Below are 51,838 nucleotides of genomic sequence, written 5' to 3'. Positions count from 1 at the left end.
GGCGGACTCCACTCGAACATAAAATCGATATAAAAGAAAAACTGAAACAATCGTGATTGTTGGCACACGTCGACAAGACCCTGCATTAGCCGAAAAGCCCCTGCACAAAAGGGGTGACGTGCGAACCGCTATTTGCGGTTTTACCCGGAGCGGATCCGTGGATCGCGATCGGGACCGGGGATCATAGCCTAAACTGAGAAAGAGATCTTGTGTTTCTCAACAGATTCTTCCCGATTTATCCACAGGAGGATCGAAACCGGGTAAGTGTAATCGATCCTGGCGAGAGTGCGGCACGATTTCGCCCACATATTGGAAAAATTAATGAACTATACTGGCTTTGGACTGAATCGATCTAATAAAGATCCTTTACGATCCTTGCGCTTTACCCGCCAGCCCGTATAATCCCCCACCCGGCGCGTAATGCCCGTTTTCGTAACTCGTCTCAGCTTATTTTTTGTGCGGCAAGGTGCGAGAAATAAGGAAAGAGAATTGACTCCGGAGTGTACAATTATTACAATCCGGCCTCTTTAATCACCCACGCTGAGGCGTAAGTCGTTCGATGTTCGTTCGGGTCTACGCAAAAGTCAGTGAAATTATTCAAGTTTAGGTAGAAATCGCCATGAAACGCACTTTTCAACCGTCTGTACTGAAGCGCAACCGTTCTCACGGCTTCCGTGCTCGTATGGCTAATAAAAATGGTCGTCAGGTTCTGGCACGTCGTCGTGCTAAAGGCCGCGCTCGTCTGACCGTTTCCAAGTAATAAAGCTAACCCTGCGTGGTTAAGCTAGCATTTCCCAGGGAGTTACGTTTGTTAACTCCCAGTCATTTCACTTTCGTCTTCCAGCAGCCACAACGGGCTGGCACGCCGCAAATCACCATCCTCGGCCGCCTGAATTCGCTGGGGCATCCCCGCATCGGTCTTACCGTCGCCAAGAAAAACGTTAAACGCGCGCACGAACGCAATCGGATTAAACGTCTGACGCGTGAAAGCTTCCGTTTACGTCAACATGAACTCCCGCCAATGGATTTCGTGGTGGTGGCAAAGAAAGGGGTTGCCGACCTCGATAACCGTGCTCTCTCGGAAGCGTTGGAAAAATTATGGCGCCGCCATTGTCGCCTGGCTCGCGGGTCCTGATAGGCCTTATTAGGGTCTATCAGCGCCTGATTAGTCCGCTACTCGGGCCGCACTGTCGTTTCACGCCGACCTGTTCTCAATACGGAATTGAGGCATTGCGCAGGTTTGGAGTGATAAAAGGCAGTTGGTTGACGGTGAAACGCGTATTAAAATGCCACCCTTTACACCCTGGTGGTGACGACCCCGTCCCGCCTGGACCATTTGATACCAGAGAACACTAACGATGGATTCGCAACGCAATCTTCTTATCATCGCTTTGTTGTTCGTGTCTTTCATGATCTGGCAAGCCTGGGAGCAGGACAACAATCCGCAAACCCAGCAGCAGACCACGCAGACTACGACCACAGCAGCGGGTAGCGCCGCAGACCAGGGCGTACCGGCCAGTGGCCAAGGGAAACTGATTACGGTTAAAACTGATGTGCTTGATCTGACCATCAACACCAGCGGTGGTGATGTTGAGCAAGCGCTGCTTCCGGCTTATCCGAAAGCGCTGAAATCTACCGAACCGTTCCAGTTACTGGAAACCACACCGCAGTTTATCTATCAGGCGCAGAGCGGCTTAACCGGTCGTGACGGCCCGGATAACCCGGCTAACGGCCCGCGTCCGCTGTATAACGCTGATAAAGATGCGTATGTACTGGCTGACGGCCAGGACGAAATCGTTATTCCGCTGACCTACACCGACAAAGCAGGCAACGTCTTCACCAAAACCTTCACCCTGAAACGCGGTGATTATGCGGTGAACGTCGGTTATAACGTGAAAAACGTCGGCGAAAAACCGCTGAAAGTCTCCTCTTTCGGTCAGCTGAAACAAACCGCAGCGCTGCCTTCGAGCCGCGATACGCAAACCGGCGGTCTGTCTACCATGCACACCTTCCGTGGTGCGGCGTACTCCACTGCTGATTCGAAATACGAAAAATACAAATTCGATACTATCGTCGACAACGAAAACCTGAACGTCAGCACCAAAGACGGTTGGGTAGCGATGCTGCAGCAGTATTTCACCACCGCGTGGGTGCCACAAAACAACGGTACCAACAACTTCTATACCGCAAACCTCGGCAACGGCGTTGTTGCTATCGGCTATAAATCACAGCCGGTACTGGTACAGCCAGGCCAAACCGACAAGCTGGAAAGCGTGCTGTGGGTTGGCCCTGCTCTGCAGGATAAAATGGCTGCCGTCGCGCCGCACCTGGATCTGACCGTCGACTACGGTTGGTTGTGGTTCATCTCCCAACCGCTGTTTAAGCTGCTGAAATTCATCCACAGCTTCCTCGGCAACTGGGGCTTCTCGATTATCGTCATCACCTTTATCGTTCGTGGCATCATGTACCCGCTGACTAAAGCGCAGTACACCTCCATGGCGAAAATGCGTATGCTGCAGCCGAAGATTCAGGCAATGCGCGAACGTCTGGGCGACGATAAACAGCGTCAAAGCCAGGAAATGATGGCGCTGTATAAAGCAGAAAAAGTGAACCCGCTGGGTGGCTGCTTCCCGCTGATTATTCAGATGCCTATCTTCCTTGCGCTGTACTACATGCTGAGCGCCTCGGTTGAACTGCGTCATGCGCCGTTTATCCTGTGGATCCACGACCTGTCTGCGCAAGACCCGTACTACATCCTGCCGATCATCATGGGCGCGACGATGTTCTTCATTCAGAAGATGTCGCCGACCACCGTGACCGACCCGATGCAGCAGAAGATCATGACCTTTATGCCGGTCATCTTCACGGTGTTCTTCCTGTGGTTCCCGTCTGGTCTGGTGGTGTACTACATCGTCAGCAACCTGGTAACCATCATTCAGCAGCAGCTGATTTACCGTGGTCTGGAAAAACGTGGCCTGCATAGCCGCGAGAAGAAAAAATCCTGATTCGGTTGAGCACGAGCTAAAATGGAAGGCGGTCGAATGACCGCCTTTTTTATTGCGACACAGTAGAGACAAACCATGAGCCATAACGACACTATCGTCGCCCAGGCAACCCCACCGGGACGCGGTGGTGTGGGCATTCTGCGTATCTCCGGCCTCAAGGCGCGCGATGTCGCGCAGGCGGTACTGGGCAAGCTGCCGAAGCCGCGCTATGCCGACTACCTGCCGTTCAAAGACAGCGACGGCAGCGCACTGGATCAGGGCATTGCGCTGTGGTTCCCGGGGCCAAATTCCTTTACCGGCGAAGATGTGCTGGAGCTCCAGGGACACGGCGGCCCGGTGATCCTCGACCTGCTGCTCAAACGCATTCTGACGCTGCCGGGTGTGCGTATTGCCAATCCGGGCGAGTTTTCCGAACGCGCGTTCCTCAATGACAAACTCGACCTGGCGCAGGCAGAAGCCATTGCCGACCTGATTGATGCCAGCTCTGAACAAGCCGCGCGATCGGCGCTCAATTCCTTACAAGGCGCGTTCTCCGCACGCGTTAACCATCTTGTGGAAGCACTCACTCACCTGCGCATCTACGTAGAAGCCGCGATTGATTTCCCGGATGAAGAAATTGATTTCCTTTCCGATGGCAAAATTGAAGCCCAGCTGAATGACGTTATCGCCGATCTCGACGCCGTCCGCGCCGAAGCCCGCCAGGGCAGCCTGCTGCGCGAGGGGATGAAGGTCGTGATCGCCGGGCGGCCAAACGCCGGAAAATCCAGCCTGCTGAACGCGCTGGCTGGCCGTGAAGCGGCGATCGTGACCGATATCGCCGGGACCACTCGCGACGTGTTGCGCGAACATATCCATATCGACGGCATGCCGCTGCATATCATTGATACCGCCGGTCTGCGCGATGCTAACGATGAAGTGGAACGCATCGGTATCGAACGCGCCTGGCAGGAGATTGAACAGGCCGATCGGGTGCTATTTATGGTCGATGGTACCACCACCAGCGCGGTTGACCCGGCGGAAATCTGGCCGGACTTTATCGAGCGCCTGCCGGCTAAATTGCCAATTACCGTGGTGCGCAATAAAGCCGACGTAACCGGCGAAGCGCTGGGCCTCAGCGAAGTGAATGGCCACTCACTGATCCGCCTGTCGGCCCGTACAGGCGAAGGCGTCGAGGTGTTGCGCAATCATCTTAAGCAGAGCATGGGCTTCGATACCAACATGGAAGGCGGCTTCCTCGCCCGCCGTCGTCACCTGCAGGCGCTGGAAGAAGCAGCGAACCATCTACAACAGGGTAAAGCCCAGCTGCTGGGCGCCTGGGCCGGAGAACTGCTGGCGGAAGAGCTGCGCCTCTCACAGCAGGCATTAAGTGAAATCACCGGCGAGTTTACCTCCGATGATCTGCTGGGACGGATTTTCTCCAGTTTCTGTATTGGTAAATAAGCGTCATTAGTAAGCATTGACTAACCCGCAATAACTTTCTGTTAATGCGGGTTTTTTATTCTCTTTAGCCTGTTTTTCCTTTCAGGAAAACAGTATTGTCCAAATGGCAACTCGTACTACCTGGCGCTAGCCACTATGCTGTACGCCATCTTATTGCGAGGGTTCTATGGCACGCTTTCTTATCTGCAGTTTTGCGCTGGTTCTGCTTTATCCATCCGGCATCGATATGTATCTGGTCGGGCTACCGCGCATCGCGCAGGATCTCGGCGCCAGCGAGGCGCAGCTGCATATTGCCTTCTCGGTCTATCTAGCAGGTATGGCCGCCGCAATGCTGTTTGCCGGGCGAGCGGCGGATAAATCCGGGCGCAAACCGGTGGCGATCTTCGGCGCCGTTATTTTCGTGCTGGCCTCGCTGCTCTGTTCACAGGCGCATACCAGCACCCACTTCCTGATCGGCCGCTTTATCCAGGGGATCGGCGCGGGAAGCTGCTACGTCGTCGCTTTTGCCGTCCTGCGCGATACGCTGGACGATCGCCGTCGCGCCAAGGTGCTATCGTTGCTCAACGGTATCACCTGCATCATCCCCGTCCTGGCGCCAGTGCTCGGCCACCTGATCATGCTGAAGTACCCGTGGCAGAGCCTGTTCTACACGATGACCGGTATGGGCGTGATCGTCGGTTTATTGTCGGTGTTTATCCTGCGCGAGACGCGCCCGGCTGCGCATCCCCAGACAGACGTACAGCACCATAGCGCTGGCGAGTCGCTGTTGAACCGCTTTTTCCTCAGCCGTATTATTATCACCACGCTCAGCGTTACCGCGATTCTGACCTACGTGAACGTTTCACCGGTTCTGATGATGGAAGAAATGGGCTTCGACCGCGGGACCTATTCCATGGCGATGGCGCTGATGGCGATGGTCAGCATGGCAGTCTCGTTCTCCACGCCGTTCGCTCTGACGCTGTTTAAGCCACGTACCCTGATGCTCACCTCGCAGGGGCTGTTCCTTACGGCAGGCGTGGTACTGAGTCTCGCCACCCGCCAGCCCATCACCATGGTGGGGTTGGGTATGATTTGCGCGGGTTTCTCGGTCGGCTTTGGTGTCGCGATGAGCCAGGCATTGGGTCCGTTCACGCTGCGGGCTGGCGTCGCCAGTTCCGCGCTCGGCATCGCCCAGGTTTGCGGCTCTTCACTGTGGATTTGGCTGGCTGCCATCATCGGGTTAAGTGCAATGAATATGCTGATCGGGATACTCATTGCCTGTAGCATAGTCAGTATTGTTCTGATACTGGTGGTCTCACCGGCGCGCGTGATGCAACATAATGAAGAAACCCCTGTCGAGTCTCGATCTTAACCTATTGTTATGCCTGCAGCTTCTGACCCAGGAGCGCAGCGTCACCCGCACGGCGAAACGGATGAACGTTTCGCCGTCGGCGGTAAGCAAGTCACTGGCCAAACTACGCGCCTGGTTTGATGATCCCTTGTTTGTCAAAACCCCGCTGGGACTGGCGCCGACGCCATTAATGAGCAGTATGGAGCAGGATCTTACCGACTGGATGCAGATGGGCAATCAGATCCTTGATAAGCCGCATCACGCCATGCCCAGCGGCCTGAAGTTCGAACTAGCGGCGGAATCGCCGCTACTAATGATTCTGTTCAACACCCTCTCCCAGCAAATTTATCAACGTTATCCACAGGCGCTGATCCGTTTACGCAACTGGGACTACGATTCACTGGATGCGATCATTCGCGGCGAGGTCGATATTGGTTTTTGCGGGCGGGAAACACATCCGCGTTCGCGCGAGCAGCTGAGCCTGCTGCCGTGGTACATCGATTTTGACGTCCTGTTTAGCGACCTACCGCAGGTATGGTTGCGCGCCGATCACCCCGCGCTCGATGAAGAATGGGATCTGGAGGCTTTTCTGCGCTATCCACACATCAATATCTGCTGGGAGCAGAGCGATACCTGGGCATTGGATGACGTGCTGCATGACCTGGGCCACAAGCGCACCGTTGCTCTGACCCTGCCCGGCTTTGAGCAGTCGCTCTTTATGGCTGCGCAACCGAATCACACCATGCTGGCGACTGCGCCGCGCTATTGTCAGCACTATAACCAACAGCACCACCTGCCGCTGGTTTCCCGTCCTCTCCCGCTGGAACCACAGCTGCTGGAAAAAATGCGCGTGCCGTTTACCCTGCTATGGCATAAGCGTAATAGCTATAATCCAAAGATCGTATGGCTCAGAGAGACCCTCAAGCAGCTATATTCCAACACCCTTTAGGCAAATTCCCCCGCTATCCTCACGTTGTTGCGCAAGAAATTGTAAAAGTCAGACATTATCCCTTCTCAAGGGGGAATTTCCGCATTAAAACCTGGTCATTGTGAGCGATAATATCATTCACAATTTTTATCTCTGACCATTAATCACGGAGCGACGAATGGCAACGCATTTCGCAAGAGGGATACTGAACACCAGGGAGCCGCTATCGACGCGTTTGTCGGCAGCATGTCATCAATCCGCACGTAACCTCCCCGAATACCGACAGAGCCGCTATCGCGCCTCGCGTTCATTGCTTGCTGAGCTGCTTTTTATGCTTTACGGCATCGGCGAACTGCCGGAAATCATCAGCGACGCCCATGGCAGACCCGCATTTCGCGACCCCCATCTTCCTCGTTTTTCCATCTCTTATGCCGGGAATATCGTCGGCGTGGCGTTGACGACGGAGGGCGATTGCGGCCTCGATATGGAACTACAGCACGCCTCACGCGGCGTGCATCCACTGCATACCGCCGATCGCTATATTTTCAATAGTAACGAGAATTTATGGATTAACATTCAGCACGATCCCGACGAAGCGCGCGCCCAGCTGGTGGCGCTGCGCCGCAGCGTGCTGAAACTCACTGGCGAAGCCCCGGTGCGGGTACAATTGCTGCCAGGTGCCGGCCGCTTACGTACCGCCGGAACCCAGCCGATCGAAGCCATCTGTGATGCAGAAACGCTGCTGGTGTGGTCAGTTGCCGTCACCCCGAATATCGGCCCGCTGAAGGTCTGGGAATTCGATGGCAAAGAGGGTTGGCATTGCCTGCCTGATGCGCAAACGCGGGCGAAAGAGACCGATGCGCGCCTGATGCGCTTCACCAGCCTACCGGTAGAAAAAGCATTCTCCCTCAACTGACCGGTTTAGCCGGCCATCATGATGCAAAGGAGCACTCATGTCTGATACGTTGAAAGTTGTTACGTTACTCGGAAGTCTGCGCAAAGGTTCTTTTAACGCCATGGTTGCGCGCACGCTGCCAGGCATTGCGCCTGCGGGCATGGAAATCTCCGCGCTGCCATCAATCGGCGATATTCCGCTATACGATGCCGATATCCAGCAGGAAGAGGGGTTCCCGCAGAGCCTGCAGGAGATCGCCAAACAAATCCGCGCCGCGGACGGCGTGGTGATCGTTACCCCGGAATATAACTATTCCGTTCCGGGCGGCCTGAAGAATGCCATCGACTGGCTCTCGCGCCTGCCGGAGCAGCCGCTTGCCGGCAAGCCGGTGTTGATTCAAACCAGCTCAATGGGCGCTATCGGCGGCGCGCGTTGCCAGTATCACCTGCGCCAGATTCTGGTCTTCCTCGATGCAATGGTGATGAACAAGCCAGAATTTATGGGCGGCGTGATTCAGAACAAGGTTGATCCACAGGCAGGCGAAGTGGTTGATCAGAGCACGCTCGATCACCTGCGCGGCCAGTTGACCGCATTTGGCGACTATATCCAGCGCGTGAAAGCATAAAAAAAAGCCCGGCAGCGATGCCGGGCTTGTTCATCATGCGCGGCAATTAATGCGCATCGATAAAGACGATTTTCAGCACGAACAACAGCGAGACGATAATCACGCAAGGGCTGAGGTCGCGCAGGCGGCCGGTACCTATCTTCATCACGCAGTAGGAGATAAAGCCTAAGGCGATACCTTCGGTGATCGAGAAGCTAAATGGCATCATCACTGCGGTAATAAACGCCGGAACCGCTTCCGTCAGGTCATCCCACTTCACGCGTGCCAGGCTTGAGGTCATCAGCACGCCAACGTAAATCAGCGCCCCTGCGGCGGCATAGGCCGGAACCATCCCCGCCAACGGCGACAGGAAGATGACCAACAGGAACAAGATACCGACGACAACGGCGGTCAGACCGGTACGTCCGCCAACGGACACGCCAGAAGACGACTCGATATAAGCCGTGACCGAAGAGGTGCCAATGAAGGAGCCAGCGACGGACGACACGCTATCAACGAACAGCGCTTGCTTCATGCGCGGGAATTTACCCTGCGCATCTGCCAATCCGGCTTTATCGGTGACGCCAATCAGCGTACCAGAGGAGTCGAACAGGTTAACCAGCATGAACGAGAAGATCACGCCCGCCAGACCGAGGTTCAGCGATCCGGCCAAATCAACCTGACCCACAACAGAGGTCACGCCTGGCGGCGCGGAGACGATACCGGTGTAGTGTACATCGCCCAGCATCCACCCCAGCAGCGTAGTGACCACGATGGAGACCAGCACAGCGGCATGAATATTACGCGATGCCAGGATAGCGATAATAAAGAATCCGAGCACGCCCAGCAGCACGCTGTGGGAGGTCAGGTTGCCGATGCTGACCAGCGTATCCTGGTTGGCGACGATAACGCCGGCATTCTTCAGGCCCATCATGCCGATAAACAGGCCAATACCGCTGGTGATACCCACGCGCAGGCTCACCGGAATATTCGCGATCATCCAGTAGCGCACGCGGAAGAGAGTCAGCAGCAGCAGGCCGACGGCGCCCCAGAAAATCGCCCCCATCCCAACCTGCCACGGCAGTCCCATCGCCTGAACCACGACAAAAGCGAAGAAGGCGTTCAGACCCATCGCCGGCGCCAGCGCGACCGGCAGGTTCGCGAACAGCCCCATCAGGATGCTGCCAAAGGCCGCAATCAGACAGGTGGTCACAAAGACAGCGCTGGTATCCATACCCGCCACGCCAAGAATTTGTGGGTTCACGAAGACGATGTAGACCATCGTCAGAAACGTGGTGAAACCGGCGATCGCTTCAGTGCGCACCGTAGTGCCGTGCTCGCGCAGTTTAAATACGCGCTCCAGCAGACCCTGGCCAGAAGACTGGCTGGTTTGTTGTTGACTCATTATCGGTTTCCGAACGTAAAGGAGGGAAAATTCGACGCTATCCTATACCAAATTGCGGCACCCGGCGCGGTTGTATGGTAATTTTTTTCATTTATTTTGCTTATACGGCAACGATTGCGTCGCGCCATTCAGCATTACGAAAACGTTAAACTTGTTAAATTGGAAATAGTATGACCCAACCACAAGCAGTATTTTTCGATTGTGACGGCACGCTGGTCGACAGCGAAGTGATTTGCTCACGCGCCTACGTTCACATGTTCAAGGAATTTGGCATTACTCTGGATCTGGCGGAGATTTTTAAACGCTTCAAAGGCGTTAAGCTGTACGAAATCATCGACACCATCAATGCCGAATACGGCGTTAATCTGCAGAAAGAGGCCCTGGAGCCGGTTTACCGCGCCGAAGTCGCTCGTCTGTTCGATAGCGAGCTGGAGGTGATTTCCGGGGCTGAGGCGCTGCTGGACGCGGTTAAAATCCCGATGTGCGTGGTCTCTAATGGCCCGGTTAGCAAAATGCAGCACTCGCTGGGCAGAACCCAAATGCTGCACCATTTTCCCGATCGCCTGTACAGCGGCTATGATATCCAGCGCTGGAAGCCAGACCCGGCCCTGATGTTCCATGCGGCAGAAGCCATGCAGGTGAGTGCTGAAAACTGTATCCTGGTAGATGACTCCAGCGCTGGCGCCCAGTCAGGGATCGCCGCCGGTATGGAAGTGTTTTACTTCTGCGCCGATCCGCACAACCAACCGATCGATCATCCAAAAGTGACGACCTTTACCGATTTGGCTGAACTGCCAGCATTATGGAAAGCGCGCGGGTGGGATATAACTCGTTAAGCTCCCGGCGTCGCTACGCTCGGCCAGGCTACAGTGTCGAACGATCCTGTAGCCCCGGCAAACGTAATCCGGCCAGGGAGTCGCCGTGATTACTCTTTCGGGTCTTTACCCGCAAGCAGCTTATCCAGCTCGTCACCGCCAACGTGACGGAAGTCCTGACCTTTGACGAAGTAGAAAATATATTCACAGATATTCTGGCAACGGTCGCCGATACGCTCGATTGAGCGCGCGCAGAACAGCGCGGTCAGTACGCTTGGGATAGTACGCGAGTCTTCCATCATGTAGGTCATCAACTGACGCACGATACCTTCATATTCCTGGTCGACTTTCTTATCTTCGCGGTAGATACGTACCGCTTCGTCGAGATCCATACGCGCAAACGCATCCAGTACATCATGCAGCATCTGTACGGTATGGCGACCGAGAGACTCCAGGCTGACCAGCAGAGGCTGGTGCTGCTGCGAAAACTTCTCCAGCGCGGTGCGACAGATTTTATCCGCCACGTCGCCGATACGTTCCAGCTCAGCGATAGTTTTGATGATTGCCATCACCAGGCGTAGGTCGCTGGCGGTTGGCTGGCGTTTAGCGATGATGCGCACGCAGGCTTCATCGATCGCTACTTCCATCATATTGACCTGCTTGTCGCCATCGATGACGCGCTTCGCCAGGTCGCTATCCTGATTGTGCATCGCGGTGATCGCATCAGAAAGCTGCTGCTCCACCAGCCCACCCATGGTCATCACCTGGGTGCGGATATACTCCAGTTCGGCGTTGAACTGGCCGGAAATATGTTTATTAAGATTTAGGTTATCCATGATGTCTCCTGATTGCCCAACGGGTTAAAACCTGAAAGCAGATGGGCAATCAACCGTAGCGGCCAGTAATATAATCTTCAGTTTGTTTCTTCGCGGGCTTGGTAAACAGATCGTCCGTGTTGCTGAATTCAATCAGCTCGCCAAGATACATAAATGCCGTATGGTCGGAACAACGCGCAGCCTGCTGCATGTTGTGGGTAACGATAACGACGGTGTAATCCTGCTTCAGTTCGGTGATAAGCTCTTCAATGCGCCCGGTAGAGATCGGGTCCAGCGCTGAGCAAGGTTCATCGAGCAGCAGCACTTCCGGGCGAATCGCGATACCACGGGCGATACACAGACGCTGCTGCTGACCACCGGAGAGAGAATACCCGCTCTGGTGCAGTTTATCTTTGGTTTCATTCCATAATGCGGCTTTGGTCAACGCCCATTGCACGCGCTCGTCCATATCGGCACGAGACAATTTCTCAAACAGACGCACGCCGAAGGCGATGTTGTCATAGATGGACATCGGGAACGGCGTCGGCTTCTGGAATACCATCCCCACTTTCGCGCGCAGCAGCGCGATATCCTGGGTATTGGTGAGAATATTGTCGCCATCCAGCAGGATTTCGCCTTCCGCGCGCTGCTCCGGGTACAGTTCAAACATCTTGTTGAACGTACGCAGCAGGGTGGATTTACCGCAGCCTGACGGGCCGATAAACGCCGTCACCTGGTTTTTAGCAATATCCAGGTTGATGTTCTTCAGGGCATGGAATTTGCCGTAGTAGAAGTTCAGGTCACGAACTGAAATTTTACCCGGAGTCGCGTTCACCATACTCATCTCAATCTCTTCCTCGTTCGGCGCCGCTTAGGCAGCGCCGCAAAAATTAACTGTGTTTTTTCTTCGCGAAGACAACGCGCGCCAGAATATTCAGCAGCAAGACGCACAGGGTGATAATCAATACCCCGGCCCATGCCAGTTGCTGCCATTCCGCGAACGGACTCATGGCAAATTTAAAAATGGTCACCGGCAGGTTGGCGATCGGCTGCATCATATCGGTGCTCCAGAACTGGTTGGAGAGCGCGGTAAACAGCAGCGGCGCCGTCTCCCCGGCGATACGGGCGATAGCCAGAAGGATACCGGTCATAATGCCGGATACCGATGCTTTAAGGGTGATCGCGGAAATCATCTTCCATTTCGGCGTCCCCAACGCATAGGCCGCTTCACGCAGGCTATCCGGCACCAGCTTCAGCATGTTTTCGGTGGTACGGATAACGATAGGCACCTGCAGCAACGCCAGCGCGATAACGCCCGCCCAGCCAGAGAAGTGCTGCATCTGCGCGACCACGATGGTGTAAACGAACAGGCCGACAACGATAGACGGTGCAGAAAGCAAAATGTCGTTGATAAAACGGATAATTTCCGCCAGCGCCGACTTACGGCCGTACTCCGCCAGATAAATCCCCGCCATGATGCCAAGCGGCGTACCGAAGACGGTCGCCCACAGGATCAGCAAGCCGCTGCCCGCCAGGGCGTTCGCCAGACCGCCGCCCGCGGTATTTGGCGGCGGCGTCATTTCAGTAAACAGCGCCAGGCTCATGCCGTCGATACCGCGAGTTACGGTCGACATCAGGATCCAGATAAGCCAGAACAAACCAAACGCCATAGTCGCCATCGACATGGTTAGCGCAATGCGGTTCTTCAGGCGACGTTTAGCCTGCATTTTACGGCGGGATTCCGCCAGCTCAGCGGTAGTTTGCAATTCGATCGTCGCCATTAGCGCGCCCCCTCGTTCTTCGCGAGACGCATAATCATCAATTTAGACGCCGCCAGAACAATAAAGGTAATCACGAACAGGATCAGACCCAGTTCCATCAGCGCCGCCACGTGCAGCCCGCTTTCCGCTTCCGCGAACTCGTTAGCCAACGCGGAGGTGATGCTGTTGCCCGGCATATACAACGAAGCGCTGTCGAGCTGGTAGGTGTTGCCGATGATAAAGGTCACCGCCATGGTTTCACCCAGCGCACGCCCCAGACCGAGCATAACACCACCGATCACCCCGTTTTTGGTGAATGGCAACACGATGCGCCAGATCACCTCCCACGTAGTGCAGCCGATACCATAAGCGGATTCTTTCATCATCACCGGCGTCTGCTCGAAGACGTCGCGCATAACGGCGGCGATATAAGGAATGATCATGATGGCCAGGATAACCCCGGCTGCCAGAAGACCGATACCAAACGCCGGGCCGGAAAAGAGCGCGCCGACAAACGGGATCGTCGAAAGAATATTGCCGACCGGTTCCTGGAAGTAAGTCGCAAACAGCGGGGCGAAAATAAACAGACCCCACATGCCGTAAACGATACTCGGGATAGCCGCCAGCAGCTCAACGGCAATCCCCAGCGGACGTTTCAGCCAGGCAGGGGAGAGCTCAGTCAGGAACAGAGCGATACCGAAGCTAACCGGAACGGCGATCAGTAGCGCAATAATTGAGGTAACCAGGGTCCCGTAAATCGGTACCAGTGCCCCGAAAATTTCGTTCGGCGCATCCCACTCTTTGGTCCACAAGAAGGAAAAGCCAAATTTCTGAATACTTGGCCATGAAGAGATGATAAGGGAAACAATGATGCCACCCAGCATCAATAGCACAATCAGCGCAGCCAGTCTGACCAGCGCGCTGAAAATCATGTCACCCTTTTTCCCCGGAGGGTTGAATGCCGGCTTGGTTGCAGCCATAGATTACTCTTTAAGTTCGGGCCCAAAAGGCCAGCATTTTACTGACCTTATGGGCAAAGGTAATGCTATACCCTAAATAATTCGAGCTGCAGGACGTAGCCGGCGGCTCGATACGCGGGTATTAGTACAGCGCTTTACCGCTGCTGTCTTTCACGTTGGTTTTCCATGCAGCGCGAACCTGCTCAACCACGCTATCCGGCAGGCTGGCGTAATCCAGCGCATTGGCTTCTTTGCCGCCGTTTTTGTATGCCCAGTCGAAGAACTTCAGCACTTCAGCGATCTGTTCCGGCTTGTTGGAAGCCTTGTGAACCAGGATGAAGGTGGTCGAAGTGATCGGCCAGGCATTCTCACCTTTCTGGTTAGTCAGATCCTGAGCAAAGGATTTGCTCCAGTCGATACCCTTCGCCGCATTAGCGAAGTTGTCTTCAGTCGGGCTTACCGGCTTGCCGTCAGCAGACAGCAGCTTGGTGTAAGCCAGGTTGTTCTGCTTAGCGTAAGCGTATTCAACATAACCGATAGAGCCCGGCAGACGCTGAACAAAGGCCGCAACACCGTCGTTACCTTTACCGCCCAGACCTGTCGGCCAGTTGACGGTTGAGCCTGCGCCGATCTTCGATTTCCACTCTTCGTTAACTTTCGCCAGGTAGCTGGTGAAGACGAAAGAGGTACCGGAACCATCCGCGCGGCGCACTACTGCGATATTCTGTGCCGGCAGCTTCAGACCTGGGTTGAGTTTAGCGATCGCTTCGTCATCCCATTTTTTGATTTTACCCAGGTAGATATCGCCCAGGGTTTTACCATCCAGCACCAGCTCGCCAGATTTAATGCCCGGCAGGTTAACCGCCAGTACGACACCGCCGATAATGGTCGGGAACTGGAACAGGCCTTCCTGAGCCAGTTTGTCATCAGACAGCGGAGCATCAGAAGCGCCAAAATCAACGGTGTTAGCGATAATCTGCTTAACGCCGCCGGAAGAACCAATACCCTGGTAGTTAACTTTATTACCCGTTTCTTTCTGATAGGTATCAGCCCATTTGGCATACACCGGCGCAGGGAAAGTACCACCTGCGCCAGTCAGGCTTGCCGCTGCGAATGCAGAGAAAGCGCTCATCGATAAGGTCGCGGCGACAACTGTTGCGACGGTGGTACGCATAACGTTCATAATGTCTCCTGCTGGGATTCGTAAACCATTGTTTCGAAGCTATGGTGAGCAAAATAGGACAAAGAGGTGACAGTAAAATGTACGAACTATGACAGTTTTATGACAAACCAAAAGTGAGTGAGAAAAAACAAAATAAAAATAACAATATCAAAGCGTTATATTTTTGTTCTTTGGTCATATGACAGATACATTGCGCGGTTGCTGCCACCGCACCTGCATATCCCAATATAGCAAATGCGCTGGATGCTCCAGCCGTTGCAGCAGTAGCCCCTGCACCAATAATAAATACGCCTGCGGTTAATTTTTGTTACTACTGCATGAGTTATCTGATTACGCGATGGCGGTGTATTACCCATCCAACGAAAAAGTCATAAATTAATAACTGGCTTTCTGAAATAGGCCGCAAAAATAAAAAAATCCGATATCCCTTTACAGAGATACCGGATCCATATCAGCACTCAAAAGAGTGTCAATCCGAACAGCCTGATTACTCTACGGTTACTGACTTCGCCAGGTTACGCGGCTGGTCGACGTCGGTGCCTTTGATCAGCGCGACGTGGTAAGACAGCAGCTGTAGGGGTACGGTGTAGAAGATCGGCGCAATCACCTCTTCAACATGCGGCATCTCGATGATGTGCATATTATCGCTGCCGCTGAAGCCAGCATCGCCATCGGCGAAGACGTACAGCTCGCCGCCACGGGCGCGAACTTCTTCGATGTTGGATTTCAGTTTTTCCAACAGCTCATTGTTCGGCGCCACCACAATCACCGGCATTTCGGCATCAATCAGCGCCAGCGGGCCATGTTTCAGCTCGCCTGCCGCATAAGCTTCAGCGTGAATGTAGGAGATCTCTTTCAGCTTCAGCGCCCCTTCCAGCGCGATCGGGTACTGATCGCCGCGTCCAAGGAACAACGCATGATGCTTGTCAGAGAAACGTTCCGCCAGTTGCTCAATACGCTTATCCTGCGACAGCATCTGTTCGATACGGCTCGGCAGCGCCTGCAGACCATGTACGATATCCTGTTCGATAGCGGTATCCTGGCCTTTCAGACGCGCCAGTTTTGCCACCAGCATCAACAGCACGGTCAGTTGAGTGGTAAAGGCTTTCGTTGATGCCACACCAATTTCGGTACCGGCTTTGGTCATCAGCGACAGGTCAGACTCACGCACCAGCGAAGAACCGGGTACGTTGCAAATCGCCAACGAGCCGAGATAGCCCAGCTCTTTAGACAGGCGCAGCGCAGCCAGAGTATCCGCCGTCTCGCCAGACTGGGAGAGGGTGATCATCAGGCTGTTACGACGTACCGCTGATTTGCGATAGCGGAATTCCGAAGCGATTTCGACATCGCATGGTACACCGGCTAACGCTTCGAACCAGTAGCGGGAGACCATACCGGAGTTATACGACGTACCGCAGGCAACAATCTGGATATGCTCAACCTGCGACAGCAGTGCGTTGGCGTTCGGTCCCAGCTCGCTGAGATCGACTTCGCCATGGCTGATGCGCCCGGTCAGGGTGTTCTTAATCGCATTCGGCTGCTCGTAGATCTCTTTCTGCATATAGTGGCGGTAAATGCCTTTATCGCCAGCGTCATACTGCAGATTGGATTCGATATCCGGGCGGTTCACTTCCGCGCCTGATTTATCGAAGATCACGACCGAACGACGGGTGATTTCAGCGATATCGCCTTCTTCGAGGAAGATAAAGCGACGAGTCACCGGCAGCAGCGCCAGCTGATCGGAGGCGATAAAGTTTTCGCCCATTCCCAGACCAATCACCAGCGGGCTACCGGAGCGCGCCGCCAGCAGGGTACCCGGATCGCGGGTATCCATGATCACCGTACCGTAGGCGCCGCGCAGTTGCGGGATAGCGCGTAGGACAGCTTCACGCAGAGTACCACCCTGTTCCAGTTCCCAGTGCACCAGGTGCGCAATCACTTCGGTATCGGTCTCAGAAACGAAGACATAGCCGCGAGACTGCAGCAGAGCGCGCAGCGGCTCGTGGTTTTCGATGATCCCGTTATGGACCACCGCAATATGTTCAGAAACATGCGGGTGCGCGTTGCTTTCAGACGGCTCGCCGTGCGTCGCCCAGCGGGTATGGGCAATCCCGGTACCGCCATGCAGCGGTTGTTCTTCCACCGCCTGAGCCAGCATCTGAACTTTACCAAGGCGACGAACGCGGGTCATATGACCTTCGTTGTCGACCACTGCCAGACCGGCTGAGTCATAACCACGGTATTCCAGACGACGTAAACCTTCGAGAAGGATTTCAGCAATGTCACGCTGCGCAACTGCGCCAACAATTCCACACATAGTTAAATTTCCTGATAATGGCGATATGCCATGCGTTGTCGCTGACCTGTATTTGCCCGCGTTACGGGCGCCCCGAGCCTTGTAGAGAGTGGGGTTATTTTTATGGTACTGCCTGCGGACGGGGACCTATATTGATCCTCTCATCCTGATTCGCCGGGCGATTTATCCCCCGGCGACAATCAAAAAATTACTTCTTTTTCACCGGACGCTGCCAGCCCTGTTTATGGACCTGCGGCACACGACTTAACACCAGTTCATTATCGGCGATATTACGTGTGACGGTAGTGCCTGCGGCAATCGTCACCCCATTACCGACGCTAACCGGCGCCACCAGCTGGGTGTCCGAGCCGACAAAAACGTCATCGCCAATAATTGTTTTATGCTTGTTTGCGCCATCATAGTTACAGGTGATGGTGCCAGCGCCGATATTCACATTGTCGCCAATTTCCGCGTCGCCGAGATAGGAGAGGTGCCCGGCCTTCGAGCCTTTGCCCAGACGCGCTTTTTTCATTTCAACGAAGTTGCCGACGTGAGCGCCTTCCAACAGTTCAGCGCCCGGTCGCAGACGCGCGAATGGGCCGATAGTGCAGGCCGCCTGCAGTTGTGCATCTTCAACCACGCTATAAGGACTGATTTCACAATCATCGCCAATGGTGCTGTTTTTGATCACGCAGCCAGCACCGATCTTCACGCGATCGCCCAGTACGACGTTCCCTTGCAGAATAACGTTAGTATCAATTTCGACATCGCGGCCATGTTTCAACACGCCGCGCAGATCGAAGCGCGCCGGATCGCGCAGCATCACGCCTGCTAACAACAGTTTTTCCGCCTGCTCCGACTGATAAACACGTTCCAGACGCGCAAGCTGAAGGCGGTTATTGACCCCTTCAACTTCGCTCAAACGCTGAGGATGAACCGCAACGATCTCGTGACCTTCCTGATGCGCCATCGCGATAATATCGGTGATGTAGTATTCGCCCTGGGCGTTATTATTGGTGAGCCTCGCCAGCCAACGTTTTAAGTCCGCGCCGTTAGCAACCAGAATCCCGGTATTGATTTCCTCAATCTGGCGCTGCGCCTCGCTGGCATCTTTGTGCTCAACGATCCCCGTCACCTGCCCGTTCTCACGCGTGATACGGCCATAACCGGTTGGATCATCCAACTTCACCGTCAGCAGACCAATGCCGCCCTGCGGTTTTGCGGCACGCAGGCGTTGCAGTGTTTCGACGGAGATAAGCGGGACATCGCCGTAGAGCATCAGGACATCTTCATCATCATTGAAGAACGGTGCCGCCTGCTGCATCGCGTGGCCGGTGCCGAGCTGGTCCGCCTGCAACACCCATTTCAGGTTATCTTCATGCAGTGTTTGACGCAGTAGATCACCGCCGTGGCCATACACCAGGTGTACGGCACAAGCGCCTAAATCTTTAGCCGCATCAATGACGTGCTGCACCATAGGCTTCCCAGCCAAAGTATGCAGCACTTTAGGAAGATCGGAATACATGCGGGTCCCTTTGCCTGCGGCAAGGATAACCACGCTCATCGCACTGTTTGACATACGCATCCTGACAGCTGTTAGAACGAAAAGTAAAAGCCTTTCACGTTGAAATTGCTACATATTTTTCATCATGAAACGAGACGCGGAGAAAACGTCCAGGCTCAATGCAATACACCATTTTAGGGCGCTATTTTTAACCACCGCAAAACAGTTTAACGCTGAAAAACGATGATATAGAAGGTAACGGTCAGCTATCTCACTGCTTTTGCTGTTTTTTTGCCACCTGAATAAAGCAGCAACATTTTGCCGTTTTTACCGGCACACGGTAAGTTTGCAACCTGACAGAATTTTAGCCTGCCGCAGGCGGGGAAGGTCAATGAGTTTGGGCCGGAAAGTGATTAATGAGATGAATAAAAAGCAAAAAGGCCACACTCAGGTGGCCTTTTACCGCGGTTTCACATCGCATGTGTTGTCGTTTTGATGAGCGATACTGCGTGAAAGTCGCGTGGATAGCGCGATGATTAGAAGCTCAGGGCGCTAAATTTGGCGATGATTTTATGGATCAGTTTCATGATGGTTTCCAGATTGCAGGTGCGATTCAATAACGCTATTTTTTGTGATTTACATCACAAAAATGAGTCTACGCTTCATCATTTAACTAATCAATAACAATTAAGAGTGAGTCGTACTTTTTTAAACCGTTTTCCGTTGCCGAGCAGCAATAAAAAAGCCAGTCTGTCGCCAGACTGGCTTTTAGCTTTCAAGCCGGTGTTACATCGCTTTTTTGGTCAATTCGATAACGCGCAGTTTAGCGATCGCTTTGGCCAGTTCCGCGGACGCCTGAGCGTAATCCACGTCGCCGTGAGAGCTCTTAATGTGCTCTTCCGCTTTACGTTTCGCTTCCAGGGCTCGCGCTTCGTCGAGGTCCTGACCGCGAATTGCCGTATCGGCCAGAACGATCACGTTGCCCGGTTGCACTTCAAGAATGCCGCCGGACAGGTAGATAAACTCTTCGTGACCGAACTGTTTAACGATGCGAATCATACCAGGCTTAATGGCGGTGAGCAGCGGCGCGTGACCCGGGAAAATACCCAGTTCACCTTCGCTACCCGTTACCTGGATTTTCTCGACCAGGCCAGAGAACATTTGTTTCTCTGCGCTGACGACATCCAGGTGGTAAGTCATTGCCATATCACCCTCCGATTAAGGCGTTAAAGTTTTTTGGCTTTTTCCACGGCTTCGTCGATGGAACCGACCATGTAGAACGCCTGCTCCGGCAGGTGATCGTATTCGCCTTCCATGATGCCTTTAAAGCCACGGATGGTGTCTTTCAGCGAAACGTATTTGCCCGGGGAACCGGTAAATACTTCGGCTACGAAGAACGGCTGGGACAGGAAGCGCTGGATCTTACGAGCGCGCGCTACCACCAGTTTGTCTTCTTCAGACAGTTCATCCATACCCAGGATGGCGATGATGTCTTTCAGTTCCTGATAACGCTGCAGCAGGGACTGTACGCCACGCGCGGTGTCGTAGTGTTCCTGACCAACAACCAGCGGATCCAACTGACGGCTGGTGGAATCCAGCGGGTCAACTGCCGGGTAGATACCCAGAGACGCGATCTGACGGCTCAGTACCACGGTTGCGTCAAGGTGCGCAAAGGTGGTTGCTGGAGACGGGTCAGTCAAGTCATCCGCAGGTACGTATACCGCCTGAACGGAGGTGATAGAACCGGTTTTGGTGGAGGTGATACGTTCCTGCAGAACGCCCATCTCTTCCGCCAGAGTCGGCTGATAACCTACCGCTGAAGGCATACGGCCCAGCAGTGCGGATACTTCCGTACCGGCCAGGGTGTAACGATAGATGTTATCGACGAACAGCAGAACGTCACGACCTTCGTCACGGAATTTCTCAGCCATGGTCAGGCCGGTCAGCGCAACGCGCAGACGGTTTCCCGGCGGCTCGTTCATCTGGCCGTAAACCAGGGATACTTTATCCAGAACGTTGGAGTCGGTCATTTCGTGGTAGAAGTCGTTACCCTCACGAGTACGCTCACCAACACCTGCAAACACAGAGTAACCGGAGTGCTCGATCGCGATGTTACGGATCAGCTCCATCATGTTTACGGTTTTACCCACGCCCGCACCGCCGAACAGACCGACTTTACCGCCCTTAGCGAACGGACACATCAGGTCGATAACTTTGATGCCGGTTTCCAGCAGTTCCTGAGAGCTGGACAGCTCTTCATAGGAAGGCGCCGCGCGGTGGATAGCCCAACGCTCTTCTTCACCGATGTCGCCTTTCATATCGATCGGCTGACCCAGGACGTTCATGATACGACCCAGAGTCGCTTTACCTACCGGGACTTCGATCGGGTGCTCGAGGTCTTTAACTTCCAGACCACGACGCAGACCGTCAGAAGAACCCATGGCGATAGCACGTACAATGCCGCCGCCGAGCTGCTGCTGAACTTCCAGCACCAGGCTCTCATTACCATTCTGTACCTCAAGGGCATCGTACACGCGTGGTACGGCATCCTGAGGGAACTCGACGTCGACCACGGCGCCGATTACCTGGACAATCTTTCCAGTAGCCATCTTAAATCCTCTACGAAATAACCTGGTTAAACCGCGGCGGCCCCCGAGACGATCTCGGTGAGTTCCTGAGTAATGCTGGCCTGACGAGCTTTGTTGTATACCAACTGCAGCTCTTTAATCAGGCTGCCGCCATTATCGGTCGCGGCTTTCATCGCCACCATACGGGCGGCCTGCTCGCTGGCCAGGTTTTCTACCACGCCCTGATAAACCTGAGATTCCACATAACGACGCAGGAGGGTATCCAGCAGCGCTTTCGGATCGGGTTCATACAGGTAATCCCAGGATTTGCGTTTCAGATCACCCTCTTCTGAAGCCGGTAACGGCAGCAGTTGAGTGATGGTCGGAGCCTGAGACATGGTGTTAATAAATTTGTTGCTGACAACGTAAAGCTTGTCCAGACGGCCTTCATCGTAGGCCTGCAACATCACTTTTACCGGGCCGATCAGTTCGGACAGGGACGGGTTATCACCCATACCGGTCACCTGGGCCACAATATTGCCGCCCACGGAGTTAAAGAAAGACACGCCTTTAGAGCCGATCATTGCGAGATCGCACTGAACGCCTTTATCGGACCATGCTTTCATATCCGCCAGCAGTTTTTTGAACAGGTTAATGTTCAAGCCACCGCACAGACCACGGTCGGTCGACACCACCAGGTAGCCCACGCGCTTAACGTCGCGTTCTTCCAGGTATGGGTGCTTATATTCCAGATTACCGTTCGCAAGGTGACCAATCACTTTGCGCATAGTATCTGCATATGGACGGCTGGCCGCCATGCGATCCTGCGTTTTACGCATTTTGGAGGCGGCGACCATCTCCATCGCTTTGGTGATCTTTTGCGTGTTCTGGACGCTTGCGATCTTACTACGTATCTCTTTTGCGCCGGCCATGAGCTTCTCCTCAATGCCTTGCGGCCTGCCCTAAGGCAAGCCGCCAGACTTTACCAGGACTGGGTTGCTTTGAAGGAGTCGAGGATGCCTTTCAGCTTGCCTTCGATCTCGTCGTTATAGCCACCGGTCTGGTTAATCTCTTGCATCAGCGGAGCGTGGTCACGGTCAACGTAAGCCAGCAGAGCGGCTTCGAAGCTACCGATTTTCGCCAGTTCCACATCTTCGAGGTAACCGCGTTCAGCAGCGAACAGTACCAGACCCTGCTGTGCAACAGACATAGGGGCATACTGTTTCTGTTTCAGCAGTTCGGTCACTTTCTGACCGTGGCTCAGCTGCTTGCGAGTCGCTTCGTCAAGATCGGATGCGAACTGAGAGAACGCAGCCAGTTCACGATACTGTGCCAGAGCGGTACGGATACCACCGGACAGTTTCTTGATGATCTTGGTCTGAGCAGCACCACCAACACGGGATACGGAGATACCCGGGTTAACCGCCGGACGAATACCGGAGTTGAACAGGTTGGTTTCCAGGAAGATCTGACCATCGGTAATAGAAATTACGTTAGTCGGAACGAATGCGGAAACGTCACCAGCTTGCGTCTCGATAATCGGCAGTGCAGTCAGGGAGCCGGTTTTACCTTTAACTTCACCATTGGTGAACTTCTCAACGTATTCCGCGTTAACGCGGGATGCGCGCTCCAGCAGACGGGAGTGGAGGTAGAACACGTCGCCCGGGAATGCTTCACGTCCTGGTGGACGACGGAGCAGCAGGGAAACCTGACGGTAAGCAACAGCCTGTTTAGACAGGTCATCGTAAACGATCAGCGCATCTTCACCGCGGTCGCGGAAGTATTCGCCCATTGCGCAACCGGCATACGGCGCCAGGTATTGCAGTGCAGCGGATTCAGAAGCCGTCGCAACCACCACGATGGTGTTGGACAGTGCGCCGTGCTCTTCCAGTTTACGTACCACGTTAGAAATGGTGGACGCTTTCTGGCCGATAGCCACGTATACGCATTTGATGCCGGAATCACGTTGGTTGATGATCGCATCGATTGCCATCGCGGTTTTACCGGTCTGACGGTCACCGATGATCAGCTCACGCTGGCCACGGCCGATTGGAATCATGGCATCAACAGATTTGTAACCAGTCTGTACCGGCTGGTCTACGGATTGACGATCGATAACGCCCGGAGCGATAACTTCGATTGGCGAGAAGCCATCGTGCTCAACAGGACCTTTACCATCAATCGGCGCACCCAGGGTGTTCACCACACGGCCTAACAGACCACGACCGACCGGAACTTCCAGGATACGGCCAGTACACTTAACCTTCATGCCTTCGGCGAGGTCAGCGTACGGACCCATCACAACTGCACCTACAGAGTCGCGCTCCAGGTTCAGTGCGATAGCGTAACGGTTACCCGGCAGGGAAATCATCTCACCCTGCATACAATCGGCCAGGCCGTGGATGCGGATAACACCGTCACTTACAGAAACAATAGTACCTTCGTTGTGAGCTTCACTCACAACATTGAACTGAGCAATGCGCTGCTTGATCAGTTCGCTGATTTCGGTGGAATTCAGTTGCATGCTCCAGTCCCCTTAAGACTGCAAGACGTCTGCCAGGCGATCAAGACGGCCGCGTACGCTACCATCAATGACCATATCACCCGCACGGATGATAATACCTGCCATAACAGACTTATCGATTTTGCAATTCAGCTTAACTTTGCGTGACAAACGCTTTTCCATCGCGCCGGAGATCTTCACAAGCTGCTCTTCACTCAGTTGGTTGGCAGAAATAACATCTACCTCTGCGATAGCCTCACTGGCCGCACGCAGGTGAATGAACAGTTCGAGAACATCCGGGAGCACCTTCAGACGACCATTTTCAGCCATTACCCGAATCAGGTTCTGACCGTTTTCGTCGAGTTGCTCGCCGCAGATAGCGATAAACGCCTCTGAGAGCGTTTCCGGCGCCAGGGCACCGGAGAGAAGCTCTGCCATTTGTTCGTTTTTAGTCACTTCAGCGGCAAACGCCAGCATATCCTGCCAGCGCTCAACACTTTTGTGTTCGACGGCAAAGTCAAAAGCTGCTTTGGCGTAGGGGCGAGCTACCGTTACAAATTCAGACATCAGCCCCTCCCTCCTTACAGTTCAGCGACAAGTTTATCCACGATGTCGCTGTTAGCAGCTTCATCCACGGAACGTTCGATGATCTTCTCGGCGCCAGCAACAGCCAGGATAGCAACCTGCTTACGCAGTTCTTCGCGAGCACGTTTACGTTCGGCATCAATTTCAGCCTGCGCCTGTGCGACGATTTTAGTGCGTTCCTGTTCTGCTTCAGCTTTGGCTTCGTCCATAATCTGAGCACGACGCTTGTTCGCTTGCTCGATGATTACCTGGGCTTCCGCTTTCGCTTTTTTCAGCTGGTCGGTCGCGTTGGCCTGTGCAAGGTCCAAATCTTTCTTAGCGCGTTCTGCAGAAGCTAAACCGTCAGAAATTTCTTTCTGGCGCTTTTCGATGGCAGCCATTAAAGGCGGCCATACGTACTTCATGCAGAACCATACAAAGATAACAAACGCGATGGCCTGGCCGAGGATTGTTGCGTTCATATTCACAGCACAATACCTCTTTAATTAACTCTGTGGCTTAGGTTTCTTTCGAACAACTTACTACGCGACAGCAAACATCACGTACAGACCCAGACCTACAGCGATCATCGGGATAGCATCCACCAGACCCATAACGATAAAGAACTGAGTACGCAGCAGAGGAATCAGATCCGGCTGACGCGCTGCGCCTTCCAGGAATTTACCTCCGAGGATGCCGATACCGATCGCAGCACCGATTGCCGCCAGACCCATCATCACAGCGGCAGCCATGTACAGCAGATCCATATTCAGGTTTTCCATGACAGTCTCCAGTTTGTTTCAGTTAAAACGTAGTAGTGTTGGTAAAAATCAATGCTCTTCGGATGCCATCGACAGATAGACAATCGTCAGAACCATGAAGATGAAGGCTTGCAGCGTAATAATCAGGATGTGGAAAATGGCCCAAGGCACATTCAGAATCCACTGTGACCACCACGGCAACAGACCAGCAATCAGAATGAAAATCAGCTCACCGGCATACATGTTGCCGAACAGTCGCAGACCGAGAGAGACCGGTTTGGACAGCAGGCTTACCCCTTCAAGGATTAAGTTGACAGGAATGAACGCCCAGTGATTGAACGGCTGCATGGTCAGTTCTTTAACGAACCCACCTACGCCTTTCATTTTGATGCTGTAGAAAATAATCAGGATGAACACGCCAAGCGCCATCGACAGGGTGATGTTCACGTCAGCAGACGGAACCACGCGCAGTGCAGGCAGGCCGAAAATGTGTTCGCCGATGTAAGGAATCAGGTCGATTGGCAGCAGGTCCATCAGGTTCATCAGGAAGACCCAGACGAACACAGTAAGCGCCAGCGGCGCGATGACCTTGCTCTTGCCATGGTACATGTCTTTGACGCTGCCATGGACGAAGCCGATGATCATTTCGATGAAGGTTTGGAATTTCCCTGGTACGCCGCTGGTCGCTCTCTTAGCAACGCTACGGAACATGGCAAGGAACAGCAGACCGAGAACCACCGAGAAAAACATGGAGTCAATATTGAGCGTCCAGAAGGTGGCTGGGGGGTTGTGCGGATCCACCAGCGAGAATGTACGCAGGTCCAACTGAAGGTTGTTCAGATGGTGTCCTATGTAATCCTGCGGCGTCATATTTTCTGAAGCCATGATGCCTTTTACCCTTTGTTGTTAATTACAGCTGGAGCCAGAATTTGTACCACCAGCACCAAAACCCACGTCACTATCAGCGGCAAAAATACCACCTTGAAAACCGCCAGCGCCATCGCCAGAAGGGCGAAGGTCAGCAACACCTTGAATGCCTCGCCGAAAGCGAAGGTCCAGGCCACCCGGCCTTGTGCTGGTGTATGCGCCTGATGGCGCCAGGCAAAAATCATAAACAACGCGTTTGGCAACACTACCGCCAAACCTCCGCATACGGCGGAGATGCCCCAGAAGGGGTCTTTGAGGCTGAACAGCAGTCCACTTGCTATTACTGCCAGTAACTGAATAAACAGAAGCTTTCGAGCAACGTTTCGACTCACGAGCGACATAGACATCACGTTTTTACTCCTGCTTCCTTCGAGGTATGCCGCGTGTCGTATAAAACGTTCTTTAAGACAAAGAGTCAAGCGTCAAAAAGCGGACAAATTATACGGTGACAACACGTGAATTCAAACATTAAGTAGCAAAATAGTGAATAAATGTTTAATTATTTTCTGAGCGGCAACTTTTCATACATTTCGTCAATCTGTGAGGGATCAACCAGAAGTGCAAATAATGAGAAATCACGGCGATTAAAGCGTGCATTAGATCACATAATAAACATTTTCGGCGGAATCGAATTAATTCTGTACATAATCAATAGGTTTTCATCTTTTTGATATTCAAGACAAAAAGTGAGGACTTTTTGTAAAACAACACCACATACAATAAAAACCTTTTATTGACATTTATAATAAAAATTTAACATCAATATGAACGGACAGTTCATTGATTTTTAGCACACTGATATTTTCAACGTTGACTATTCTGCTGGTGAACCACCACGCTGAAGTTAAACGTTCGCAAAGACACAGTAAAAGCAAGGTTAAAAGTGGCCAGGTAATACCCATCGGTAACTTTTATTTTTGTAACATGCGCAGGCCACATTTTTTCCACATTTTTTGATAAAAATTAAAAGACTTTTGGCTTAATGACCACCAAATGCCTCTCCCCTTCCAACTGGGGAACGTGCAATTCAATCACATCACTAACCTGATAACCTTCTGGCAAGTCAGCCATTTCATCTTCTTGCGCCAGACCTTTCAACGCGTAAAAGTGGCCATCTTGCGCCGGCAGGTGGTGACACCAGCTCACCATATCGTTCAGCGAGGCAAAGGCACGGCTAATCACGCCGTCAAAGGGCGGCTCGGCAGGAAATTCTTCCACGCGACTCTGCACCGGAGCGACGTTATCCAGTTTTAATTCATGCTGAACCTGGCGCAGGAAGCGTACACGCTTGCCGAGACTATCCAGTAAGGTGAAATGAGATTCGGGACGCACGATAGCCAGCGGGATGCCCGGCAGGCCCGGGCCTGTGCCCACATCAATAAAGCGCGCCCCCTGCAGATACGGCGCCACAATAATGCTATCGAGGATATGGCGAACCAGCATCTCGTTAGGGTCGCGCACGGAGGTCAGGTTATAGGCCTTGTTCCACTTATCCAGCAGCCCGACATAAGCCACCAGCTGATTTTTCTGGTGATCGGTGAGCGAAATACCCGCTTCATCCAGCAGACGAGAAAGTTTGTTGAGCACGGTGAGTACCTTCTAAAAATAATGAGCCCGGAGGCGCTAACGCTTACCGGGCTGTGAATTATAAAGGCGAACGCTGAATTTGCATCCGCCAAATTAACGCTCTCAGGCGGGCTGTCAGGCGCTGCGACGCAGCATCCCCTGCTTTTTCAGCCAGACCAGCAAAATGGAGATTGCCGCCGGGGTGATACCGGAAATGCGTGATGCCTGACCGATCGACGACGGCTTGTGATCGTTCAGCTTGGCAATAACCTCGTTGGATAAGCCAGATACCTGGCGGTAATCAAGCGTCGCCGGCAGCAAAGTGTTCTCATTGCGCTGCTGTTTTTCGATCTCGTCCTGCTGGCGAGCGATATAGCCTTCGTACTTAACCTGAATCTCAACCTGCTCGGCCGCCTGCTGATCTTGCAGGCCCGGCGCGAACGGAGAAAGCTGTACCAGCTGTTCGTAGGTCATTTCCGGACGACGCAGCAGATCTTCGCCACTGGCTTCACGCGACAACGGTGCGGTCAGGTGAGCATTCACTTCGGCTGCGCTTTCCGCCAGCGGGTTGACCCAGCTGGTTTTCAGGCGCTGACGTTCGCGCTCAATACTTTCCAGTTTCTCATTGAAACGCGCCCAGCGTTCGTCGTCCACCAGACCCAGTTCGCGACCCTGTTCGGTCAGGCGCAGATCGGCGTTGTCTTCACGCAGCATCAGGCGATATTCCGCACGGGAGGTAAACATGCGGTACGGTTCTTTGGTGCCGAGCGTACACAGGTCATCCACCAGCACGCCAAGGTAGGCCTGATCGCGACGCGGCGCCCAGCCTTCTTTTTCTGCCGAGAAGCGGGCGGCGTTAAGACCGGCCAACAGTCCTTGAGCAGCCGCTTCTTCATAGCCGGTGGTACCATTGATCTGGCCTGCGAAGAACAGACCCTGGATATATTTGCTTTCCAGTGTCGGTTTCAGGTCGCGCGGATCGAAGAAATCGTACTCAATGGCGTAGCCAGGACGAACAATCTTCGCGTTTTCCATCCCCTGCATTGAGCGGACGATTTGCATTTGCACATCAAACGGCAGGCTGGTGGAGATACCATTTGGATAAATTTCATTTGAGGTCAGCCCTTCCGGTTCAAGGAAGATCTGATGCTGGTTGCGATCGGCAAAGCGCATGACTTTGTCTTCTATCGACGGGCAATAACGCGGACCAATCCCTTCAATCACCCCGGCGTACATTGGGCTGCGATCGAGGTTACTACGGATCACATCGTGGGTTTTCTCGTTGGTATGCGTGATATAGCACGGTACCTGACGCGGATGTTGATCCGCGGATCCCATAAACGAGAAAACCGGCATCGGGTTGTCACCATGCTGTTGCGCCAACACGCTGAAATCAATGGTGCGCGCGTCAATACGCGGCGGGGTGCCGGTTTTCAGTCGGCTAACGCGTAGCGGCAGCTCACGCAAACGACGAGACAGCGGGATCGACGGCGGATCGCCAGCGCGACCGCCGCTGTAGTTGTCCAGACCGATGTGGATCTTGCCGTCGAGGAAGGTCCCAACGGTCAGTACGACCGCTTTGGCGCGGAACTTGAGACCCATTTGGGTCACAGCGCCGACAACGCGATCGTTTTCGACAATCAGATCTTCAACCGCCTGTTGGAAGATCATCAAGTTCGGCTGGTTTTCCAACGCGGTGCGTACCGCCTGGCGATATAACACGCGGTCCGCCTGAGCGCGGGTCGCCCGAACTGCCGGCCCTTTACTGGCGTTTAGTATCCTAAACTGAATGCCTGCGTGATCGATCGCTGTCGCCATCAAACCGCCGAGCGCATCCACTTCTTTTACCAGGTGTCCCTTCCCAATGCCGCCAATCGCCGGGTTGCAGCTCATCTGCCCCAGCGTGTCGATATTGTGTGTCAAAAGCAGGGTCTGTTGACCCATTCGCGCTGCTGCCATCGCGGCCTCAGTGCCTGCATGACCCCCGCCAATGATGATGACGTCAAAAGGATCCTGATAAAACATGGTGGTCTGCCTCGCATAAAGCGGTTTGAAAATGGATTGAAGCCCGGGCCGTGGATTCTACTCAACTTTAGCCTTTCGAGAAAGACTCCGGGATCCTGAGTATTAAAAAGAAGATCTTTTATTTAGAGATCTGTTTTATTGTGATCTCTTATTAGGATCGACTGTCGTTGTGGATAAGTCGGATCCGCTATGTAAGATCAAACGCTTAATGAGGATCACAATCTGTGAATGATCGGTGATCCTGTTCCGTATAAGCTGGGATCAGAATGAAGGGTTATGCACAGCTCAAAAAGCATACTCGGGTTATTCTTTGGATAACTACTGGTTGATCCAAGCTTTTGAGCAGGTTTATCCACAGGAGAAGGTGCGGATCTTTACAAAACTCAGAGTAAATTTTTCCAGGATCCCAACCAAACCTCGGCCGGATCTTCCGGAATCTCATGTTCCAGGACATTAATTTTCAGCGTTTCGCCGATCTGTTTTGCCCCGCTGGCCTTCAATGCCGCTTCTAATTTGTCGATTGCGCCGCAGAAAGTGTCATATTCGCGGCTACCGATACCCACTGCGCCAAAGCGAACGGCGGAAAGATCGGCCTGTTGCTCCAGCAGCGCCTCATAAAAGGGAAGCAGATTGTCGGGAATGTCGCCGGCGCCATGTGTAGAAGAGATAACTAACCAGATCCCTTCGGGCTGCAGATCGTCAACCAGCGGACCGTGCTGGATCTCAGTGCTGTAGCCTGCTTCTTCGAGCTTTTCCGCCAGATGCTCTGCTACATACTCCGCACTGCCCAGGGTGCTGCCGCTGATAAGTGTAATGTCTGCCATGCTCGCCGATCGCCCGCTCAACTATTCTGAGTGGCGTATTGTACGCTGTGAGCGAGCTGGGATCTACCTGTGGAAAAATGTGGGATTAAAAAAAACGATCAGGGCTTAATGGTACGCATGATCGGGTTCTGCAGCACGATCAGGGTTTCGGTGGACTGAATTTCATCGATTGTTTGGATCTTGTTGATAAGTACCTGCTGCAGGGCATCGATGGATTTGCACATAACCTTAATAAAGATGCTGTAGTGGCCAGTGGTGTAGTAAGCCTCGGTGACCTCTTCCAGGCTTTCCAGGCGGGCGAGGGCGGAAGGATAGTCTTTGGCGCTCTTAAGAATGATGCCGATGAAGCAGCCGACGTCATAACCCAACTGCTTTGGGCTCACGTCAATTCGCGCGCCGGTAATAATGCCCGCCTGCTTCATCTTCTCTACGCGTACGTGAATGGTCCCCGGGCTGACGCCGAACTGTTTTGCTAATTCTGCATAGGCGGTACGCGCATTGGCCATTAAGGCGTCGAGGATGCCGCGGTCCAGATTGTCGATCTGATAATTTTCCATTGCTTTTTCTTATGATGTTTGATGATTCTTATTATTTTAGCGCGTTAAATTGATGAATCAAAACTCAATGCGTCTTTTTATTGTTGGATTATTGAATTGCATGCCCATTTTGTTGCTTAATCAATGTCAACAGGACGCAGGAGTCATAAAAATGAAAACCGCATACATCGCAAAACAACGCCAGATTAGTTTCGTTAAATCCCACTTTTCCCGCCAGCTGGAAGAGAAGCTTGGTCTGATTGAAGTCCAGGCGCCGATCTTAAGCCGTGTAGGTGATGGGACTCAGGATAACTTGTCTGGCTGCGAGAAAGCGGTTCAGGTGAAAGTGAAAACACTGCCAGACGCCCAATTCGAAGTGGTTCATTCACTGGCGAAGTGGAAACGTCAAACCCTGGGACAACACGACTTCAGCGCGGGCGAAGGGCTGTACACGCACATGAAGGCTCTTCGCCCCGATGAAGACCGACTGACCGCCATCCACTCCGTTTATGTCGACCAGTGGGACTGGGAACGCGTAATGGGCGACGGTGAACGTCATACGGGTACGCTGAAAGCGACCGTTGAGGCGATCTACGCCGGGATCAAAGCCACCGAGCTGGCGGTAAGTAAAGAGTTTGGCCTGACGCCGTTCCTGCCGGAACAGATCCATTTTGTTCACAGCCAGGAGCTGTTGAGCCGCTATCCGGATCTTGACGCCAAAGGTCGCGAGCGGGCAATCGCCAAAGAGCTCGGCGCCGTATTCTTAATCGGTATCGGCGGCAAACTGTCTGACGGTAAGCGCCACGATGTCCGTGCGCCGGATTATGATGACTGGAGCACTCAGTCAGCGGAAGGTTTTGCCGGTCTGAACGGCGATATCCTGGTGTGGAACCCGGTACTGGAAGATGCTTTCGAGCTTTCTTCTATGGGGATCCGTGTCGATGCCGAGGCGCTGAAGCGCCAGCTGGCGGTGACCGGCGATGAAGATCGTCTGCAGCTTGAATGGCACCAGGCGCTGCTGCGTGGTGAAATGCCGCAGACTATCGGCGGCGGCATTGGTCAGTCACGCTTAACGATGTTACTGCTGCAGCTTGACCATATCGGCCAGGTTCAGTGCGGCGTATGGCCGACGCAGGTACGTGAAAGCGTTGCTGCTCTGCTGTAAGGACTAACGCCGCCAGCGTCGCAGCAGGCGGCTACGTAACCCGGTATCAAAGCGCCAGATATGATCGAAGATGCGCATGATGCCGGGTTTGCCGTGAACCGACATCGCTACTGCGTGAAAACGGTGCTGATGCTTGCGCTGCAGTTCCCCCACCTTATTGACCACCTCATCCGGCAGTCGCTGGGCGATAAAATCGGAAATCACCACTGCATCGGCATCGACCCATTGCGGGCTTTGCAGACGTTCAATGATGGCGCGAAAACAGCTGGCCAGATCGGTGCCGCCGCGAAAGCGCTGGCTTAAGAAACGGATCGCCTGCTCCAGTCCCTGCGGCCCGGTGAGCTCATAGTGCACCACTTCGCTGGAAAACAGCATGATGTAGCAGCGGCGGTTATCGGCCAGCGCGACGCGCATCAGCGCCAGACAAAAGGCTTTGGCGCACTGTTCGTTGAATCCGCCCATCGAGCCTGATGTATCCACACAGACGATAAACGGTCCGCGCGGCTGTTCATCAAAATCCTGGCGAGTAACCGGACGTTCGGTAATTTTCTCGCGCCAGGCATCGCCGTGTAACCGGTAGGTCAGCAACTGCTTTTCCACCAGCTTGCGGTAGAACTCGAACTCCAGTTCGGTAATGCCAAGCGTCGCCAGCTCTGGCGGCAACAGCCGCAAAATATCGTCGCTTTGCTGGAGCCCATCGACCTGCTCCGGCACCGTTGCCGGTTCGCGAACCATGGCGCGGAAGGCTTCCATTGGCGCATCTTTTTTCGGTACCAGCTTGGCTTCCCGTGAACGTCCCAACTGCTCGGCCAACTGCATGAGTTCCGGCTGCTGGCTGAGGAATTCGCCATAGCGCACGATCAACTGATAATCACCTCGTTTTAGCTCGCCGGCGCTCATATCCCACAGGCGACCGGCAGCGTTGTCGTTTTCCACCAGCACTGGCTCAAGCTGCCCGCTGAGGGTCATACGCTCCTGCACTTCGCTGAGCAACTGATCGCGCTCATCGTCTAATAGATGCTGATTGAGGGTGGTGGTCTGGACTACCAGACTTAAACGCCAGCGCTGTAAGAACAGGGTATGCAGCGCGGGGGTGAAGGTGGCGTTATCGTCCACCAGCTGCTGCGCCTGGGCGGCGAAGGGGGATTGCAATTTATGCAGCTTGCCGAGGATTTGCGGCAACTGCACGATAAATTGCGAAGTCGAAAGGCATTGCGACTGCTGATAAATTTGCACTTCGGCGTCCAGCTCGGGGGGGATCTGCGTCTCCTTGAGTCGCGCGCGAACGGCTTCTCGCCAGCGCGGGATATCGGCGGCGATGATATTTTTCAACCGCGGAAATTTTTCAAAGAACACTGCGAGCTGAGGAGAGGCCAGCAGCGCCAGCAGCATCTCCTCGATCATCCCTTCTTCGCTGACCGCCAGCATGACATTCAGCATGTCGAGGGTCATGACTGACGCGCCTGTTTAATCTGGGTGCCGACGTCTTGCAGGCTGGCTTCGATGCGCCCCAGCCAGTCGCCGGGAATAAACAGACATTTTTGCTGTTCGCTAAAGCGGTTATGTTGTTGATGCCATTCGTCATCCAGCGCTTCCAACTGTTGGCGAATTTCGGCAGGCATATTTTCCTGCGACTCGCTGCCGGGCAGCGACAGGCGAGAACCCTGCAGGCTGACGTCACGCACGACCAAATGCTGGCTGGCATCGACATCCATCGTCAGCTGCTGCGCAAAGCCGATACCATTAAGTTTGCCGCGGATCTCGCCGCCTTTCTCCAGCCAGTTAACCAGCGTTTCGCGCTCAAAGGCGATATGAATGACGTCGAGATCGTGCAGTTTCAACGGCTGCTGGAGAAGCAGTGTCAGCGTTTCGCCTTCAACGCCTTCCGGCAATTCATAATGCGGTTTACGACTGAACATACCGCCAACGCGGGTGACTTTGAGAGCGGTTTTATCGCTGTGCTGCTGCTGGATTTGAATGCGGCGTTGGATAATCGCTCCCAATCGGGTCAGCATCGTCTGTTGTCCCCAGGCGTGGCTGGTCATCAGGGCTTCCAGCTGCTGTGACATCAGATTCATGCTTTCGATGTTATGCCACAGGCAATCTTTCAGCAGGATCAGGTCGATAGGCGCAATAGTGTCGCGGCCGCTGAAGAAAGCGCTGGCCTGCAGCAGACGGATGGCTTTTTTCCAACGACGATCGGAAACGTAAGGCGCGTTAGGCAGGGTATCTAACTGCTGGCGCAGTTGGAAAACCAGCTCAAAGACGTTGTCCGGCAGTTTCACGGTGCCGATGTCATGCTGCCACTGAGTGAACTCTTCCGTGCTAATCTGCAGGTTTTCGGGAACAGGGTTGCTGTTTTCATCCTGTTGACTGACCAGCATCGAACGGAAGTTGGTTTTATCCTGCACTTTATCCAGCCACAGGCGGATCAGCATACGGTCATACAGGGCTTCAAGGCTGCTGTCCGCTTCTGGTAGTTCGTTTGAGGCTGCCACCAGCAGGCGCATCGGGATTTTCTCTTCGCAGGCGCCGTTGCGGAAGTGGCGTTCGTTGATTGCCGTCAGCAGGGTATTTAGGATCGCCGGGCCTGCTTTCCAGATTTCATCGAGGAAGACGATTTCCGCTTCCGGCAGATAGCCCGCCGTTAAACGCTCATAGCGGCCTTCATCTTTTAATGCCTGAATTGAGAGTGGGCCGAAAACCTCCTCCGGGGTGGAGAAGCGGGTCATCAGGTATTCAAAAGCGCGGGCTTGCTGGAAAGCGAATTTGAGGCGGCGGGCGATCAGGCTTTTGGCGATACCTGGCGGCCCCAGCAGGAATACGCTTTCGCCGCTGAGCGCTGCAAGTAGGCACAGGCGTATTGCGTGACTGCGCTCAAAGAGTCCTTTTTCCAACGCGGCGCTTAGCCGGGAAATTCTTTCTGCCAGTAAATGTGATTGAGCCATAATAGAGTTGCGTGCTTTTTCGTGTGTCGTTATTGGGTCGAGTATAGATGTTTGATTAGGGGTGGTAATAGCCTGAAGAATCGATTTATTTTCTTTGAGCCAGGTTAATATGGTGTCAGTTAGGGGTACGATTCAGCAAATAATCGTGCATACTGTGCGCTTTTTGTGGGCCAAGGGACTAGGCACACATTTGTTTTATAAACGAAAAGACTAGTCTATGAGCACTGATAATAAACAATCGTTGCCGGCGATAACGCTGGCGGCAATCGGCGTGGTTTACGGCGATATTGGTACCAGTCCACTGTATACCCTTCGTGAATGTCTGTCAGGTCAGTTTGGCTTTGGCGTTGAACGTGATGCAGTTTTTGGTTTCCTGTCGCTGATTTTCTGGCTACTTATATTTACCGTTTCAATCAAATACATCACTTTTGTGATGCGTGCGGATAACGCTGGCGAGGGCGGGATCCTGACGTTGATGTCGCTGGCCGGGCGCAACACTTCGGCCAGAATGACTTCTGTCTTAGTGATCCTTGGCCTGATTGGCGGTAGCTTCTTCTATGGCGAAGTGGTGATTACCCCGGCGATTTCGGTGATGTCGGCGATAGAGGGGTTAGAAATTATAGCCCCGCAGCTGGATACCTGGATTGTCCCCATCTCAATTATTGTTCTCACTCTGCTCTTTGCCATTCAAAAACACGGTACCGGAATGGTCGGCAAGCTGTTCGCGCCGATTATGCTTATCTGGTTCCTGCTGTTGGCGGTGCTTGGCGCGCGCAGCATCTTCGCTAACCCGGAAGTCCTGCAGGCGCTAAACCCGTATTGGGCAGTGCACTTCTTCCTGGAATACAAAACGGTTTCCTTTATTGCGCTTGGCGCGGTCGTGCTATCGATTACCGGTGTTGAGGCGCTGTATGCCGACATGGGCCACTTCGGCAAACTACCGATTCGCGTCGCGTGGTTCTCGGTGGTGCTGCCGTCATTGGTGCTTAACTATTTTGGCCAGGGCGCACTGTTGCTGAAGCATCCGGAAGCGATTAAAAACCCGTTCTTCCTGCTGGCGCCGGAATGGGCGCTGATCCCGATGCTGATTATCGCCACCCTGGCGACGGTTATCGCTTCGCAGGCCGTTATCTCCGGGGTCTTCTCGTTGACTCGCCAGGCCGTGCGTCTGGGCTATCTGTCGCCGATGCGTATTATCCATACCTCGGAAATGGAGTCCGGGCAGATCTATATCCCATTCATCAACTGGCTGCTGTACGTCTCGGTAGTCATCGTTATCGTCAGCTTTGAGCACTCCTCCAACCTGGCGGCGGCATACGGTATCGCGGTAACCGGCACCATGGTGCTGACTTCTATTCTTTCCGCGACCGTGGCGCGGAAAAACTGGCACTGGAATAAGCTATTCGTCGGCCTGATGCTGATGGCCTTCCTGTGTATTGATGTTCCGCTGTTCTCGGCAAACCTCGATAAGATCGTTTCCGGCGGCTGGCTGCCGTTATCACTGGGTCTGGTGATGTTTACGGTAATGACCACCTGGAAGAGCGAGCGTTTCCGTCTGCTACGCCGGATGCATGAACACGGTAATTCTCTGGAGGCGATGATCTCATCGCTGGAGAAATCACCGCCGGTGCGCGTGCCAGGCACCGCGGTATATATGTCCCGCGCCCTGAACGTGATTCCTTTTGCTCTGCTGCATAACCTGAAGCACAACAAGGTGCTGCATGAACGTGTGATTCTGCTGACCTTGCGTACTGAAGATGCGCCTTATGTGCATAACGTTCGCCGCGTGCAGATTGAACAACTGTCGCCGTCATTCTGGCGAGTGGTGGCGAGCTACGGCTGGCGTGAAACGCCGAACGTCGAAGAAGTGTTCCACCGTTGCGGCCTGGAAGGATTAAGCTGCCGAATGATGGAGACATCGTTCTTTATGTCGCACGAATCGCTGATTATCGGCAAACGTCCGTGGTATCTGCGTCTGCGCGGCAAACTGTATTTACTGCTGCAGCGTAATGCCCTGCGCGCGCCGGATCAGTTTGAAATCCCGCCAAACCGGGTTATCGAGCTCGGCACCCAGGTGGAAATCTGATGTCAAAAAAGCCCTTCCATTGAGAAGGGCTTTTTTTGTCTCGGGCTCAGGCATGCTTTTCTGCTGCGCGGTTTGCGAAACGTTTCGATGGCGATCACATTTCTCTCTTCTGGTGGTGGTTTTATGTTCGCTGATTGACAATACTTAAGTCAGCGAAACGTTTCGCTAGTGGAGCAAAAGAGAAAAAATGAAAAAAGGCACCGTACTTAACGCTGATATTTCTTCCGTTATCTCCCGCCTCGGTCATACCGATACGCTGGTTGTTTGCGACGCCGGGTTGCCGGTTCCCCGCAGCAGCGCGCGCATTGATATGGCGCTGACTCAGGGCGTACCTTCATTTATGCAGGTTCTGGAGGTGGTAACGACGGAGATGCAGGTTGAGGCGGCGGTCATCGCGGAAGAGATTAAAACCCATAATCCGCAACTCCACGCGACGTTGCTCAATCATCTTGAGCAGCTGCAGCAGCACCAGGGAAATACGATTGAAATTCGTTACACCAGTCATGAGCAGTTCAAAAAACAAACCGCAGATAGTCAGGCGGTCATTCGCAGCGGGGAGTGTTCCCCGTATGCGAATATCATTCTCTGTGCCGGCGTGACTTTTTGAGGTCGCCGCCATGGAAGCCTTATTGCAACTGAAAGGGATCGACAAAGCGTTCCCTGGCGTCAAAGCGCTCTCCGGCGCGGCGCTGAATGTCTATGCTGGCCGGGTGATGGCGCTGGTGGGGGAAAACGGCGCTGGCAAATCCACCATGATGAAGGTGCTGACCGGCATCTATGCCCGTGACGCCGGTTCTTTGCTGTGGTTAGGCAAAGAAACCACCTTTAACGGCCCAAAATCCTCGCAGGAAGCGGGTATCGGCATCATCCACCAGGAACTCAACCTGATCCCGCAATTGACGATTGCAGAGAACATTTTCCTCGGCCGCGAATTCGTTAACCGTTTTGGCAAAATCGACTGGAAACAGATGTATGCCGAAGCCGACAAACTGCTGGTAAAGCTGAATTTACGCTTTAACAGCCAGAAGCTGGTGGGCGACTTGTCGATTGGCGATCAGCAAATGGTGGAAATCGCCAAAGTGCTGAGCTTTGAATCGAAGGTCATCATTATGGATGAACCGACCGATGCGCTAACCGATACCGAAACTGAATCGCTGTTCCGCGTCATCCGCGAATTGAAATCGCAGGGGCGCGGTATCGTCTATATCTCCCACCGCATGAAAGAGATCTTCGAGATTTGCGACGATGTGACCGTCTTCCGCGACGGGCAGTTTATTGCCGAGCGGGAAGTGGCTTCGCTGGATGAAGACCGACTGATCGAAATGATGGTTGGCCGTAAGCTGGAAGATCAGTACCCGCATCTTGATAAAGCGCCGGGCGCGGTGCGCCTGAAGGTCGATAACCTCTGCGGTCCGGGTGTTGAGAACGTCACCTTTACCCTGCGCCAGGGCGAAATCCTTGGCGTCGCCGGGCTGATGGGTGCCGGGCGTACCGAACTGATGAAAGTGTTGTACGGCGCGTTGCCGCGCAGCAGTGGTTCCGTCACCCTCGATGGCCGTGAAGTGGTGACCCGCTCGCCGCAGGATGGTCTGGCGAACGGTATTGTGTATATCTCCGAAGACCGTAAGCGCGATGGCTTAGTGCTGGGGATGTCGGTGAAAGAAAACATGTCGTTGACCGCGCTGCGTTACTTCAGCCGGGCAGGCGGCGGTCTCAAACATAAAGATGAACAGCAAGCGGTGAGCGATTTTATCCGTTTGTTCAACGTCAAAACGCCGTCAATGGAGCAGGCCATTGGCCTGCTGTCCGGTGGCAATCAGCAAAAGGTCGCCATCGCCCGTGGGCTGATGACCCGACCGAAGGTGCTAATCCTGGATGAACCGACCCGTGGCGTTGACGTTGGGGCGAAGAAAGAGATCTACCAGTTGATTAACCAGTTTAAAGCCGACGGCCTGAGCATCATCCTCGTTTCTTCGGAGATGCCGGAAGTGCTGGGCATGAGCGATCGCATCATGGTGATGCATGAAGGGCATCTCGGCGGTGAATTTACACGCGAGCAGGCCACCCAGGAAGTATTGATGGCTGCCGCTGTGGGCAAGCTTAATCGTGTGAATCAGGAGTAAAAAAGATGACTACCCAGGCTGTTTCTGGTCGCCGCTATTTCACCAAAGCGTGGCTGATGGAGCAAAAATCGCTGATCGCCCTGCTGGTGCTGATCGCGATCGTTTCGACCATGAGTCCCAACTTTTTTACCGTCAATAACCTGTTCAATATCCTGCAGCAGACTTCTGTTAACGCCATCATGGCGGTAGGAATGACGCTGGTCATTCTGACATCGGGGATCGACCTGTCCGTGGGTTCCCTGCTGGCGCTGACCGGCGCCGTCGCGGCATCAATCGTCGGTATCGAAGTGAATGCGCTGGTGGCCGTTGCCGCTGCGTTGGCGCTTGGGGCGGCTATTGGCGCGGTCACCGGGGTCATCGTCGCGAAAGGTCGCGTGCAGGCGTTTATCGCCACACTGGTGATGATGCTGCTGCTGCGCGGCGTGACGATGGTTTACACCAACGGTAGTCCGGTCAATACCGGCTTTAGCGATAACGCCGATCTCTTCGGTTGGTTCGGTATCGGGCGTCCTTTGGGGATCCCGACGCCAGTCTGGATTATGGCGATTGTCTTCCTGGCGGCCTGGTACATGCTGCACCATACTCGCCTCGGTCGTTATATTTATGCGCTGGGCGGTAATGAAGCGGCGACGCGTCTTTCCGGCATCAGCGTGAATAAAGTGAAAATCATCGTCTACGCTTTGTGCGGGATGCTGGCTTCGCTGGCCGGTATTATCGAAGTGGCGCGTCTTTCCTCCGCGCAGCCGACGGCGGGGACGGGCTATGAGCTGGACGCCATTGCGGCGGTCGTGCTCGGCGGCACCAGCCTGGCTGGCGGTAAAGGGCGTATTGTCGGCACCCTGATTGGCGCGCTGATCCTCGGCTTCCTGAACAATGGCTTGAACCTTTTAGGCGTTTCTTCCTATTACCAGATGATCGTCAAAGCGGTGGTTATTTTGCTGGCGGTACTGGTAGATAACAAAAAGCAGTAACTGAGAACTCTACAGGACATCTTAACTATGAATATGAAAAAACTGGCGACCCTGGTCTCTGCTGTTGCTCTAAGCGCGACCGTTAGCGCAAACGCGATGGCGAAAGATACCATCGCACTGGTTATCTCTACCCTGAACAACCCGTTCTTCGTTTCTCTGAAAGACGGCGCGCAAAAAGAAGCCGATAAGCTGGGCTACAACCTGGTGGTGCTGGACTCCCAGAACAACCCGGCGAAAGAGCTGGCGAACGTTCAGGATTTAACCGTGCGTGGCGCGAAGCTGCTGCTGATTAACCCAACCGACTCCGATGCCGTCGGCAACGCCGTGAAGATGGCGAATCAGGCGAAAATCCCGGTAATCACCCTTGACCGTCAGGCGGCTAAAGGCGATGTGGTCAGTCACATCGCTTCCGATAACGTTCTGGGCGGTAAAATGGCGGGCGACTATATTGCGAAGAAAGTCGGTGAAAGCGCAAAAGTCATTGAACTGCAGGGGATTGCTGGAACGTCCGCGGCGCGTGAGCGCGGCGAAGGCTTTAAGCAGGCCGTGGCAGCGCATAAATTCAACGTACTGGCCAGCCAGCCGGCTGACTTTGACCGCACCAAAGGTCTGAACGTCATGCAGAACCTGCTGACGGCGCATCCGGACGTGCAGGCGGTATTTGCGCAGAATGACGAAATGGCGCTGGGCGCGCTGCGTGCGCTGCAGACTGCAGGCAAATCAGATGTGATGGTGGTTGGATTTGACGGCACTCCGGATGGCGAAAAAGCGGTAAATAGTGGCAAACTAGCAGCGACTATCGCTCAGTTGCCGGAGCAGATCGGCGTTAAAGGTGTCGAGACTGCCGATAAAGTGCTGAAGGGCGAAAAAGTGGATGCCAGCTATCCGGTTGAGCTGAAACTGGTCATTAAGCAGTAACATGCGATTCGGATCGGTAACGATTCGAGGGACAACATAAAAAAGAAAAGCAGGGCATGCGCCACCGGAGTCCGGTGGCGCGCTTTCCCGGGAACAAAGATGATGAAAACCGCAAGCAAACTTGTCGTCCTTGGCAGCATCAATGCCGATCACATTCTTAACCTTGAATCCTTCCCGACGCCGGGCGAAACCGTTACTGGAAACCACTATCAGGTGGCTTTCGGCGGCAAAGGCGCCAATCAGGCGGTTGCCGCCGGGCGTAGCGGCGCGGATATCGCCTTCATTGCCTGTACTGGCGATGATGATATCGGCGAGCGCGTACGCAGCCAGTTGGCGAGCGATAACATCGATGTGGCGCCGGTCCGCGCTGTTGCTGGCGAATCAACCGGCGTGGCGTTGATCTTCGTGAATGCGGAAGGTGAGAATGTCATCGGTATTCATGCCGGCGCTAATGCGGCGTTATCCGTCTCTCAAGTCGAGGCGGAAAAAGAACGTATTGCCAGCGCGCAGGCATTGTTAATGCAGCTGGAGTCGCCGCTGGAGAGCGTGATGGCTGCGGCGAAAATTGCGCACCAGCATCAGACTACCGTGGTGCTAAACCCCGCACCGGCGCGCGAGCTATCAGACGAACTACTGGCGCTGGTGGATGTCATTACCCCGAATGAAACCGAAGCGGAAAAGCTGACCGGTATTCGCGTTGAGAGCGACGACGATGCCGCGAAAGCCGCTAGCGCGCTTCATGCGAAAGGGATTGGTACCGTCATGATTACGCTCGGCAGCCGCGGCGTGTGGCTAAGCTATGAGGGTGAAAGCCGCCGGATCCCTGGATTTAAAGTTCAGGCCATCGATACGATTGCCGCTGGCGACACCTTTAACGGCGCTTTCGTCACGGCGCTGCTGGAAGGTAGCGAGGTGTCGGAAGCCATTCGTTTTGCCCATGCCGCCGCCGCGATTGCCGTTACCCGTAAAGGGGCGCAGCCATCCGTGCCGTGGCGCAAAGAGATCGACGAATTCTTGCGTCAACAGGGGTAATGCTTGGCTACCATGAAGGATGTAGCCCGCGTCGCGGGCGTTTCCACTTCGACCGTTTCTCACGTCATTAATAAAGACCGTTTTGTCAGCGAAGCGATTACCGCCAAAGTTGATGCGGCGATCAAAAGCCTTAACTACGCGCCTTCAGCGCTGGCGCGTAGCCTCAAGTTAAATCAGACGAGAACCATCGGCATGTTGATCACCGCCAGTACCAATCCGTTTTATTCGGAGCTGGTGCGCGGCGTGGAACGCAGCTGTTTTGAACGCGGCTACAGCCTGGTGCTGTGCAATACGGAAGGCGATGAACAGCGGATGAACCGCAATCTTGAAACGCTGATGCAAAAACGCGTCGATGGTTTGCTGCTGCTGTGTACTGAAACGCACCAACCTTCGCAGGAGATCATGCAGCGTTATCCATCGGTACCAACCGTGATGATGGACTGGGCGCCGTTCGACGGCGACAGCGATCTGATTCAGGACAATTCGTTGTTTGGCGGCGATATGGCTACCCAGTATCTGATCGATCGTGGTCATACTCGTATCGCCTGTATTGCCGGGCCGCTGGATAAAACCCCGTCACGGCTGCGTCTGGAAGGTTATCATGCGGCGATGGCCCGCGCCGGACTTGATGTTGCCGAAGGCTATGTCATTACCAGCGATTTTGAATTTGGCGGTGGTTTTCATGCGATGCAGCAGCTGCTGGCGTTAACGCCGCGGCCGCAGGCGGTGTTTGTCGGCAATGATGCGATGGCGGTTGGCGCTTATCAGGCATTGTATCAGGCCGGATTACGCATCCCGCAGGATATGGCGCTGGTGGGATATGACGATATTGAACTGGCTCGCTATATGACGCCGCCGCTCACCACCATTCATCAACCAAAAGATGAACTGGGTGAACTGGCTATCGATGTACTGATTCACCGTATGGCTGAGCCTGGGCAAAAACAGCAGCGCGTGCAGCTTACTCCTGAGTTGATTGTTCGCGGTTCAGCTTAATGCTTGTGCCGCTCCGTGATCAGGTTGCGGCCATCTTTAGCTCTCAGCAGCATAAACATCAGCGCCGACACGATGGTTATCACCCCCATGGTCATAAAGGTGTAGTGGAACTGCTCGATAGTGCTGGCGTGACCAAACCCTTCATAAAAACGCAGAACCGCTGCGCTGATCGCGACGCCGAGGCTAATTGACAGTTGCTGCGTTACCGCCAGCAGGCTATTACCGCTACTGGCGTTGTCATCCGTTAAATCAGCAAGCGTAATGGTGTTCATCGAGGTGAACTGCGTGGACATCGCCATCCCCAGAATAAACAGCGGCAGTAATAACAACCACAGCGGCATTCCCGGCGATTGCAGCGAAAACTGCGCGATCATCAGGCCAATAAAAATAGTGACCCCAACCAGCGTTTTACGATAACCGAACCAGCGCAGGATTTGCGTCACGGTCGATTTAGCAATAATCGAACCGACGGCGGTCGGGGCAATCATGCAGCCGGCGATAATCGCCGGGTAACCGAAACCGACTTGCAGCATCAGCGGCATCAGGAACGGCACGCAGCCGGTACCGAGTCGCGTCGCCAGATTGCCGGCAATCCCCACGGAGAAGGTATGGGTCTTAAATAAAGAAAGCGAAATCAGCGGCGTTGGATGGCGACGGGCGTGGCGAATATAGGCCAGCATCAGGACTACGCTCAGGGCGATAACCGCCAGCGCCATCCAACTGGCGACGATCTTCTCGCCAAAGAGCTCAATACCGCTGGAAAACAGCACCAGGCTTAAACCGAAAAGTAAAAAGCCGCGGGTATCGAAACGACGGCGCGGGGTGGTGAAGTTCGGCATATATTTGCGGGCGTAGAGGATGCCGATAATGCCGATAGGGATGTTAATCAGGAAAATCCAATGCCAGCTAGCCCAGGTGACCAGTACACCGCCGAGCACGGGGCCGAGAATGGGGCCTACCAGCCCCGGCATGGTGACGAAATTGAGTACCGGTAGCAGTTCGCTGCGCGGATAGGCGCGTAATAAAGCCAGGCGGGCGACCGGCATCATCATTGCACCGCCGACGCCCTGGATAACGCGGAAGATAACCAGTTCGAGAAGCGAACTGGAGAGGGCACAGGCGAGAGAACCCAGGGTAAACAGGCTGACGGCAATGATAAACACTTTGCGGGTACCGAAGCGGTCGGCCAACCAGCCGCTCACCGGGATCAGCATTGCGACCGTCAGGGTATAGCTGATGATGGCGGATTGCATTGCCAGCGGAGAACGGTCAAGGCTATGCGCGATAGCGGGAAGAGCGGTATTCAAAATAGTGGCGTCCAGCGCCTGCATAAAAAAGGCCATTGCCGCAATCCACGGCAATCCGGCCATACTCAGCCCTTTCTTCCCGGCCATGCTATTTCCTTCTTTATTTACCTGTCTGATTGGGGGTATTCAACAGCGCCTGGCAGGCCAACTGCGCGCGCGGACCGTCGCTTTCCTGAATCGCATCGACAATGGCCTGGTGGAGATCAAGTTTGACCACTTCATTTTGCGTAATCGAGGTAAAGTAGGTCTGATATACCGAATGGAATAACGATGCGAAAGAGGTAAGGAAGGGATTGCCGCTCATTGCATAGATGTGTTCATGCCAGGCCATATCGACCTCAATCCAGCGGGCGCGGACAAAATGCCTTTTTAGCTCGATCATTTCTTCCATTAATGTATTGAGCTGCGCTTTTTGCTCGGCGGTGCTGGTTATCGCTGCCAGAAAACAGGCTTGTGGCTCCAGGCTGCTGCGCATGACCAGGAAATGGCTAACCACATCTTCGAAGTTATCTTCTGTTAGCCACCAGGCGATCAGCTCTTTATCCAGAAAGTTCCAGCTACTGCGTGCCAGTACGCGAGTACCGATACGCGGACGCGGAAGCAGCATACCTTTGGCCGTCAGCGTTTTTACCGCTTCACGAACGGCTGTGCGGCTGACGCCAAACTGTTCGCCCAGCTCCATTTCACCGGGAAGGATGCTCTCTGGCGGGTATTCGCCAGTCAGGATTTTTTGGGCGATCTTCTCCGCGATGACCCAGGAGATGTTTTTTTGTGCCGCCAGCTGCTGTGCGCTTATAGACATAAATGCCGTTCCTTTCTCTTTTCTACTTTATCAGTATGCCACCTGGCGGCTTATTTCGGTGGTTAAAACAGCAAAAGGGCGGTTTTTTACGGTTTTACCACCGGCTTTGGCGAAAAAAGAGACGGTTGAAAAGTTTTTTGAAAACAGGGCTTGTCAACGTCTCAGAACTCCCTATAATGCGCCTCCACTGACACGGAACAACGGCAAACAAGCCGCCGGGTCAGCAGGGTTTCAGCGGTGAAAATCAACGTTGAAAACCGACAGAGAAAAGCAAAATAAACGCTTGACTCTGAATGAGGAAAACGTATTATACGGGACCTCGCAACGGTGAGCTGAAAGCCGCGTTGCAACTGCTCTTTAACAATTTATCAGACAATCTGTGTGGGCACTCAAAGTGACATGGATTCTTAACGTCCTCGGACGAAAAATGAATACCAAGTCTCTGAGTGAACATACGTAATTCATTACGAAGTTTAATTCATGAGCATCAAACTTAAATTGAAGAGTTTGATCATGGCTCAGATTGAACGCTGGCGGCAGGCCTAACACATGCAAGTCGAGCGGCAGCGGAAAGTAGCTTGCTACTTTGCCGGCGAGCGGCGGACGGGTGAGTAATGTCTGGGAAACTGCCTGATGGAGGGGGATAACTACTGGAAACGGTAGCTAATACCGCATAACGTCGCAAGACCAAAGTGGGGGACCTTCGGGCCTCATGCCATCAGATGTGCCCAGATGGGATTAGCTAGTAGGTGGGGTAATGGCTCACCTAGGCGACGATCCCTAGCTGGTCTGAGAGGATGACCAGCCACACTGGAACTGAGACACGGTCCAGACTCCTACGGGAGGCAGCAGTGGGGAATATTGCACAATGGGCGCAAGCCTGATGCAGCCATGCCGCGTGTATGAAGAAGGCCTTCGGGTTGTAAAGTACTTTCAGCGAGGAGGAAGGCGCTGAGGTTAATAACCTCAGCGATTGACGTTACTCGCAGAAGAAGCACCGGCTAACTCCGTGCCAGCAGCCGCGGTAATACGGAGGGTGCAAGCGTTAATCGGAATTACTGGGCGTAAAGCGCACGCAGGCGGTCTGTCAAGTCGGATGTGAAATCCCCGGGCTCAACCTGGGAACTGCATTCGAAACTGGCAGGCTAGAGTCTTGTAGAGGGGGGTAGAATTCCAGGTGTAGCGGTGAAATGCGTAGAGATCTGGAGGAATACCGGTGGCGAAGGCGGCCCCCTGGACAAAGACTGACGCTCAGGTGCGAAAGCGTGGGGAGCAAACAGGATTAGATACCCTGGTAGTCCACGCCGTAAACGATGTCGACTTGGAGGTTGTGCCCTTGAGGCGTGGCTTCCGGAGCTAACGCGTTAAGTCGACCGCCTGGGGAGTACGGCCGCAAGGTTAAAACTCAAATGAATTGACGGGGGCCCGCACAAGCGGTGGAGCATGTGGTTTAATTCGATGCAACGCGAAGAACCTTACCTACTCTTGACATCCAGAGAACTTAGCAGAGATGCTTTGGTGCCTTCGGGAACTCTGAGACAGGTGCTGCATGGCTGTCGTCAGCTCGTGTTGTGAAATGTTGGGTTAAGTCCCGCAACGAGCGCAACCCTTATCCTTTGTTGCCAGCGGTCCGGCCGGGAACTCAAAGGAGACTGCCAGTGATAAACTGGAGGAAGGTGGGGATGACGTCAAGTCATCATGGCCCTTACGAGTAGGGCTACACACGTGCTACAATGGCATATACAAAGAGAAGCGACCTCGCGAGAGCAAGCGGACCTCATAAAGTATGTCGTAGTCCGGATTGGAGTCTGCAACTCGACTCCATGAAGTCGGAATCGCTAGTAATCGTAGATCAGAATGCTACGGTGAATACGTTCCCGGGCCTTGTACACACCGCCCGTCACACCATGGGAGTGGGTTGCAAAAGAAGTAGGTAGCTTAACCTTCGGGAGGGCGCTTACCACTTTGTGATTCATGACTGGGGTGAAGTCGTAACAAGGTAACCGTAGGGGAACCTGCGGTTGGATCACCTCCTTACCTTAAAGAACCTGCCTTTGTAGTGTCCACACAGATTGTCTGATGAAATAACAGCAGTAAGTAATCTCTGCAGGCTTGTAGCTCAGGTGGTTAGAGCGCACCCCTGATAAGGGTGAGGTCGGTGGTTCAAGTCCACTCAGGCCTACCAAATTCTTCCTGATACCGCGTTGTGAAACGACTCGCATACCCAAGTATGCTTCGCCGCTCCACGCCTTGTCTCAGAAAGAATTAAGGTGAATGAGATAACTACGATGGGGCTATAGCTCAGCTGGGAGAGCGCCTGCTTTGCACGCAGGAGGTCTGCGGTTCGATCCCGCATAGCTCCACCACCCTTACTGCACAAAACAAGAAAACTTCAGAGTGTACCTGAAAAGGTTCACTGCGAAGTTTTGCTCTTTAAAAATCTGGATCAAGCTGAAAATTGAAACGACACACTGTTAATGGTGTGTTCGAGTCTCTCAAATTTTCGCAAGTCGAGAATGTTTTACGAAACATCTTCGGGTTGTGAGGTTAAGCGACTAAGCGTACACGGTGGATGCCCTGGCAGTCAGAGGCGATGAAGGACGTGCTAATCTGCGAAAAGCGTCGGTAAGGTGATATGAACCGTTATAGCCGGCGATGTCCGAATGGGGAAACCCAGTGTGATTCGTCACACTATCGTTAACTGAATACATAGGTTAACGAGGCGAACCGGGGGAACTGAAACATCTAAGTACCCCGAGGAAAAGAAATCAACCGAGATTCCCCCAGTAGCGGCGAGCGAACGGGGAGCAGCCCAGAGTCTGAATCAGCTTGTGTGTTAGTGGAACGGTCTGGAAAGTCCGACGGTACAGGGTGATAGTCCCGTACACCAAAATGCACAGGTTGTGAACTCGAAGAGTAGGGCGGGACACGTGGTATCCTGTCTGAATATGGGGGGACCATCCTCCAAGGCTAAATACTCCTGACTGACCGATAGTGAACCAGTACCGTGAGGGAAAGGCGAAAAGAACCCCGGCGAGGGGAGTGAAAAAGAACCTGAAACCGTGTACGTACAAGCAGTGGGAGCACCTTCGGGTGTGACTGCGTACCTTTTGTATAATGGGTCAGCGACTTATATTCTGTAGCAAGGTTAACCGTATAGGGGAGCCGCAGGGAAACCGAGTCTTAACTGGGCGTTAAGTTGCAGGGTATAGACCCGAAACCCGGTGATCTAGCCATGGGCAGGTTGAAGGTTGGGTAACACTAACTGGAGGACCGAACCGACTAATGTTGAAAAATTAGCGGATGACCTGTGGCTGGGGGTGAAAGGCCAATCAAACCGGGAGATAGCTGGTTCTCCCCGAAAGCTATTTAGGTAGCGCCTCGTGAACTCATCTTCGGGGGTAGAGCACTGTTTCGGCTAGGGGGTCATCCCGACTTACCAACCCGATGCAAACTACGAATACCGAAGAATGTTATCACGGGAGACACACGGCGGGTGCTAACGTCCGTCGTGAAGAGGGAAACAACCCAGACCGCCAGCTAAGGTCCCAAAGTCATGGTTAAGTGGGAAACGATGTGGGAAGGCACAGACAGCCAGGATGTTGGCTTAGAAGCAGCCATCATTTAAAGAAAGCGTAATAGCTCACTGGTCGAGTCGGCCTGCGCGGAAGATGTAACGGGGCTAAACCATGCACCGAAGCTGCGGCAGCGACACTATGTGTTGTTGGGTAGGGGAGCGTTCTGTAAGCCTGCGAAGGTGGCCTGTGAGGGTTGCTGGAGGTATCAGAAGTGCGAATGCTGACATAAGTAACGATAATGCGGGTGAAAAGCCCGCACGCCGGAAGACCAAGGGTTCCTGTCCAACGTTAATCGGGGCAGGGTGAGTCGACCCCTAAGGCGAGGCCGAAAGGCGTAGTCGATGGGAAACAGGTTAATATTCCTGTACTGGGTGTTACTGCGAAGGGGGGACGGAGAAGGCTATGTTAGCCGGGCGACGGTTGTCCCGGTTTAAGCATGTAGGCGGGTGTTCCAGGTAAATCCGGAACGCTGTTAACGCTGAGGTGTGATGACGAGGCACTACGGTGCTGAAGTAACAAATGCCCTGCTTCCAGGAAAAGCCTCTAAGCATCAGGTAACATCAAATCGTACCCCAAACCGACACAGGTGGTCAGGTAGAGAATACCAAGGCGCTTGAGAGAACTCGGGTGAAGGAACTAGGCAAAATGGTGCCGTAACTTCGGGAGAAGGCACGCTGATATGTAGGTGAAGCCCCTGCGGGTGGAGCTGAAATCAGTCGAAGATACCAGCTGGCTGCAACTGTTTATTAAAAACACAGCACTGTGCAAACACGAAAGTGGACGTATACGGTGTGACGCCTGCCCGGTGCCGGAAGGTTAATTGATGGGGTTATCCGTAAGGAGAAGCTCTTGATCGAAGCCCCGGTAAACGGCGGCCGTAACTATAACGGTCCTAAGGTAGCGAAATTCCTTGTCGGGTAAGTTCCGACCTGCACGAATGGCGTAATGATGGCCAGGCTGTCTCCACCCGAGACTCAGTGAAATTGAACTCGCTGTGAAGATGCAGTGTACCCGCGGCAAGACGGAAAGACCCCGTGAACCTTTACTATAGCTTGACACTGAACATTGAGCCTTGATGTGTAGGATAGGTGGGAGGCTTTGAAGCGTGGACGCCAGTCTGCGTGGAGCCGACCTTGAAATACCACCCTTTAATGTTTGATGTTCTAACCTGGCGCCGTAATCCGGCGTGGGGACAGTGTCTGGTGGGTAGTTTGACTGGGGCGGTCTCCTCCCAAAGAGTAACGGAGGAGCACGAAGGTTAGCTAATCCTGGTCGGACATCAGGAGGTTAGTGCAATGGCATAAGCTAGCTTGACTGCGAGCGTGACGGCGCGAGCAGGTGCGAAAGCAGGTCATAGTGATCCGGTGGTTCTGAATGGAAGGGCCATCGCTCAACGGATAAAAGGTACTCCGGGGATAACAGGCTGATACCGCCCAAGAGTTCATATCGACGGCGGTGTTTGGCACCTCGATGTCGGCTCATCACATCCTGGGGCTGAAGTAGGTCCCAAGGGTATGGCTGTTCGCCATTTAAAGTGGTACGCGAGCTGGGTTTAGAACGTCGTGAGACAGTTCGGTCCCTATCTGCCGTGGGCGCTGGAGAATTGAGGGGGGCTGCTCCTAGTACGAGAGGACCGGAGTGGACGCATCACTGGTGTTCGGGTTGTCATGCCAATGGCATTGCCCGGTAGCTAAATGCGGAAAAGATAAGTGCTGAAAGCATCTAAGCACGAAACTTGCCCCGAGATGAGTTCTCCCTGAGACTTAGAGTCTCCTGAAGGAACGTTAAAGACGATGACGTTGATAGGTCGGGTGTGTAAGCGTAGCGATACGTTGAGCTAACCGATACTAATGAACCGTGAGGCTTAACCTTACAACGCCGAAGATGTTTTGGCGATTTGAGACGATTTTCAGCGTGATACAGATTAATCGATGCGTCTTATGACGGATTGATAACAGAATTTGCCTGGCGGCGATAGCGCGGTGGTCCCACCTGACCCCATGCCGAACTCAGAAGTGAAACGCCGTAGCGCCGATGGTAGTGTGGGGTCTCCCCATGTGAGAGTAGGGAACTGCCAGGCATCAAATTTGCAGTAAAACCGGGGTGTTAAACCGGTAGATGTAGAAAAAATTCGGTGGAGCGGTAGTTCAGTCGGTTAGAATACCTGCCTGTCACGCAGGGGGTCGCGGGTTCGAGTCCCGTCCGTTCCGCCACTTATTTAAATTAAGCCTGCTAACTTAGCAGGCTTAATAGCGAGAAAGATTTAGGGGCGTAGCTCAGTTGGTAGAGCACCGGTCTCCAAAACCGGGTGTCGCGAGTTCGAGTCTCTCCGCCCCTGCCATATATAATCCTTTGCTTCGGCAAAGGATTTTTTTTATCTGTTATTTCCCCGTCTCATCACCTTTCCTTACTCGCTTTTAACTCCATCCATGGAGTCCAATCTTTATTCCAGTATGCTGCTTTTCAGGATATCGCGGATATGAGCCTGCTTATCGCTATTTTGTAACCAGATGGCATACAGAGGACGAGAAAGCGTCGCGCTATCGGTAACCGTATGCAGACCAGTTTTCTGCTGCGCCCAGTTGACGGGTAACCAGGTGCAACCGTTCAGTGCGTTGAGTTGCTGATAAGCAAGCTCAGCAGAGCTGGTTGTCAATAAAGGCACATCATCACTACCAATCAGACCGACTTCGTTTTGCT

The 51,838-nt window shown here is 53.7% G+C and carries 44 protein-coding genes, 4 tRNA genes and 3 rRNA genes (1 of these 51 running past the window's edge); 25 read left to right on the top strand and 26 right to left on the bottom strand.

Going from position 1 to position 51,838, the window contains the following annotated elements; translation table 11 throughout:
- The first annotated feature begins 619 nt into the window (after positions 1-619).
- From rpmH to PYR66_23415, 9 genes are all read left to right on the top strand, one after another.
- Complete coding sequence (rpmH, locus tag PYR66_23455; protein ID WEF28162.1) at positions 620-760, top strand: 50S ribosomal protein L34; 141 nt, start codon at positions 620-622, stop codon at positions 758-760.
- A 15-nt stretch (positions 761-775) separates the two neighbouring features.
- Positions 776-1,135, top strand: a complete 360-nt coding sequence (rnpA, locus tag PYR66_23450; GenBank protein WEF28161.1) for a ribonuclease P protein component — start codon at positions 776-778, stop codon at positions 1,133-1,135.
- Positions 1,099-1,356 carry a membrane protein insertion efficiency factor YidD gene (gene yidD / locus PYR66_23445; protein WEF28160.1) on the top strand — a complete coding sequence of 86 codons (258 nt, stop codon included), beginning with the start codon at positions 1,099-1,101 and terminating at the stop codon, positions 1,354-1,356. Before rnpA ends, yidD begins: the two co-directional genes overlap by 37 nt.
- 2 nt (positions 1,357-1,358) lie before the next feature.
- Complete coding sequence (gene yidC / locus PYR66_23440; GenBank protein WEF28159.1) at positions 1,359-3,005, top strand: membrane protein insertase YidC; 1,647 nt, start codon at positions 1,359-1,361, stop codon at positions 3,003-3,005.
- A 75-nt stretch (positions 3,006-3,080) separates the two neighbouring features.
- Complete coding sequence (gene mnmE, locus PYR66_23435; GenBank protein ID WEF28158.1) at positions 3,081-4,445, top strand: tRNA uridine-5-carboxymethylaminomethyl(34) synthesis GTPase MnmE; 1,365 nt, start codon at positions 3,081-3,083, stop codon at positions 4,443-4,445.
- 166 nt (positions 4,446-4,611) lie between these two features.
- Positions 4,612-5,796 (top strand): MFS transporter, encoded by a 1,185-nt coding sequence (locus PYR66_23430; GenBank protein ID WEF28157.1) that lies wholly within the window; start codon positions 4,612-4,614, stop codon positions 5,794-5,796.
- Positions 5,765-6,724: an HTH-type transcriptional regulator YidZ gene (gene yidZ / locus PYR66_23425; protein ID WEF28156.1), complete on the top strand. Its 960-nt coding sequence runs from the start codon at positions 5,765-5,767 to the stop codon at positions 6,722-6,724. The genes PYR66_23430 and yidZ overlap by 32 nt, the downstream gene beginning before the upstream one ends.
- A gap of 310 nt (positions 6,725-7,034) precedes the next feature.
- On the top strand, positions 7,035-7,619 hold the full coding sequence (locus PYR66_23420) for a hypothetical protein (protein WEF30535.1): 585 nt from the start codon (positions 7,035-7,037) through the stop codon (positions 7,617-7,619).
- Positions 7,620-7,656: 37 nt separating this feature from the next.
- Positions 7,657-8,223 (top strand): NAD(P)H-dependent oxidoreductase, encoded by a 567-nt coding sequence (locus PYR66_23415; GenBank protein WEF28155.1) that lies wholly within the window; start codon positions 7,657-7,659, stop codon positions 8,221-8,223.
- 46 nt (positions 8,224-8,269) lie between these two features.
- Here PYR66_23415 and PYR66_23410 read toward each other — a convergent pair whose 3' ends face one another.
- A complete protein-coding gene (locus tag PYR66_23410) occupies positions 8,270-9,607 on the bottom strand; it encodes an NCS2 family permease (GenBank protein WEF28154.1) in 1,338 nt (445 codons plus the stop codon).
- A gap of 170 nt (positions 9,608-9,777) precedes the next feature.
- Here PYR66_23410 and yieH point away from each other — a divergent pair, with 170 nt between their 5' ends.
- On the top strand, positions 9,778-10,443 hold the full coding sequence (gene yieH, locus PYR66_23405; GenBank protein WEF28153.1) for a 6-phosphogluconate phosphatase: 666 nt from the start codon (positions 9,778-9,780) through the stop codon (positions 10,441-10,443).
- Between the two features lie 89 nt (positions 10,444-10,532).
- Here the strand turns inward: yieH and phoU are convergent, their stop codons facing one another.
- The 20 genes from phoU to asnC form a co-directional block, all read right to left on the bottom strand.
- Positions 10,533-11,258 carry a phosphate signaling complex protein PhoU gene (gene phoU, locus PYR66_23400; GenBank protein WEF28152.1) on the bottom strand — a complete coding sequence of 242 codons (726 nt, stop codon included), beginning with the start codon at positions 11,256-11,258 and terminating at the stop codon, positions 10,533-10,535.
- Between the two features lie 49 nt (positions 11,259-11,307).
- Positions 11,308-12,081 (bottom strand): phosphate ABC transporter ATP-binding protein PstB, encoded by a 774-nt coding sequence (pstB, locus tag PYR66_23395; protein WEF28151.1) that lies wholly within the window; start codon positions 12,079-12,081, stop codon positions 11,308-11,310.
- 46 nt (positions 12,082-12,127) lie between these two features.
- A complete protein-coding gene (gene pstA, locus PYR66_23390; protein ID WEF28150.1) occupies positions 12,128-13,018 on the bottom strand; it encodes a phosphate ABC transporter permease PstA in 891 nt (296 codons plus the stop codon).
- On the bottom strand, positions 13,018-13,977 hold the full coding sequence (gene pstC, locus PYR66_23385) for a phosphate ABC transporter permease PstC (protein WEF28149.1): 960 nt from the start codon (positions 13,975-13,977) through the stop codon (positions 13,018-13,020). The genes pstA and pstC overlap by 1 nt, the downstream gene beginning before the upstream one ends.
- 121 nt (positions 13,978-14,098) lie before the next feature.
- Positions 14,099-15,139, bottom strand: a complete 1,041-nt coding sequence (gene pstS / locus PYR66_23380; protein ID WEF28148.1) for a phosphate ABC transporter substrate-binding protein PstS — start codon at positions 15,137-15,139, stop codon at positions 14,099-14,101.
- Positions 15,140-15,626: 487 nt separating this feature from the next.
- Positions 15,627-17,456 (bottom strand): glutamine--fructose-6-phosphate transaminase (isomerizing), encoded by a 1,830-nt coding sequence (gene glmS, locus PYR66_23375; protein WEF28147.1) that lies wholly within the window; start codon positions 17,454-17,456, stop codon positions 15,627-15,629.
- A gap of 187 nt (positions 17,457-17,643) precedes the next feature.
- Positions 17,644-19,014, bottom strand: a complete 1,371-nt coding sequence (gene glmU / locus PYR66_23370) for a bifunctional UDP-N-acetylglucosamine diphosphorylase/glucosamine-1-phosphate N-acetyltransferase GlmU (protein WEF28146.1) — start codon at positions 19,012-19,014, stop codon at positions 17,644-17,646.
- A 711-nt stretch (positions 19,015-19,725) separates the two neighbouring features.
- Positions 19,726-20,145 carry a F0F1 ATP synthase subunit epsilon gene (locus tag PYR66_23365; protein WEF28145.1) on the bottom strand — a complete coding sequence of 140 codons (420 nt, stop codon included), beginning with the start codon at positions 20,143-20,145 and terminating at the stop codon, positions 19,726-19,728.
- Positions 20,146-20,165: 20 nt separating this feature from the next.
- Positions 20,166-21,548, bottom strand: a complete 1,383-nt coding sequence (gene atpD / locus PYR66_23360; GenBank protein WEF28144.1) for a F0F1 ATP synthase subunit beta — start codon at positions 21,546-21,548, stop codon at positions 20,166-20,168.
- Between the two features lie 26 nt (positions 21,549-21,574).
- Entirely contained in the window at positions 21,575-22,438 is an 864-nt protein-coding gene (gene atpG / locus PYR66_23355) for a F0F1 ATP synthase subunit gamma (GenBank protein WEF28143.1), read from the bottom strand.
- Positions 22,439-22,488: 50 nt separating this feature from the next.
- Positions 22,489-24,030: a F0F1 ATP synthase subunit alpha gene (atpA, locus tag PYR66_23350; GenBank protein WEF28142.1), complete on the bottom strand. Its 1,542-nt coding sequence runs from the start codon at positions 24,028-24,030 to the stop codon at positions 22,489-22,491.
- 12 nt (positions 24,031-24,042) lie between these two features.
- Positions 24,043-24,576 (bottom strand): F0F1 ATP synthase subunit delta, encoded by a 534-nt coding sequence (atpH, locus tag PYR66_23345; GenBank protein WEF28141.1) that lies wholly within the window; start codon positions 24,574-24,576, stop codon positions 24,043-24,045.
- A gap of 14 nt (positions 24,577-24,590) precedes the next feature.
- The gene (atpF, locus tag PYR66_23340; protein WEF28140.1) at positions 24,591-25,061 is read right to left on the bottom strand and encodes a F0F1 ATP synthase subunit B; all 471 of its coding nucleotides are present in this window, start codon (positions 25,059-25,061) and stop codon (positions 24,591-24,593) included.
- 54 nt (positions 25,062-25,115) lie between these two features.
- A complete protein-coding gene (gene atpE / locus PYR66_23335; protein ID WEF28139.1) occupies positions 25,116-25,355 on the bottom strand; it encodes a F0F1 ATP synthase subunit C in 240 nt (79 codons plus the stop codon).
- A 48-nt stretch (positions 25,356-25,403) separates the two neighbouring features.
- Positions 25,404-26,219: a F0F1 ATP synthase subunit A gene (gene atpB, locus PYR66_23330; GenBank protein ID WEF28138.1), complete on the bottom strand. Its 816-nt coding sequence runs from the start codon at positions 26,217-26,219 to the stop codon at positions 25,404-25,406.
- Between the two features lie 8 nt (positions 26,220-26,227).
- Entirely contained in the window at positions 26,228-26,608 is a 381-nt protein-coding gene (atpI, locus tag PYR66_23325) for a F0F1 ATP synthase subunit I (protein WEF28137.1), read from the bottom strand.
- A 616-nt stretch (positions 26,609-27,224) separates the two neighbouring features.
- Positions 27,225-27,848 carry a 16S rRNA (guanine(527)-N(7))-methyltransferase RsmG gene (gene rsmG, locus PYR66_23320; GenBank protein WEF28136.1) on the bottom strand — a complete coding sequence of 208 codons (624 nt, stop codon included), beginning with the start codon at positions 27,846-27,848 and terminating at the stop codon, positions 27,225-27,227.
- Between the two features lie 114 nt (positions 27,849-27,962).
- Positions 27,963-29,852, bottom strand: a complete 1,890-nt coding sequence (gene mnmG, locus PYR66_23315; protein ID WEF28135.1) for a tRNA uridine-5-carboxymethylaminomethyl(34) synthesis enzyme MnmG — start codon at positions 29,850-29,852, stop codon at positions 27,963-27,965.
- 383 nt (positions 29,853-30,235) lie between these two features.
- Positions 30,236-30,676 carry an FMN-binding protein MioC gene (gene mioC, locus PYR66_23310; GenBank protein WEF28134.1) on the bottom strand — a complete coding sequence of 147 codons (441 nt, stop codon included), beginning with the start codon at positions 30,674-30,676 and terminating at the stop codon, positions 30,236-30,238.
- A 98-nt stretch (positions 30,677-30,774) separates the two neighbouring features.
- The gene (gene asnC / locus PYR66_23305; GenBank protein ID WEF28133.1) at positions 30,775-31,233 is read right to left on the bottom strand and encodes a transcriptional regulator AsnC; all 459 of its coding nucleotides are present in this window, start codon (positions 31,231-31,233) and stop codon (positions 30,775-30,777) included.
- 151 nt (positions 31,234-31,384) lie between these two features.
- Here asnC and asnA point away from each other — a divergent pair, with 151 nt between their 5' ends.
- Positions 31,385-32,377, top strand: a complete 993-nt coding sequence (gene asnA, locus PYR66_23300; GenBank protein ID WEF28132.1) for an aspartate--ammonia ligase — start codon at positions 31,385-31,387, stop codon at positions 32,375-32,377.
- A gap of 3 nt (positions 32,378-32,380) precedes the next feature.
- Here the strand turns inward: asnA and viaA are convergent, their stop codons facing one another.
- Both viaA and ravA read right to left on the bottom strand, forming a co-directional pair.
- A complete protein-coding gene (viaA, locus tag PYR66_23295) occupies positions 32,381-33,829 on the bottom strand; it encodes an ATPase RavA stimulator ViaA (GenBank protein ID WEF28131.1) in 1,449 nt (482 codons plus the stop codon).
- Complete coding sequence (ravA, locus tag PYR66_23290; GenBank protein WEF28130.1) at positions 33,826-35,325, bottom strand: ATPase RavA; 1,500 nt, start codon at positions 35,323-35,325, stop codon at positions 33,826-33,828. Before ravA ends, viaA begins: the two co-directional genes overlap by 4 nt.
- Before the next feature lie 217 nt (positions 35,326-35,542).
- Between ravA and kup the strand changes: the two genes are divergently transcribed.
- From kup to rbsR, 7 genes are all read left to right on the top strand, one after another.
- Positions 35,543-37,411 carry a low affinity potassium transporter Kup gene (gene kup / locus PYR66_23285; GenBank protein WEF28129.1) on the top strand — a complete coding sequence of 623 codons (1,869 nt, stop codon included), beginning with the start codon at positions 35,543-35,545 and terminating at the stop codon, positions 37,409-37,411.
- 187 nt (positions 37,412-37,598) lie between these two features.
- Positions 37,599-38,018: a D-ribose pyranase gene (rbsD, locus tag PYR66_23280; protein WEF28128.1), complete on the top strand. Its 420-nt coding sequence runs from the start codon at positions 37,599-37,601 to the stop codon at positions 38,016-38,018.
- Positions 38,019-38,028: 10 nt separating this feature from the next.
- Entirely contained in the window at positions 38,029-39,534 is a 1,506-nt protein-coding gene (rbsA, locus tag PYR66_23275) for a ribose ABC transporter ATP-binding protein RbsA (protein ID WEF28127.1), read from the top strand.
- A gap of 5 nt (positions 39,535-39,539) precedes the next feature.
- Positions 39,540-40,505: a ribose ABC transporter permease gene (rbsC, locus tag PYR66_23270; protein ID WEF28126.1), complete on the top strand. Its 966-nt coding sequence runs from the start codon at positions 39,540-39,542 to the stop codon at positions 40,503-40,505.
- Positions 40,506-40,532: 27 nt separating this feature from the next.
- A complete protein-coding gene (gene rbsB / locus PYR66_23265; protein ID WEF28125.1) occupies positions 40,533-41,423 on the top strand; it encodes a ribose ABC transporter substrate-binding protein RbsB in 891 nt (296 codons plus the stop codon).
- Between the two features lie 99 nt (positions 41,424-41,522).
- Positions 41,523-42,455, top strand: a complete 933-nt coding sequence (gene rbsK, locus PYR66_23260) for a ribokinase (GenBank protein ID WEF28124.1) — start codon at positions 41,523-41,525, stop codon at positions 42,453-42,455.
- 3 nt (positions 42,456-42,458) lie between these two features.
- Positions 42,459-43,451, top strand: a complete 993-nt coding sequence (gene rbsR, locus PYR66_23255; protein ID WEF28123.1) for a ribose operon transcriptional repressor RbsR — start codon at positions 42,459-42,461, stop codon at positions 43,449-43,451.
- Here rbsR and mdtD read toward each other — a convergent pair.
- Positions 43,448-44,845: a multidrug transporter subunit MdtD gene (gene mdtD / locus PYR66_23250; GenBank protein ID WEF28122.1), complete on the bottom strand. Its 1,398-nt coding sequence runs from the start codon at positions 44,843-44,845 to the stop codon at positions 43,448-43,450. The genes rbsR and mdtD overlap by 4 nt on opposite strands.
- 13 nt (positions 44,846-44,858) lie before the next feature.
- Positions 44,859-45,560: a FadR/GntR family transcriptional regulator gene (locus PYR66_23245; protein WEF28121.1), complete on the bottom strand. Its 702-nt coding sequence runs from the start codon at positions 45,558-45,560 to the stop codon at positions 44,859-44,861.
- A 495-nt stretch (positions 45,561-46,055) separates the two neighbouring features.
- Here PYR66_23245 and PYR66_23240 point away from each other — a divergent pair.
- From PYR66_23240 to PYR66_23210, 7 genes are all read left to right on the top strand, one after another.
- A 16S ribosomal RNA gene (locus tag PYR66_23240) occupies positions 46,056-47,597 on the top strand.
- Between the two features lie 71 nt (positions 47,598-47,668).
- A tRNA-Ile gene (locus PYR66_23235) sits at positions 47,669-47,745 on the top strand.
- Positions 47,746-47,850: 105 nt separating this feature from the next.
- Positions 47,851-47,926: transfer RNA gene (locus PYR66_23230), tRNA-Ala, on the top strand.
- Positions 47,927-48,105: 179 nt separating this feature from the next.
- A 23S ribosomal RNA gene (locus PYR66_23225) occupies positions 48,106-51,010 on the top strand.
- A gap of 92 nt (positions 51,011-51,102) precedes the next feature.
- Positions 51,103-51,218: ribosomal RNA gene (gene rrf / locus PYR66_23220) — 5S ribosomal RNA — on the top strand.
- Together the 16S, 23S and 5S rRNA genes with 4 tRNA genes alongside form the textbook arrangement of a ribosomal RNA operon.
- Positions 51,219-51,274: 56 nt before the next feature.
- Positions 51,275-51,351 (top strand) — tRNA-Asp (locus PYR66_23215).
- 52 nt (positions 51,352-51,403) lie between these two features.
- Positions 51,404-51,479 (top strand) — tRNA-Trp (locus tag PYR66_23210).
- 102 nt (positions 51,480-51,581) lie between these two features.
- On the opposite strand, the gene hdfR is transcribed toward PYR66_23210, so the two are convergent.
- Positions 51,582-51,838: the 3' end of an HTH-type transcriptional regulator HdfR gene (gene hdfR, locus PYR66_23205; protein WEF28120.1), read on the bottom strand. 565 nt of this gene lie beyond the right edge of the window; 257 of the gene's 822 nt are visible here — the last part of the coding sequence; its start codon lies beyond the right edge, outside the window — the gene reads right to left on this strand; its stop codon occupies positions 51,582-51,584.

The organism is Klebsiella aerogenes, assembly GCA_029027985.1.
In the GTDB taxonomy this organism is placed as follows: domain Bacteria; phylum Pseudomonadota; class Gammaproteobacteria; order Enterobacterales; family Enterobacteriaceae; genus Klebsiella; species Klebsiella aerogenes_A.
Note: the sequence above shows the minus strand (reverse complement) of the source record. Positions and strands in the feature narration are given on the sequence as shown.

What these genes read in the sequence shown, in the direction of transcription:
- rpmH (WEF28162.1), top strand. Translation starts at nt 620, where the DNA reads ATGAAACGCACTTTTCAACCGTCTGTACTGAAGCGCAACCGTTCTCAC.
- yidD (WEF28160.1), top strand. Translation starts at nt 1,099, where the DNA reads ATGGCGCCGCCATTGTCGCCTGGCTCGCGGGTCCTGATAGGCCTTATT.
- yidC (WEF28159.1), top strand. Translation starts at nt 1,359, where the DNA reads ATGGATTCGCAACGCAATCTTCTTATCATCGCTTTGTTGTTCGTGTCT.
- mnmE (WEF28158.1), top strand. Translation starts at nt 3,081, where the DNA reads ATGAGCCATAACGACACTATCGTCGCCCAGGCAACCCCACCGGGACGC.
- PYR66_23430 (WEF28157.1), top strand. Translation starts at nt 4,612, where the DNA reads ATGGCACGCTTTCTTATCTGCAGTTTTGCGCTGGTTCTGCTTTATCCA.
- yidZ (WEF28156.1), top strand. Translation starts at nt 5,765, where the DNA reads ATGAAGAAACCCCTGTCGAGTCTCGATCTTAACCTATTGTTATGCCTG.
- PYR66_23420 (WEF30535.1), top strand. Translation starts at nt 7,035, where the DNA reads ATGCTTTACGGCATCGGCGAACTGCCGGAAATCATCAGCGACGCCCAT.
- PYR66_23415 (WEF28155.1), top strand. Translation starts at nt 7,657, where the DNA reads ATGTCTGATACGTTGAAAGTTGTTACGTTACTCGGAAGTCTGCGCAAA.
- PYR66_23410 (WEF28154.1), bottom strand. Translation starts at nt 9,607, where the DNA reads ATGAGTCAACAACAAACCAGCCAGTCTTCTGGCCAGGGTCTGCTGGAG.
- yieH (WEF28153.1), top strand. Translation starts at nt 9,778, where the DNA reads ATGACCCAACCACAAGCAGTATTTTTCGATTGTGACGGCACGCTGGTC.
- phoU (WEF28152.1), bottom strand. Translation starts at nt 11,258, where the DNA reads ATGGATAACCTAAATCTTAATAAACATATTTCCGGCCAGTTCAACGCC.
- pstB (WEF28151.1), bottom strand. Translation starts at nt 12,081, where the DNA reads ATGAGTATGGTGAACGCGACTCCGGGTAAAATTTCAGTTCGTGACCTG.
- pstA (WEF28150.1), bottom strand. Translation starts at nt 13,018, where the DNA reads ATGGCGACGATCGAATTGCAAACTACCGCTGAGCTGGCGGAATCCCGC.
- pstC (WEF28149.1), bottom strand. Translation starts at nt 13,977, where the DNA reads ATGGCTGCAACCAAGCCGGCATTCAACCCTCCGGGGAAAAAGGGTGAC.
- pstS (WEF28148.1), bottom strand. Translation starts at nt 15,139, where the DNA reads ATGAACGTTATGCGTACCACCGTCGCAACAGTTGTCGCCGCGACCTTA.
- glmS (WEF28147.1), bottom strand. Translation starts at nt 17,456, where the DNA reads ATGTGTGGAATTGTTGGCGCAGTTGCGCAGCGTGACATTGCTGAAATC.
- glmU (WEF28146.1), bottom strand. Translation starts at nt 19,014, where the DNA reads ATGTCAAACAGTGCGATGAGCGTGGTTATCCTTGCCGCAGGCAAAGGG.
- PYR66_23365 (WEF28145.1), bottom strand. Translation starts at nt 20,145, where the DNA reads ATGGCAATGACTTACCACCTGGATGTCGTCAGCGCAGAGAAACAAATG.
- atpD (WEF28144.1), bottom strand. Translation starts at nt 21,548, where the DNA reads ATGGCTACTGGAAAGATTGTCCAGGTAATCGGCGCCGTGGTCGACGTC.
- atpG (WEF28143.1), bottom strand. Translation starts at nt 22,438, where the DNA reads ATGGCCGGCGCAAAAGAGATACGTAGTAAGATCGCAAGCGTCCAGAAC.
- atpA (WEF28142.1), bottom strand. Translation starts at nt 24,030, where the DNA reads ATGCAACTGAATTCCACCGAAATCAGCGAACTGATCAAGCAGCGCATT.
- atpH (WEF28141.1), bottom strand. Translation starts at nt 24,576, where the DNA reads ATGTCTGAATTTGTAACGGTAGCTCGCCCCTACGCCAAAGCAGCTTTT.
- atpE (WEF28139.1), bottom strand. Translation starts at nt 25,355, where the DNA reads ATGGAAAACCTGAATATGGATCTGCTGTACATGGCTGCCGCTGTGATG.
- atpB (WEF28138.1), bottom strand. Translation starts at nt 26,219, where the DNA reads ATGGCTTCAGAAAATATGACGCCGCAGGATTACATAGGACACCATCTG.
- atpI (WEF28137.1), bottom strand. Translation starts at nt 26,608, where the DNA reads ATGTCTATGTCGCTCGTGAGTCGAAACGTTGCTCGAAAGCTTCTGTTT.
- mnmG (WEF28135.1), bottom strand. Translation starts at nt 29,852, where the DNA reads ATGTTTTATCAGGATCCTTTTGACGTCATCATCATTGGCGGGGGTCAT.
- mioC (WEF28134.1), bottom strand. Translation starts at nt 30,676, where the DNA reads ATGGCAGACATTACACTTATCAGCGGCAGCACCCTGGGCAGTGCGGAG.
- asnC (WEF28133.1), bottom strand. Translation starts at nt 31,233, where the DNA reads ATGGAAAATTATCAGATCGACAATCTGGACCGCGGCATCCTCGACGCC.
- asnA (WEF28132.1), top strand. Translation starts at nt 31,385, where the DNA reads ATGAAAACCGCATACATCGCAAAACAACGCCAGATTAGTTTCGTTAAA.
- viaA (WEF28131.1), bottom strand. Translation starts at nt 33,829, where the DNA reads ATGACCCTCGACATGCTGAATGTCATGCTGGCGGTCAGCGAAGAAGGG.
- ravA (WEF28130.1), bottom strand. Translation starts at nt 35,325, where the DNA reads ATGGCTCAATCACATTTACTGGCAGAAAGAATTTCCCGGCTAAGCGCC.
- kup (WEF28129.1), top strand. Translation starts at nt 35,543, where the DNA reads ATGAGCACTGATAATAAACAATCGTTGCCGGCGATAACGCTGGCGGCA.
- rbsD (WEF28128.1), top strand. Translation starts at nt 37,599, where the DNA reads ATGAAAAAAGGCACCGTACTTAACGCTGATATTTCTTCCGTTATCTCC.
- rbsA (WEF28127.1), top strand. Translation starts at nt 38,029, where the DNA reads ATGGAAGCCTTATTGCAACTGAAAGGGATCGACAAAGCGTTCCCTGGC.
- rbsC (WEF28126.1), top strand. Translation starts at nt 39,540, where the DNA reads ATGACTACCCAGGCTGTTTCTGGTCGCCGCTATTTCACCAAAGCGTGG.
- rbsB (WEF28125.1), top strand. Translation starts at nt 40,533, where the DNA reads ATGAATATGAAAAAACTGGCGACCCTGGTCTCTGCTGTTGCTCTAAGC.
- rbsK (WEF28124.1), top strand. Translation starts at nt 41,523, where the DNA reads ATGATGAAAACCGCAAGCAAACTTGTCGTCCTTGGCAGCATCAATGCC.
- mdtD (WEF28122.1), bottom strand. Translation starts at nt 44,845, where the DNA reads ATGGCCGGGAAGAAAGGGCTGAGTATGGCCGGATTGCCGTGGATTGCG.
- PYR66_23245 (WEF28121.1), bottom strand. Translation starts at nt 45,560, where the DNA reads ATGTCTATAAGCGCACAGCAGCTGGCGGCACAAAAAAACATCTCCTGG.